The following is a 55,422-nucleotide window of genomic DNA, read 5'->3' as shown; positions in this document are numbered from 1 at the left end:
CCCCTGTACCAGCGGCCGCAGGCCGCGTCCACGCACTATGAAGCCAACCCCGCCAACGCCTGCGCGCAACACGCCTGCAGAATCTCGTCCGCCAGCGCCGAATCGTCCGGGCACGCCCTGGACAGCAGAATGGCCCCCACCAGGTGCGCCATCTCATTGATGCGCCTGGCCCGCGCGGCTTCACCTTGCGCTTGCTCCAGCGAACGCTCGATCGCTTGCCCAAACACCTCTTTCACCTCCGCCGGCTGGCGCGACGCATCGGCCGACAGCGCGGCCATGGTGCAGCCATCGCCGGGCCCGTCGCGGTGCTCGCGCGACAGGTACTGTTTGATCCACGCCGCGCGCTCGGCCGCGCCGGTGCGCGCCTCGGTCTGGGCAAAACCGCAGGCCGCCGCCTCGGTCATCAGGTCGGCCTTGGAGCGGAAATGCTTGTAGAAGCCGCCATGGGTAAAGCCGGCGGCGCCCATCAGGTCGGCCACGCTGACGCCGTCGTAGCCACGTTCGCGGAACAGGGTAGCGGCGGTTGCGACGATGTGCGCGCGGTTGGCCTGCGCCTGGGCCTTGGTGACCTTCATGTTCGTGCCTGCACAAATGGGGAGTGACTGACCGTCAGTATACATTGATGTTGGTTGACATCAAAATGCTTGACGGTCTAGATTTCGGTCATCATCATAAATTCAACCCTAACCCAGCACGTCCAACCCAGGAGCAGGACCTCATGAGCAAGCTTCCAGCTGTTTTGATCACCGGTGCGTCCAGCGGAATCGGCGCCACCTATGCACAACGTTTCGCCCGCCGCGGCCACGACCTGGTGCTGGTGGCCCGCAACAAGGAGCGCCTGGATGCCCTGGCGGCCCGCTTGCGTGACGAAAGCGGCGTCAACATCGATGTGGTGCAGGCCGACCTGACCCAGGCCCAAGACCTGGCGCGCGTGGAGCAACGCCTGGCCGAAGACGCCACCATTGGCTTGCTGATCAACAACGCCGGCGCCGGGCAGTCAGGCGGCTTCACCCAACAAACCGCCGCCGCCATCGACAGCCTGCTGGCCCTCAACGTCACCGCGGTGACCCGCCTGGCAGCCGCCATAGCCCCGCGCCTGGCGCGCACGGGCGAAGGCGCCATCGTCAACATTGGCTCGGTGGTGGGGCTGGCCCCGGAACTGAACATGACCGTCTACGGCGCCACCAAGGCCTTCGTGCTGTTCCTGTCCCAGGGCCTGCACCTGGAACTGGGGCCCAAGGGCGTGTACGTGCAGGCCGTGCTGCCCGCCGCCACCCGCACCGAGATCTGGCAGCACTCGGGCATCGACATCAGCACCTTGCCCGAGGTGATGGAAGTCGAAGACCTGGTGGACGCCGCGCTGGTGGGCTACGACCGCCGTGAACTGGTGACCATTCCGCCGCTGCACGTGGCCGAGCGCTGGGACGCGCTGGATGGCGCGCGGCGGTTGCTGCTGTCGGATCTGCGCCAGGCGCAGTCGGCCGAGCGTTATCGCGCCTGAGCCCGGCTGTGGGGCAACCCTGAACACTGCGTCCAGGGTTGCCCGCCACGGCGTGGGTCAGCCGTACAACCGCTGCTCGATCTCCTCCAGCGTGCTGCCCCGGGTCTCCGGCACCCACAGCGCGACAAACACCAGCGACAGCACCCCTGCAGCCACGAACACGAAGAAGGTCTGGCCAATGCCGATGGTCGCCACCAGTGTGGGGAAGAACAGGCCGATCATGACGTTGGTCAGCCAGAACGCGCCGATGGCCATGCCCATGCAGCCGCCCCGGATGCGCATCGGGAAGATCTCGGCCAGCAGCACCCAGAACGCCGGGCCGATCAGGCCTTGCATGGAGGCCAGGAACAGCCCCATGGCACCGAGGATGAGCATGGCGCGCGACACCGAAGGTTCGACCAGCACCGACACCAGGCCAATCAACAGCAACGACACGGTGGTGCCGGCAAAGCCCATCAGCATCATCGGTCGCCGGCCCAGGCGGTCCAGCAGGTAGATGCCGATGAAGGTAGCACCAATGGAGATCACCCCGTTGACCACGTTGGCGATCAGCGCGCTGCGCTGGGCCAGGCCGGCCTCGGTGAGGATCTGCGTGCCGAAGTACATGATCGAGTTCACCCCGGTGAACTGCGAGGTCACCGCAATGCCGATGCCGATGAAGAAGATGCGCCGCGCGCCCTTTTTCGACAGGTCGCGCCAGCCGCCTTGCTTGATGAATTTCTCGTTGCCGATCTGCCGGGCAATGGCGTCCATCTCGACTTTGGCGTGGACCTTTTGCAGGTAGCGACGTGCCTGGCGTTTCTCGCCGTTGAGGTAGGGGGCGGCGACGTCGGCTGCAGCGGTATTTCCGTAGGAATTAATTGTCATTGTGATATTCCTGACTGAAATTGCGGAACGGCGCCCAGCCGGGGTCGCGGGCAGGCGCCAGTGCTGTGGTTACATCGAGGGGGCTGCGGGGTGGGTCAGATGGCCTGGGGCTTGAAGTCGGCGGCGGCGACCGGCATCACGCCTTGCAGCAGGGCGATGGATTTTTCCAGGCCTTCAAGGCTGTTGAGCAGCACGTCTTCGTGCTCCACCGACAGCCAGCCGTCATAGCCGGCCATTTTCAGGCGGTAGCAGAACTGCCGCCACCACTGCTCGCCATGGCCGAAGCCGAGGGTGATGTACGACCAGCTGCGCGCCGCAATGTCCATCAGCGAGCCGTTTTCCAGCAGCGAGTCGACCGCTTGCACCGGGGTGTTGAGCAGGGTGTCCTTGGCGTGCACGTGGTAAATCGCCTCGCCCAGGGCTTCGGCGGCCGCCAACGGGTCGGCGCCCATCCAGAACAGGTGCGAGGGGTCGAGGTTAGCGCCGATCAGCGGCCCGATGGCCTCGCGCAGTTGCAGCAGCGAGCGCACGTTGTACACGCACTGGCTGCCGTGCAGTTCCAGGGCGATGCGCTCGACGCCGTTCTCCTTGGCCAGCGCAGCGATTTCCCCCCAGAACGGCAGCAGCCGCTCCTGCCACTGGTAGCGCAGGATGGTCTGGGTTTCCGGCGGCCACGATGCCACCACCCAGTTGGGCATGCGGTCGCCGGCCTGGCCTTCGGGCAGGCCGGACATGGTGCACACGGTCTTGACCCCCAGCTCGCCGGCCACGCGAATAGTGTCCTTCAGGCACTGGCCCTGTTCGGGTTGGGTGGGGTGCAGCGGGTTGCCGTTGGCGTTGAGAGCGATGATCTCCAGGTTGCGCGTCTCGAAGCTGCGTTTGAGCTCGCGGCGCGAGGCGGTGCTGTCGAGCATCTGCGCCAGGTTGAAGTGCGGCGCCGTGGACCAGCCGCCGGTGTTGATCTCCAGGCCCGAGACGCCCAGGCGTTGCGCGTGGTCGAGCACGTCCTGGAAGGGCAGGCCGCCCAGGCTGTCGGTGACGAATCCCAGTTTCATGGACGTGCTCCTTGGCGTGGCAGGTAAAGGGCAGGGGTGGCGAGGCTGTGCAGGGTGACCCGGCGGCCCTCGTTCAGGGCCTGGATGCCGGCCTGGGCCACGCTGGCGGCGCAGTAGCCGTCCCAGGCGTTGGCCGCCTGGGCGGGGAACACGCCGGTGGTGACGAACTCAAGGAACGCCTGGTCCTGCAAGCGGTAGGCATCGGCAAAGCGCGGGCGCCAGTCGGCGGCGTAACGGTGGCCGGCGTGCAGTTGGCGGTTGACGCGGGCCTGCACGGGCGCCGCCAGCTCGATGGAGCCTTGCTCGCCCACCAGTTCGCCGCGCACGTCGTAGCCGTAGGCGGCGTTGTTGTTGACCTCGATGTTCACCAGGTGGCCGTCGCGGGTTTCCAGCACCATGAACACCGGCGCACCGACGCCTGTGCTGGAGCTGCGGGCGGGCTGGAACACGGCGATGGCGCTGTACTCGGTGCCCAGCACGTGGCGCGCCACGTCGAACTCGTGGGGGGCGGAGTTGCTGATTGCCATCTGCCCGCTGAAGTTGGCCGGCGCTTCAACGTTGCGGTGGAAGTTGTGCATCATCACCGCGCGGCCGATCAGGCCGGTGTCCAGGGCGTGCTTCATTTCCCGGTAAGAGGGGTCGAAGCGGCGCATGAAGCCCAGTTGGATGAACTGGCGGCCCAGGGACGTCTCCCGGTCGATCACCGCCAGGCACTCGTCCGGGCTCTGCGACAGGGGTTTTTCGCACAGGGCCGGTTTGCCGGCGCTGATGGCGGCCATGGCCAGCGAGGCGTGGGTGTCGTCGGGGCTGGCGATGATCACCGCGTCGACGTCGGCGCGGGCGATGGCGTGCAGTGGGTCGTGGCTGGCGTCGACGGCGCCGAACTGGTCGGCCACGGCGCGGGCACGGCCGGGGGACGGGTCGCAGATCAATTGCAGGGTGGCCCCGGGCACCTCGCGGGCGATGATGCGGGCGTGATCCTGGCCCATGATGCCGGCGCCAATGACGGCGATGCGTATGCTCATATTCGCGTACCTGATCGGTTTGTTGTGGTTGTTGTGGGCTGATTATCAGCAGCGCAAAACCAGCCGGCAACGAGCACGAAGGTCACTTTCTGATGTGATTCCAATCAAATCGGGTAGGGGCGTTTTTTCGCCAGGTGCTGGAATAGTTGAGCGATAGGCTTATTCTTGATGGGAAACACATCAACGGGGAAATGGCATGGGCGGCGCAACACCGGGACAGGTATGGAAGGGCCCCAAGGTGCAGGACATCGCCCGGGTCGCGCGGGTGGGGCCGGCCACCGTGGACCGGGTGCTGAACAATCGCCCCGGCGTTCGCGAGGGCACGCGCCTGAAGGTGCTGGCGGCGCTGGAGAAACTGCGCCACGACCTGGCCGAGGGCCGCGCCACGTTGCAGATCAAGCTGTTCTGCGATTCGGGCGAGACCTTCAACGCCACCCTGGCCCAGGCCGAGGCGGTGGTGAACAGCTCGATGCCGGGGGTGGTGGTGCAGGGCGTGTACGTGCCCACCAGCCAGGTCGACCCGGCGGCCTTCGCCGACCGCGTGCAGGCCGAAGGGGCGTCGGCCGATGGCGTGATCGTGGTGTCGCGCGAGCACCCGGCCATCAACCGCGCCATTCGCACGCTATGTGGGCAGGGCGTGGCCGTGGTGTGCCTGACCACCGATTTGCCCAACTCCAACCGCAGCGCCTACGTGGGCAACGACCAGTACGCTGCCGGCAGCGTGGCGGGTGTACTGATAGGCAATGGGCTACCGCGTGCGCCGGCGAAGATCCTGCTGGTGAACAGCATGCCGTTTCGTTGCCAGCAGGAGCGCGAGATGGGCTTCCGGCGGGTGCTGCGGGCGGATTTCCCGTACCTGAAGATCGATGAACGAATGATGTCCGACGATCGCCCGCAGACCACCACCGACCAACTGATGCGCTATTTCTCCAAGCATGACTACCCGGCGGCCATTTATAACGTGGCCGGCGCCAACCGTGGCGTGGCCCAGGCCATCGCCACGGTGCCGGTTGCGCAGCGGCCGATCTTTGTCGGCCATGAGCTGACGGTGCACACCCGGGCGATGCTGGAGAGCGGGGTGATGGACTACGTCATTTCCCACGACTTCGCCGGTGAGCTGGCCGCGGCGGCGCGCTGGATACGCGGCGCGGTGGAAGGCAGCCGCGCGGCGCCGGGGTTTACGCAGATAGTGGTGCATACGCGGTATAACTGCGAGGGGGGCTGAGCCGAGGCGAAGTCCGGACGCGGCCGGCGGCCGCTGCTACAGGGGGGTGGGTTTGCGGCGGTCGGAGGGTTTTTCGCCGAACAGCTTGTGGTACTGGCTGCAGAAGTAGCTGGTGTGCTCGAACCCCCATTGCGCGGCAATGTCGCTGATGCGCGCCTGGGGCTGGCGGATGAGGGCGCGGCGCGCCTCGTTGAGCCGCACCGAGCGCAGGTACTGCACGGGGTTGACGTCGGCGACGCTCTGGAAGCTGTACTGCAACGTGCGCCGGGAAATCTTCAGGCGCCTGCACAGCTCCACCAGGCTGGCGGTGCCGTGGGGGTCTTCCATCACCAGCTCGTGGCAACGCTGCACGATGTACTGGCGGGTGGTGAAGCTGGGCTGCTGGCTGGGCTGCACGTCCAGCGCGCCGAGCAGGCTGGCGGTCAGTTCCAGCAGCCGCGGCTTGATGCACTGGTCGGCGTGGCTGCCCAGCAACGCCACCAGTTCGCGGCAGGCGCCACGGTGGGCCAGCGCCGGCAGGGCCACGCCCTGCACGGCCTGGCTGGCGCGGCAGCGGGCCAGGGTGGCGTCGCTCAGCACGTCGGCCAGTTCGGCGTAGGGAATGGACAGCCCCAGCACGTCCATGCCGGCGCCGGTGACGGTGCGAAATTCACGCTGGTTGGGCAGCAGGTTGAGGCCATCGAGCAGCCATTTCTGCTCGCTGCCGCCCTGTGGCCACACCAGCGGCAGAATCAGGTTGAGGTGGTCGCGCGGCAGCTGCATGTGCTGGATCGCGGCCTGGCTCAGCCGTTCGCGGAACAGGCGGATGGCGCCGACGTCGCGCACCCACAGCGCGGCGTCCAGCGGGCCGCTGCTCAACTGGTCATAGCGCTGGTCCCAGCCGGTGAGGTGGCTGGCGTGTTCGGACATGTCGGCGGACTGAAAAAACTGCTGCATCAGGCAACCTGCTGGATGAGGGTTGGGCTGAAATTGCAATTGCCGTGCCGGTTGCGGGTAGGCCGCATAACCTGTTGAAAGTGCTGGAATAGAGCGGTTGGCGCGGGAAATAAAAAGGCCCGTCCGGGCCTTATGTTTCCAAATGTTTCCATGTGCACCATCACAGCCCCCGCTGGGGCCGCGACGGTAACAAATGGGGCGTCGGCGCTCAGCCCTCGCGCTTTACCACCAGGGTCAGGATGTCGTAGCTGGCCACCACTTCATCGCGCTGGTTGGTGACTTCCACGTCCCAGGCCACCACCCCTTGCGGGATGCCCTGGGGGCTCTGCTTGCCCTGGTCGATCTTGCGCTTGCAGGTCAGCCGCGCGCGGATGGTGTCGCCGATGGCCACGGGGTTGATGAAGCGCAGGTTGTCCAGGCCATAGTTGGCCAGCACTGGCCCTTCGCCCGGGGAGACAAACAGCCCGGCGGCGGCCGACAGCACGAAGTACCCGTGGGCGATGCGCTGGCCGAACTGCGAGCGGCGCGCCGCCAGCTCGTCGAAGTGCATGTAGAAATGGTCGCCGGACAGGCAGCCGAAGTTCACCAGGTCGGCCTCGGTGACGGTGCGCCGGTGGGTGAGCAGCGACTCGCCGATCTGCAGGTCCTGGAAGTGACGACGGAACGGGTGCACTTCGGTTTCGATGACCTCGGCGCCGCGCACGTACTCGCCGGTGATGGCCGCCAGCATGGTCGGTGAACCCTGGATGGCGGCGCGTTGCAGGTAGTGCTTGACGGCGCGCAGGCCGCCCAGTTCCTCACCACCGCCGGCACGCCCCGGCCCGCCGTGCTTGAGCTGCGGCAGCGGTGAGCCGTGGCCGGTGGATTCGCCGGCAGCGTGGCGGTCCAGCACCAGCAGGCGGCCATGCCAGGCGGCTGCGGCCGGGATGGCTTTGGCAGCAATCTGCGGGCTCCTGGTGACCAGGCTGGCGACCAGGCTGCCCTTGCCGCGGGCGGCCAGCACCAGGGCTTCATCCAGATCGTCGTAGGCCATCAGCGTGCTCACCGGGCCGAACGCCTCGATGTCATGGGCACCGCCTTCGGCGTGGGCGTCGCGGGCCAGCAGCAGGGTGGGGGCGAAGAACGCGCCCTCGGCCACGCCCTCGCCACGCGGGCTGAAGCCGTCGGCGGCGCCGAACAGGGTGTCGCAGCTTTGCTGCAACAGCGCCAGGCGCTCGCCGACGTCACGCTGCTGGGCGTGGGAGGCCAGGGCGCCCATGCGCACGCCTTCCACGGAAGGATCGCCGACCACCACCTTGGCCAGGCGCTCGCGAATGCGCGTGGCCACCGCGTCCAGGTGTTGGCGCGGGACGATGGCGCGGCGGATGGCGGTGCACTTCTGCCCGGCCTTGGTGGTCATTTCGCGCACCACTTCCTTCACGTACAGCTCGAACTCTTCGTCGTCCGGGGTCACGTCCGGGGCCAGGATGGCGCAGTTCAGCGAGTCGGCCTCGGCGGTGAACGGCACCGAATGGCGGATCAGGTTGGGCGTGACGCGCAGCTTGGCGGCGGTGTCGGCGGAGCCGGTGAAGGTCACCAGGTCCTGGCCTTGCAGGCGGTCGAGCAGGTCGCCGGTGCTGCCGATCACCAGCTGCAGGCTGCCGGCGGGCAGCAGGCCGGACTCATCCATCAGCCGCACCACCGCTTCGGTCAGGTAACTGGTGGCCGTGGCCGGCTTGACCACGCAGGGCATGCCGGCAAGGAAGCACGGCGCGAACTTTTCCAGCATGCCCCAGATGGGGAAGTTGAAGGCGTTGATGTGCACTGCCAGGCCGCCGCGTGGCACCAGGATGTGGCTGCCGGCGAACTGGCCGAGCTTGCCCAGGGGGAATGCCGGGCCTTCGTGCACCACGTTGCCCGACGGCAGTTCGCGGCTGCCGATGCCGGCGTAGCTGAACAGCGTGGCGTTGCCGCCCTCGATGTCGATCCAGCTGTCGGCGCGGGTGGCGCCGCTGTGGTGGGACAGGGCGTAGAGCTGTTCCTTGCGCTCGGCCAGGTACAGCGCCAGGGCCTTGAGGCGCTGGGCGCGCTGCTGGAAGTCGAGGGCGCCGAGGCTCAGGTTGCCAACACGGCGGCCGTGGTCCACGGCTTCGGCGAAGTCGAGGGTTTCCTCGTGGGTGCGCGCCAGGGGCTGGCCGTTGAGGGCACTGCGCAGGGTTTGCGCACCGTGCTGGCCGACCCAGCGGCCGGCGATGAAGGATTGCAGGGTAGGGGTCATGGGGCATCTCCACAAACAAACAGGGCATGAGCCCGTAGCAGCTGCCGCCAGGCGGCGTCAGGGGGCACCGTGGTGGCAGGGGACGCGGCCGGCGGCCGCTGCTACGGGGGTGTCAGATTTGGTCGAAATCGAGGACGACTTTCTGGCTGAGGGGGAAGGTCTGGCAGGACAGGACATAACCCGCCGCCACTTCGTAGTCCTCCAGGGCATGGTTGGCGTCCATCTCCACCTCGCCCTCGATGACCCTGCACTTGCAGGTCGAGCACACCCCGGCCTTGCACGAATAGGGCAGTTCGGCGCCGATGGCGTTGCCGGCGTCCAGCACGCTGACGGTGTTGCGTGGCAGGTCGAAGGCCAGGGCGCGGCCGTCGCTGATCACGGTGACCTGGCTTACCGCCGAGTCCAGTTGCCGCGCCGCTTCGCGGGCCTCGCGCTTGTGGCCGTCGTCGGCCACGCCGAACAGTTCGAAGTGGATGCGCTGGGGAGCCATGCCATGGGCCTTGAGCTGGTCGCGCACGGTCTCGGTCATGGCCTGGGGGCCGCAGATGAACGCGGCGTCCAGGGTCTTCACGTCGACCCAGCGGCTGAACAGTTGCTGGCACTTGGCGGCGTCGATGCGGCCGTTGTACAGGTCCACGTCCTGCTGCTCGCGGCTGAACACGAACACCAGGTTCAGGCGTTGCAGGTAGCGGTTCTTGAGGTCTTCCAGCTGCTCGCGGAACAACGCCCCGGAGCTGGAACGGTTGCCGTACAGCAGGGTGACGCGGCTGTGGGGCTCGTGTTCCAGGGTGGTCTTGATGATCGACAGGATCGGCGTGATGCCGCTGCCGGCCGCCACCGCCAGGTAGCTGCCGTGGCGCGCCGGGTCCAGCGGCACGCTGAACTCGCCGGCGGGCGGCATCACCTCAAGCTGGTGGCCGGCCTGCAGCTGCTGGTTGGCGTAGGCGGAAAAACGCCCGCCGGCCACCTGCTTGATCGCCACCCGCAGCTCGTTGTCGTTGACCCCGGTGCAGATGGAGTAGGAGCGGCGCACTTCCTCGCCGTCCAGCTGGGTGCGCATCACCAGGTGCTGGCCCTGGGTGTAGCGGAATTCGTCCTGCAGGTGGGCCGGCACGTCGAACACGATGGACACCGCGTCGCGGGTCTCGGCGCGGACCTGCTTGATGGTCAGGCTGTGGAACTGGCTCATTGTTGTTCTCCGGTAGCCATCAGATGCACTTGAAATAGTCGAACGGCTCGCGGCACTCGACGCAGCGGTACAGCGCCTTGCAGGCCGTGGAGCCGAACTGGCTGAGCAGCTCGGTGTGGGCGCTGCCGCACTGCGGGCACAACACCTGCGGCGCCTGGCCCAGCAGCGTGCGCTTGCTGGTGCTGCCTTCGGGCGGGGCGATGCCGTAGGCGCGCAGCTGTTCGCGGCCCTGGGGGGTGATCCAGTCGGTGGTCCAGGCCGGGGTCAGCTGGCGTTGCAGGCTGGGGGCGGGGAAACCGGCCTGTTCCAGGGCGTCGCGAATGTCGCCCTCGATCACCTCGGTGGCCGGGCAGCCGGAGTAGGTGGGGGTGACCACCACCTGCAGATGCCCGGCCTCCCAGGCCAGGTCGCGGACGATGCCCAGGGCCACCACGCTGACCACCGGCACCTCCGGGTCCATGACCTGGTCCAGCACGGCCCAGGCCTGGGCCAGGTCGCCGGCCTGCTGCGGCCGCGCGCCCCGGTCGCTGACGATCAGCTCACCAGGTTGCATCGGGGTAGGCTCGCGGCAGGTATTGCATTTCGGCCAGCAGCAGGCCCAGGTGTTCACTGTGCAGGCCCTCGCGGCCGTCGAGGTAGAACGGGCTAGCGGGCTCGGGCAGCGGCAGGGTGGCGCGGGCGAACACGTCGGCGACCTTGGCGCGCCACGCCGCGGCGACCTCCAGGGGATCGCCGATCAGCCCGGCGGCCGCCAGGCGCTGCTCGGCGGCGCTGGGGTTGACCAGTTCCACGGTGAAGCGCCAGACCTTGGGCAGCGCCGCCAGCATGCGCGCGTGGCTTTCCTCGGTGCCGTCGCCCAGGCGCTCCACCCATTCGGCGGAGCGGCGCAGGTGGTAGGTCACCTCTTTCAGGCCCTTGGCGGCGATGCCGGCGATGCGCGCGTCGCTGGAACCGGCTAGCCCGTGCAGCATTTGAAAGTGCCAGGCGTCGTAGAAGAACTGCTTGAGCATGGTTACCGCGTAATCGCCGTTGGGCTGTTCCACCAGCAACAGGTTGCGCAGCTCGCGTTCGTTGCGCAGGAAAGCCAGGGCGTCGGCGTCGCGGCCATCGGCCAGGCGCTCGGCGGCGTATTCCAGCCAGTGGCGCGCCTGGCCGATCAGGTCGAGGCCGACGTTGGCCAGGGCCAGTTCTTCTTCCAGCGCCGGCGCGTGGCCGATCCACTGGCTCAGGCGCTGGCCCTGGATCAGGGCGCTGTCGCCCAGGTGCAGCAGGTAATGGGTCAGGTCGTGTTCGATGCTCATGGTCGGCCTCACATGTGCCCCACTTCGGGCGGCAGTTCGTAGAAGCTGGCGTGGCGGTAGACCTTGTCGTCGGCCGGGTCGAACAGCGGCTCCTTGTCGTCCGGCGAGGAGGCGGTGATCAGCGCCGAGGGCACCACCCACAGGCTCACGCCTTCGCTGCGACGGGTGTACAGCTCGCGGGCGTTTTCGATGGCCATCACTGCATCGGCAGCGTGCACGCTGCCCACGTGCTTGTGGTTGAGGCCGTGCTTGCTGCGCACGAAGACTTCGAACAGGGTCCAATCGGACATGGGGTTTCTCCAGCTCAGGCGGCGTTCTTGTTGTGATGTTTGCGGGCGTGGGCCACGGCGGCCTGGCGCACCCAGGCGCCGTCCTCGATGGCCTGCTTGCGGGTGGCCACGCGTTCGGCGTTGCAGGGGCCGTTGCCCTTGAGCACTTCGTAGAATTCATCCCACTGGATGGCGCCGAAGTCGTAATGGCCGGTCTCGGCATTCCATTTCAGCTCGGGGTCGGGGCAGGTGCAGCCCAGCAGTTCGAGTTGCGGGATGGTCTGGTCGACGAAGCGCTGGCGCAGTTCGTCGTTGCCCTGGCGCTTGATCTTCCAGGCCATGGACTGGGCGCTGTTGGGCGAGTGTTCGTCGCTGGGGCCGAACATCATCAGTGCCGGCCACCACAGGCGGTTGATGGCGTCCTGCACCATGTCCTTCTGGGCCTGGGTGCCGTGGCGCATCATGGTCAGGAGCATTTCGTAGCCCTGGCGCTGGTGGAAGCTCTCTTCCTTGCAGATGCGCACCATGGCCCGGGCGTAGGGGCCGTAGGAAGTGCGCTGCAGCACCACCTGGTTGACGATGGCGGCGCCATCCACCAGCCAGCCCACCGCGCCCATGTCGGCCCAGCTCAGGGTGGGGTAGTTGAAGATGCTCGAATACTTGGCCTTGCCGGCGTGCATCTTGGCAATTTCTGTATCGCGATCGGCGCCCAGGGTTTCCATGGCGCTGTACAGGTACAGGCCGTGCCCGGCTTCGTCCTGGATCTTGGCCATCAACTGCAGCTTGCGCTTGAGCGTCGGCGCGCGGGTGACCCAGTTGCCTTCGGGCAGCATGCCGACGATTTCCGAGTGGGCGTGCTGGGAGATCTGGCGAATCAGGGTTTGCCGGTAGGCGTCGGGCATCCAGTTCTTGGCTTCGATCTTGATTTCAGCGTCGATACGTGCCTGGAAGGCGCGTTCCTGGGCGTCCATCTCGTCGAGGGTCTTGAGGCGCTTGACGCCGGTTTCCACTAGCTGTGCGTACATGAAGGGTCTCCGCCATGAGGGGGCATGGCTATTTTATAAGTGATACAGAATCAAATATCAAACACAAAATATGCGTATCAAATAAAAATCCGTATCGCTTTCTGCGGGTGCATCGATGTGGCCGCTGCCGCCAGGCTGCGCTGGCCCTGTGCCTCACTGAAGATCTGCAGTGTGGGTAAGGGCCAGCGCAGCCTGCGGCAGCGGCTACAGGGGGTATCAGAGGCGACGCCGGCCCGTAGCAGCTGCCGCAGGCTGCGTCCCAGGCGGCGCGGTGTGTCTGGCGGTGCGCGCCGTCCGTGACGCGGCCTGGCGGCCGCTGCTACAGGTTGGAGTGTCAGAGGGGGCGTTTGTGGGGTATCAGTTGCGCTTGTCGAAGACGTGGGCGGCCTTGCCTTCCGAGCGCTTGAGGGAGTGCAGCGGCTGTAGCAGCACGCGGGTGCTGATGCCGATGTAGGTCTTGATCTGCTTGCTGAGCTCGTTGCACACGGCCTGCTGCTGGGCTGTGTCGAGGTGCTGCTGCTCGGGGCGCAGTTCGACGTGGACGTCCACCGAATCGAGGTTGCCGTTGCGATACAGGTGCATCTCGTAGCATTCGCTGAGCTGTTTGATTTTCAACACCTGCTCCTCCACCTGGGTGGGGAACACGTTGACCCCGCGGATGATCAGCATATCGTCGCTGCGCCCGGTGATCTTGTCCATGCGCCGCATCGGCCGGCCACTGCCGGGCAACAGCCGGGTGAGGTCGCGGGTGCGGTAGCGGATCATCGGCAGGGCCTCCTTGCTCAGGGAGGTGAACACCAGCTCGCCGAACTGGCCGTCGGGCAGCACCTGGCCGGTGACCGGGTCGATGATTTCCGGGTAGAAGTGGTCTTCCCAGATGGTCGGGTGGCCGCGGCTGTCGGCGCATTCCATGGCCACGCCCGGGCCCATGATCTCCGACAGGCCGTAGATGTCCTGGGCGACGATGCCCAGGCGGCGCTCGATGGCGCCGCGCAGCTCGTCGGTCCAGGGTTCGGCGCCGAAGATGCCCAGGCGCAGGGCGAGTTTCTGCGGGTCGATGCCCTGGCGCTCGATCTCGTCGGCGATGTTGAGCATGTACGAGGGCGTGACCATGATGATGTCCGGGTTGAAGTCACGGATCAGCTGCACCTGTTTCTCGGTCTGCCCACCCGACATGGGGATCACCGTGCAGCCCAGGCGCTCGGCGCCGTAGTGGGCGCCCAGGCCGCCGGTGAACAGGCCGTAGCCGTAGGAAATGTGCACCTTGTCGCCGCGCTTGCCGCCGGCGGCGCGGATCGAGCGGGCGACGATGTTGGCCCAGGTGTCGATGTCGTTCTGGGTGTAGCCGACCACGGTGGGCTTGCCGGTGGTGCCGCTGGAGGCGTGCAGGCGCACCACCTCGTGCTGGGGCACGGCGAACATGCCGTAGGGGTAGTTGTCGCGCAGGTCGTTCTTGCCAGTGAAGGGGAAGCGGCCCAGGTCGTCCAGCGACTTCAGGTCATCGGGGTGCAGGCCCAGGGCGTCGAAGCGCTGGCGGTACAGCGGCACGTTCTGGTAGGCGTGGGTGAGGCTCCAGCGCAGGCGCTGCAGCTGGTGTTCGCGCAGTTGGTCGACGCTGGCGGTTTCGAACGGGTCCAGCAAGGCTTCAGGGTCAAGGTGCATGTTCATGGTTTCACTCGAATTGTTCTTGTGTGAGTGTCCGGCCCGCAGCAGGGCGGGCTGTGCATAGGCTTACAGGCGTTCGATGATCAAGGCAATGCCCTGGCCGACGCCGATGCACATGGTGCACAGGGCGTAGCGGCCATTGGTCTGTTCCAGCTGGTGCAGGGCGGTGGTCACCAGGCGCGCACCGCTCATGCCCAGCGGGTGGCCCAGGGCGATGGCGCCGCCGTTGGGGTTCACCCGCGGGTCGTCGTCGGCCAGGCCCAGCTCGCGCAGCACGGCCAGGCCCTGGGCGGCGAAGGCTTCGTTGAGTTCGATCACGTCCATGTCGGCCAGGGCCAGGTGGGCGCGCTCCAGCACCTTGCGCGTGGCAGGCACCGGGCCGATGCCCATGATGCGCGGCTCGACGCCGGCGGTGGCCATGGCCAGCACCCGGCCACGGGCCTTGAGGCGGTAGCGCTCGGCTGCTTCGGGGCTTGCCAGCAGCAGCGCGCAGGCGCCGTCGTTGACCCCCGAGGCGTTGCCGGCGGTGACGCTGCCGTTGGCGCGGAACGGCGTGCCCAGCTTGTGCAGTTGCTCAAGGGTAGTATCGCCGCGCGGGTGCTCGTCGTGCTCTACGACTTTGGCCGGGCCCTTGCGCTGGGCGATGCTGACCGCGACGATTTCCCGTGCCAGGCGCCCGTTGGCCTGTGCGGCGGCGGCGCGTTGCTGGCTGCGCAGGGCGAAGGCGTCCTGGTCGGCGCGGCTGATGTTGAACTGCGCGGCGACGTTTTCAGCGGTCTCGGGCATCGAGTCGATGCCGTACTGCGCCTGCATCAGCGGGTTGACGAAGCGCCAGCCGATGGTGGTGTCGAACAGCTCGGCCTGGCGCGAAAAGGCCGTCTCGGCCTTGCCCATCACCAGTGGCGCACGGGACATGGATTCCACGCCGCCCACCAGCATCAGCCCGGTCTCGCCGCTGCGAATGGCCCGCGCTGCCGTGCCCACCGCGTCCAGCCCCGAGCCACACAGGCGGTTGAGGGTGGTACCGGGCACGCTCACCGGCACGCCGGCCAACAGCGCCGACATGCGCGCCACGTTGCGGTTGTCCTCGCCGGCCTGGTTGGCGCAGCCATAGATGACGTCGTCCACCTGGCTCCAGTCCACCTGCGGGTGGCGCTCGAGCAGGGCGCGCAGGGGCACGGCGCCCAGGTCGTCGGCGCGCACGCCGCTGAGGGCGCCGCCGTAGCGGCCGATGGGGGTGCGCACGGCGTCGATGATAAGGGCATCAGTCATGAGGGTTCTCCGGCGTCAGCACGGTGCCGCGCACTTGGTAGGACTTGCCCCGGAACAGGGCGATGAGTTGGCCGTTCTGGTTTTCGATGCGCACGTCGTAGGTGCCGGTGCGGCCGCGACGGCTGAGTTCGTGGCAGGTGGCCGTGAGCACGTCGCCCACCGGCACCGCGCCGATGTACTCGATGCTGCAACCCTGGGCCACGGTGGCCAGGTCGTAGCTGTTGCAGGCCACGGCGAACGCCGAGTCGGCCAGGGCGAAGATGAAGCCGCCGTGGCAGGTGCGGTGGCCCTGGAGCATGTCGGGGCGCACGGTCATGGTCAGCTGCGCGTAGCCGGCGTCGGCGTCCAGCAGGTGCAGGCCCAGGGCGCGGCTGGCGTTGTCGCGTTCCAGCAGCGCCATGGCGCATTGCTGGGCCAGGTCGCGGGCGGTGGCTTCAGTCATGCAGGCTTCTCCCTTGCGCCAGGCAGCGGCGCAGCAGTAGCGAGGGGCGGTAGCGCTCTTCGCCGTAGGCGGCCTGCAGGTGCTGCAGCACGGCCACGACCGTGTCCAGCCCCAGGGCGTCGGCCCAGGCCAGCGGCCCGCGCGGGTAATTGACGCCGGCGCGCATGGCCAGGTCGATGTCGGCTGCCGAGGCCACGCCTTGCAGCGCGGCGTCGGCGCCTTCGTTGGCGAGCATGGCCACGGTGCGCAGCACGCACAGGCCGGGGCTGTCGGCGAGGGCGCTGACGGCCAGGCCGGCGCGGTTCAGCAGGGCCACGGCCTGGTCGATGGCCGCAGGCGAGGTGGCGGCTGCCCAGCTGATGCCGATGCGCGTGGCCGTGGCAAAGTCCAGGGCCAGGTCCAGCAGCACCAAGTGTTGCAGGCCGTGGTCCAGGGCGCGCTGGCTGGCCATGCGGCCGTCGGACAGGGCCAGCACGGCGTCGCCGCAGCGCAGCAGGCCGTTGCCGGGGCGGCGGGTCACCTGCACGCCCTGGGCTTCCAGGCGCTCGAGCAGGCCGTCGAGCAGCGGCGGCAGGCCTTCGGCCACGCAGTGCTGCACCGTGGCGCTGCTGGCCAAGGTGTGCGGCAGCGGCCGTTGCGCGCCGTCGCGGTAGTCGTAGAAGCCCTGGCCGCTCTTGCGGCCCAGGCGGCCGGCGTCCACCAGCTCCTTCTGCAGCAGCGAGGGCTGGAAGCGCATGTCCTGGTAATAGGCGTCGAACACCGAGCAGGTCACCGCGTAGTTGACGTCGTGGCCGATCAGGTCGGTGAGCTCGAAGGCGCCCATGGCAAAGCCACCGGCCTCGCGCAGCAGGGCGTCGAGGGTGGCGCTGTCGGCGGCGCCTTCCTGCAGCAGGCGCAGGCTCTCGGCGTAGAACGGCCGGGCCACGCGGTTGACGATAAAGCCCGGCGTTGAGCGGGTGTGCACCGGCCGTTTGCCCCACGCGCTGGCGGTGTCATGCAGGGTGCGCGCGGTGTACTCGGCGGTGGCCAGGCCGCTGACCACTTCCACCAGCGCCATCACCGGCGCCGGGTTGAAGAAGTGCAGGCCGGCGAAGCGTTCGGGGTGCGCAAGCTCGGCCGCCAGGGTGGTGATGGACAGCGACGAGGTGTTGCTGGCCAGCAGGCAGTCGGGCGCGCACAGGCGCTCCAGTTCGGCGAACAGTTGGCGCTTGACCGCGAGTTGCTCGACGATGGCCTCGATCACCAGGCGGGCGTCGGCCAGCGCGGGCAGGGCGTCGCAGGCGTGCAGGTTGGCCAGGCAGGCGAGGCGGGCGCTGTCGGCCAGCTTGCCGGCCTTCACCCGCTGGCCCAGACGCTGGTCGATGGCGGCGATGGCCTGGGCGGCGGCGCCGGGGCGGGTGTCGTAGAGCTTCACCGGGTGCCCGGCCTGGGCGGCCACCTGGGCGATGCCGGCGCCCATGGCGCCGGCGCCGATCACCGCCACTTCGGCGGACAAGGGCAATGCGGCCATGGCTCAGTTCCCCTTGAACGCGGCGGGGCGCTTGGCCATGAACGCGGCCACGCCTTCGCGGTAGTCGTGGCTGCGCCCGGCCAGGCGTTGCAGGTCGCGTTCAAGTTCCAACTGCTGGTCCAGGCTGTTGTCGAAGCTGGCGTTGAGGCTGCGCTTGATCAGCGCCAGGCCGTAGGTGGGCTGGGTGGCCAGGTGGCGGGCCAGTTTCAGCGCTTCGTCGCGCAGCTCGGCGTCGTCCACGCAGCGGTAGATCAGGCCCCATTGCTCGGCCTGTTCGGCGCTCAGGCGTTCGCCCAGCAGGGCCAGGGCCTTGGCGCGGGCCATGCCCACCAGCCGTGGCAGCGCCCAGGTGCCGCCCGAGTCGGGGATCAGGCCGATCTTGCAGAACGCCTGGATAAAGCTGGCCGAGCGCGCCGCCAGCACCAGGTCACAGGCCAGCGGGATGTTCGCGCCGGCGCCGGCGGCCACGCCGTTGACCGCGCAAACCACCGGCAGCGGCAGCTCGCGCAGGGCGCGGATCAGCGGGTTGTAGAACTGCTCGATGGACTGGCCCAAATCCGGCGCATCGGCGCCGGGGGCGACGTTGCGGTCAGCCAGGTCCTGCCCTGCGCAGAAGCCGCGGCCTTCGCCGGTCAGCAGCAGCACGCGCACGCTGGCGTCCTGGCGCACGCGCTTGAGGGCTTCGCGCACCTCGCCGTGCATCTGGGCGTTGAAGCTGTTGAGTTGCTCGGGACGGTTGAGGCTGAGCAAGGCGACGCCGTCGTCGATGGCGAACACGATGGTTTCGAAGGTCATGGCTGGGGTGCCCCTGGAGGGTGAACGGATGGGTTACTGCCCGCGGAACTGCGGGCGGCGCTTGTCCTGGAAGGCGCGGATGCCTTCGTCGCGGTCCTGGGTGCCGGCCAGCAGCGTGAAGGCGTGGCGTTCGAAGCGCAGTCCGCTGGCAAGGTCGGTGTCCTGGGCCTTGAGCAGCGCTTCCTTGGCCAGGCGCACGGCCAGCGGCGCCTTCTCGGCGATGCTCCGGGCGATGGCCAGGGCGCGCTCCATGGTGAATTCGGGTTCGGTGATTTCGCTGACCAGCCCGGCCTCCAGGGCCTGGCGGGCGCCGATGGGCTCGCCGGTGAGCACCATCTGCATGGCCAGCGACTTGCCCACCGCCCGCAACAAACGCTGGGTGCCGCCGGCGCCGGGCATGATGCCGAGGTTGATTTCCGGCTGGCCGAACAGCGCATCGCGCCCGGCAATCAGGATGTCGGCGTGCATCGCCAGCTCGCAGCCGCCGCCCAGGGCATAGCCGTTGACGGCGGCGACCAGTGGCTTGGTGAAGGCGGTGATGCGCTGCCAGGACGCCACGCGCGGGTCATTGAGGATGCCCACCAGGTCGCGTTCGGCCATTTCCTTGATGTCGGCACCGGCGGCAAAGGCCTTGCGGCTGCCGGTCAGCACCACGGCGCGGGTGTTCGGGCACTGCTCGGCGTCGCTCAGCGCTGCGGCCAGCTCGGCGAGCAGTTGGGTGTTGAGCGCGTTCAGCGCCTCGGGGCGGTGGAGGGTGACCAGGCGGACGGCGTCCAGCTGTTCGACCACAAGCAGTGCAGGCATGGGCAGGCCTCACGGGTGTGCCCGGCTATCGTGGCCGGGCTGATTATTGGAGCGGCTGGGGTGGCCGATGGGCTCAGTATAATCACAATGCGATACACAAAAACAACATCAAAAATAAAATACCGTGTCTCAATTATCACCCATCCCCGTAGCAGCGGCCCCAGGCCGCGTCCCAGGCCCTACGGTTTTGCAGGAAGACCGCGTTGTGGCCGGACGCGGCCTGGTGGCCGCTGCTACGGGGGGATGTGGCAGGCTGGGAAATTGAATTGGCAGGCAGGGGAAACTGGCGCCTTGCCGGTTTGCTTAAGCTGGTCGCACGCCTCTTTCAGCAAGGACACCCCCATGGCCAGTCAAACCGTTCACCCCCTCGACAGCGTCACCGCCTTCCTCGGCCGCCAGCATGGCCTCTACATCGACGGCGCCTGGGTAACCGCGCGCGGCGAAGGCAGCCTGCCGGTGTACAACCCGGCCACCGGCGCACAGATCGCCGCCACCGCCGACGCCGACGCAAGCGACGTAGACCGTGCGGTCCAATCCGCCCATAAGGCCTTCACCTCCGGCGTCTGGTCACGCCGCCTGCCGGCCGAGCGCGAGCGCATCCTGCTGCGCTACGCCGACCTGCTGGAGCAGCACGCCGAGGAGCTGGCGCAGCTGGAAACCCTGGAGCAGGGCAAGTCCATCGCCATCGCCCGTGCCTTCGAGGTGGGTAGCACGCTGAACTGGATGCGTTACACCGCAGGCCTTGCCACGAAGCTGTCGGGGCGCACCCTGGACCTGTCCATCCCGGTGCCGGAGGGCGCGCGCTACACCGCGTTTACCCGCAAGGAACCGGTGGGCGTGGTGGCCGGGATCGTGCCGTGGAACTTCCCGCTGATGATCGGCATGTGGAAGGTGATGCCGGCGCTGGCGGCGGGCTGCTCCATCGTCATCAAGCCGTCGGAAATCACCCCGCTGACCCTGATGCGCATGGCCGAGCTGGCCACCGAGGCTGGGGTACCGCCGGGCGTGTTCAACCTGGTGACCGGCAGCGGCGGCGTGTGCGGCCGGGTGCTGACCACCCACCCGTTGATCAGCAAAATCAGCTTCACCGGCTCCACGGCGACCGGGAAGGGTATCGCCAGGAGCGCTGTCGATCGCCTGACGCGTATCACGTTGGAGCTGGGCGGCAAAAACCCCGCCATCGTGCTCAAGGACGCCGACATCCAGCAGGTGGTGGAAGGCCTGATGATGGGCAGCTTCCTCAACCAGGGCCAGGTGTGCGCGGCCAGTTCGCGCATCTACGTGGAGGCGCCGATCTTCGACCAGGTGGCGGCGGCGTTCGAAGGGGCGGTGAAGGGGCTGAGCGTTGGCCCGGGCATGGACCCGACGTTCCAGATCAACCCGCTGGCCTCGCAGCCCCACCAGGCCAAGGTGCTGGCGTACCTTGAAGATGCCCGCCGCCAGGACGCCGAGCTGATCAGCGGCGCTAAGGCACCGGACGGCGATGGCTTCTACGTATCGCCGACGCTGGTGATCAACCCCGACGACCAGCTCAAGCTGACCCGCGAGGAAGTGTTCGGCCCTGTGCTGTGCCTGAGCCGCGTGGACGACGTGGAGCAGGCGCTGGCCCTGGCCAACGACTCCGACTACGGCCTGACCGCGAGCCTGTGGACCCGCGACCTGAACGCGGCGATGAACCTGACCCCGCGTATCGAAGCGGGCACGGTGTGGGTCAACAGCCATACGCTGATCGATGCCAACATGCCGTTTGGTGGCTTCAAGCAATCGGGCACCGGGCGTGATTTTGGCGCCGATTGGCTGGAGGCGTTCACTGAAACCAAGTCGGTGTGCATACGCCACTGATCTGTTGCCTGTGGGGGCTTGCCAGCTCCCACAGGGCTTAGCCAAGGAAATAACAACATGACTCTCAAAGTCAGCCATCGCCTGTTAGCCCTGATGTTGCTCGCCAGCACTGCCCACGCCGACACCGGCCAGGCCATCATCGACGCCGACCAGCACCCCGAGAACTGGTTGAGCTACGGCCGCACCTATTCCGAACAACGCTTCAGCCCGCTGGACCAGGTCAACACCACCAACGCCAAAGACTTGAAGATTGCCTGGTACTACGACCTGGACACCAACCGTGGCCAGGAAGGCACGCCGCTGGTGGTGGATGGCGTGATGTACGCCACCACCAACTGGAGCAAGGTCAAGGCCTTCGACGCTGCCACCGGCAAGCTGCTGTGGGCCTATGACCCCAAGGTGCCGGGTGATGTGGCCGCCCGCGGCTGCTGCGACACGGTCAACCGTGGCGCCGCCTACTGGAATGGCAAGATCATCTTCGGCGCCTTCGACGCCCGCCTGATCGCCCTGGACGCCAAGACCGGCAAGCTGGCCTGGAGCGTCGACACCATCCCCCGCGATGCGCACCTGGGCAACGTCAAAAGCTACACCATCGACGCCGCGCCCCGGGTGGCCAAGGGCGTGGTGGTGATCGGCAACGGCGGCGCGGAAATGGGCGCCCGTGGTTTTGTCTCCGGTTTCGATGCCGAGACGGGGGCGTTCAAGTGGCGCTTCTACACGGTGCCGGCGCCGGACAACAAGCCCGACGGAGCCATCTCCGACAAGCCCCTGAGCGAGCTGGCCTACAAGACCTGGGGCCCCAACGGTACCTGGAAGCAGTCCGGCGGCGGGGGCACGGTGTGGGACTCCATGACCTATGACCCGGTCACCGACCTGCTGTACATCGGCGTCGGCAACGGCTCGCCGTGGAACTACAAGCTGCGTTCCGAAGGGGTGGGCGACAACCTGTTCCTGGGCAGCATCGTCGCCGTGCGCCCGCAGACCGGCGAGTACGTGTGGCACTTCCAGGAAACCCCGCAGGACCAGTGGGATTTCACCTCCACCCAGCACATCATCACCGCCGACATCCCAGTGGCGGGCAAGCAGCGTCACGTGATCCTGCATGCGCCCAAGAACGGTTTCTTCTACGTGCTGGACGCGGCCACCGGTGAATTTCTGTCCGGCAAACCCTACGTGCCGATCAACTGGGCCACTGGCCTGGACCCCAAGACCGGCCGCCCCCACACCGTGCCTGATGCGCTGTATTCCCTGACCGGCAAACCATGGCTGGGCCTGCCGGGCGATCTGGGTGGCCACAACTGGCAGCCCATGGCCTACAGCCCGCAGACCGGCCTGGTCTATATCCCGGCCCAGCAGATTCCATTCGGCTACGTGGCCAGCTACAACCCGCAACTGCACCCGGTGGGCCTCAACCTGGGCCTGGACATGGCCAAAATTGGCCTGCCGGACGACCCCAAGGTCAAGACCGAAGTGGCCAAGGCCCTGCAGGGCTGGCTGTCGGCCTGGGACCCGGTCACCCAGAAGGAAGTGTTCCGCGTCGACCACAAGGGCCCGTGGAACGGCGGCGTGCTGGCCACCGGCGGCGGCCTGGTGTTCCAGGGGCTGGCCACGGGCGATTTTCATGCCTATGACGCGCGTACTGGCAAGGACCTGTTCCGCGCCTCGCTGCAGAGCGCGGTCATGGCCCCGCCCATCAGCTACGCCGTCAACGGCAAGCAGTACATCGCCGTGGAAGTGGGCTGGGGCGGCATCTATCCGCTGCTGATGGGCGGCATTGCCCGCACCTCGGGCTGGACGGTGAACAAGTCGCGGGTGGTGGTGTTTGCCCTGGACGGCGACAAGACCCTGCCGCCACTCAATGACAAAGGCTTTCTGCCGGTCAAGCCGCCCGCGCAGTTCGACAGCGCCAAGGCCGACAGCGGCTACGGCGACTACATGACCTTCTGCGCCGCCTGCCATGGCGACAACGGCGAGTCGGGCGGCGTGCTGCCGGACCTGCGCTGGTCGGGCGCCATCCGTGCCCGCGATGCCTTCTATCGCGTGGTCGGGCAGGGCGCGTTGACTGCCTATGGCATGGACCGCTTCGACGCCTCCATGAACGGCGAGCAGATCGAAGCCGTACGCCAGTTCCTGCTCAAACGCGCCAACGCCACCTATGAGCGCGAAGTGCAGGCCCGGCAGAACCCCAGCGGCACGCCGGACAACATCGGGCCGGTGTTCAAATGAGCGGGGTAGCCATGAAGACCTTCACCTTGTTGCTGGGCGCAAGCCTTGCGGCCACGGCGCTGGCCGATGAGGCGCCCGCCGTCAGTCGCGGGCAATACCTGGCGCGCCTCGGTGATTGCGCCGCGTGCCACACGGCGGTGCAGGGGCCGTTGTTTGCCGGTGGCCTGGCGATTGAATCGCCCCTGGGGCGGTTGTACTCCACCAACATCACCCCCGACCGGCAGACCGGCATCGGCGAGTATTCGCTGGACGATTTCCGCCGTGCCGTCACCGAGGGCGTGCGCAAGGACGGCACCAGCCTGTACCCGGCCATGCCGTACCCGTCCTATGCGCGCATGAGCGAGGCGGACATCGCCGCGCTGTATGACTATTTCATGCACGAGGTGCCCGCCGTGGCGGCCGCCGACCGCGCGGTGGATATCCCCTGGCCGCTGTCCTTGCGCTGGCCGTTGCGGGTGTGGCGGGCGATATATGCGCCTGCGCCGGCGCCCTTTGATGGCAGTCGTTATGCCGATGCCCAAGTCGCCCGCGGTGCTTATATCGTGCAAGGGCCTGGGCACTGTGGCTCGTGCCATACCGACCGTGGCCTGGCGTTGCAGGAAAAGGCGTTGGATGACCGTGACGGTGCGGCCTACCTGGCGGGCGGGTCGATCATCGACGGCTGGTCCACGCCCAACCTGCGGGGTAACGCCCGTGGCGGGCTGGGTGCCTGGACTGAGGAAGATTTGGTGCGCTTCCTGAAGACCGGACGCACTGACCACACCGCCGCCTTCGGCGGCATGGTCGACGTGATTGCCTGGAGCACCCAGTACCTGACCGACGACGACCTGCAGGCCGTGGCCAAGTACCTCAAGACCTTGCCCGCCGACGGCCCGCAACCTGCGCGTCAGACGCCGGTCGGGATGCTGGCGGGCAGCCCGGGCGAGCAGGGCTACCTGGACCACTGTGCGCTGTGCCATGGTGCCGACGGGCAGGGCGTGGCACGGATGTTCCCGGCGTTGGCGGGCAACAACCTGGTGATCAATGACCAGCCGCAGTCGCTGCTCAAGATCATCCTGGAAGGCGCCAGCCTGCCGCCCAGCCACTGGGCGCCGTCCACCGTGCACATGCCGGGGTATGCCAGCGTGTTGTCGGACCAGCAGGTGGCGGCCATCGGCAACTACGTGCGCCAGGCATGGGGCAATGAGGCCAAGGCGCAGATCACTGCACAGGCGGTGGCGCAGACGCGTAAGCCGCCGGTGGAGGCGTTGGGCAAGGATCGGGCGGATATTGGTTGGCAGACCGTGCGGCCGCAGCCGTATGGCAGCCAGTGGTCGTTTTCCATTCAGCCACATGGCCCTGGGGACGTCGCCCCGCAATAACCGTAGCCGCTGCCGCCAGGCTGCGCTGGCCTGCGTGAACCCTGGAGATTTTTAGTGGGGCATAGTCCCAGCGCAGCCTTCGGCAGCGGCTACAGGCGTAGCCGCTGCCGCCAGGCTGCGCTGGCCTGCGTGAACCCTGGAGATTTTTAGTGGGGCATAGTCCCAGCACAGCCTTCGGCAGCGGCTACAGGCGTAGCCGCTGCCGCTAGGCTGCGCTGGTCTGCGTGAACCCTGAAGGTTTTTGGTGGGGCATAGTCCCAGCGCAGCCTTCGGCAGCGGCTACGATCAATGATACCGCTTGCGGTACTCACTCGGCGCCACGCCAAACCGCGCCTTGAACGCTGTGGTGAAGTAGCTGCTGTTCACAAACCCCCACTGGTACGCCACCACCGCCATCTTGTCCCGCCCGCTGCCGTCGCGCAGGCTCTGCGCACACAAGTCCAGCCGACGGTTGCGGATGTACTGCGCCACGCTGTGGCCATGGCGACCAAACACCCGGTACAGCCCGCGCATGGAGATGCCGCAATGCTGCGCCACTTGCTCGGGCGTCAGCTCGGTTTCGCCCAGGTGCCGGTCAATCCATTCCACGCAGCGCTGGTAGGCCTTTTCATGCCCGTCCTGCGGCTCGTCGTGGCGCAGCAGCGCCGGGCGCAGCAGGCCGACGATCGCGTCCAGCACCGCTTCGCTTTCGCCATAGGACAAATCATCGCGCACCCGCGTGCTCATCAGCAGTTGCGTGGCCAGGCCCGCCACCGCCACCTGCGCCGAGACCTTCTGCCCGGCACCGATGCCGCCGTGCTTGAACATCCCTTCGATCCGCTCGTAAGGCACGATCAACGACAGTTGCCGCGCATGCCCTTCATAGGTGAAATCGCTGGGGCAGTGGTTGTCGATGAACATGATGTCCCCGGCGCGCAGGGTTTCGCGCACATCGCCCTGGCGCATGTGGGTGGCGCCTTCCAGTTGGAACACCGCAAAGAAGTGATGCGCCGAACTCTGGTCCACTTCGCCACGCTGGCGCACCAGCCGCGCCTGGGCCGCCTGCACCACGCTCATCTTCAAGGCGCCCTGGCGATGTTCGACGATATCGCCCTGGAACGCCGTGCCCGTGGCCTGGCCGCCGAACCGGTCGCAGATGCGGTTGATGGAATTGAGCCAGCCCTCGAACGAGGTGGCAGGGGATGGGTTCATGATCATGCCTCACACCGTTGTTGTCGTTATGTGTGTGCAGCGCAACAGCGCTTGGTGAAAGTAAGCATCGGTACCGTGCATGAATCCAGTTCTGTATCGTTTTTCAGATGAAAAAACGGCAGAGAGTCGAAAACTCCTGGCACGCACAGGGTAAGTCCGCCGCCTGGTTTTGTTTAGATTGGGTATCACATCGATCCAGCCCATAACAACGACAATCAGGGTAATGTGATGACCACACAACGCTCCATCCCCCTCGCCATGCTGATGCTGCTGGCCGGCACCGCCCACGCCGATATCAAGCCCGACTCCGGCGACTACGCCGCCTTGCCGCCGGGCACTGACCTGGCGTTGTTGTACCAGCAGAACCCGCGCATCGACAAGTCTTACCTGGGTGGGCACAAGGTGGCCGATAATCTCGACCTGGACCTGACGGTGGAGGTACTGCGCCTGGTGCACTTCAGCGAGTTCTTCAACACCGGCCTGATCTGGGACCCGCAGATCATCGTGCCTTACGGCCACCAGGACATCGGTGCCAGCGGCCAGAAAAACACCGGCATAGGCGATGTCACCTTCGGCGCCACCGTGTGGACCCTGGCCGACATGGCGCGCAACCGTCACCTGGGCTGGTCGCTGTTCATCACCGCGCCCACCGGGGCCGACAAGAACCAGGGCTTTGCCCTGAGCAACAACCGCTGGGCGGCGGACCTGCAGGTGGGCTACGTGCACGGTTTCGACAGCCACTGGACCTGGGATGTGATCGGCGAAACCGAGTTCTACGGCGAGCAGCGCAACACCGGCGCCCATCGCGACCCGCTGGTGCAATTGCACAACCACCTGCGCTACAACTTCACCCCGCAAACCTCGGTGGCGCTGTCGTACCGGCACAATTGGGGCTCGCGTGAAACCCTGGACGGCGAGGTGCTGGACAGCAGCCACAACAACGGCACCGTGGGCTTGAGCGCCACCACCATGCTGGGCAAGCAGTGGCAATTGATGGGGCAATACTGGCGTGACGTGACGGTGCGCTCGGGGCCGATGACCGAGCATTCCATCCAGTTCCGCCTGGCGTATATCTATTGAGGTCGCGTCTGGCTGATTTTCATGATACATAAAGCCAATAATAGGTATGTTTTGTGTAATTGTAATAATCGCGAGGATTCCATGGCCTGCTACAGCCTTGATGGCTTGACTCCCGTCGTCGACCCCAGCGCCTACGTGCACCCCACGGCGGTGCTGATTGGCGACGTGATCATCGGCCCCCATTGCTACGTGGGCCCGCTGGCCAGCCTGCGCGGCGATTTCGGCCGCATCGTGCTGGAGGAGGGCGCCAACCTGCAGGACACCTGCGTGATGCATGGTTTCCCCGACAGCGACACGGTGGTGGCGCGCAACGGCCATATCGGCCACGGCGCGGTGCTGCACGGCTGCCGCATCGGCGCCGACGCGCTGGTGGGCATGAACGCGGTGGTGATGGACAACGCGCGCATCGGTGCACGCAGCTTCGTCGCCGCCACGGCCTTCGTCAAGGCCGGGTTCGAGTGCCCGGAACAATCGCTGGTGGTGGGCAGCCCGGCCAGCGTCAAGCGCGTGCTGGGCGACCAGGAAGTGGCGTGGAAGCAGGCCGGTACCCGCGAGTACCAGGCGCTGGCCCGTCGTTGCCTGGAAGGCCTGCGCGAGTGCCCGCCGCTGGCCCAGGTGGAAGACGATCGCCCGCGCCTGCAGGTCAGCCAGCACCAGCCCAAAAGCGCTTCGAAGTGATACTGACAGTGGCCCCCAGGGGCCGGCTGTCGGTATATTTGCCCCTTTGCCTTGCACGGACTGCCCATGTCGTCGCTTACGCCACTCAATCAACTGATCGCGCGGTTCCAGCAACAGGTGCCGATTCGCGCCAGCTCGCTGATCGTCACCCTGTATGGCGATGCCATCGAACCCCACGGCGGCCGGGTCTGGCTGGGTAGCCTGATCCGCCTGCTGGAGCCCATGGGCATCAACGAACGGCTGATCCGCACCTCTATTTTCCGCCTGACCAAGGAAAACTGGCTGAGCGCCGAGAAGGTCGGCCGGCGCAGTGACTACAGCCTGACCGGCACTGGCCGCCGGCGCTTCGACAAGGCCTTCAAGCGCGTGTACAGCGCCACGCCGCCGGCCTGGGACGGTGCCTGGTGCCTGGTGATGCTGACCCAGCTGCCGGCGCCGCTGCGCAAGGAAGTGCGCGAGGAGCTGGAATGGCAGGGTTTCGGCGCCGTGGCCCCGGCCGTCCTGGCCAGCCCGCGCATCGAGCGCGCCGACCTCAACACCACCCTGGCGGACCTGGGCGCGCTGGAAGACACCATTGTGTTCGAGACCATGGCGCAGGACGTGATGGCCTCCAAGGCGTTGCGCCTGCAGGTCAAGGAGAGCTGGAACATCGAGGAGCTGGCAGCGCATTACAGTGAGTTCATCCAGTTGTTCCGCCCCCTGTGGCAAGCGCTGCGCGAGCAGGAAAACCTGGACCCGGAGGAATGCTTCCTGGCCCGTACCCTGCTGATTCACGAGTACCGCAAGCTGCTGCTGCGCGACCCGCAATTGCCGGATGAGTTGCTGCCGGGGGATTGGGAGGGGCGTGCGGCACGGCAGCTGGCGCGCAATATCTACCGGTTGATCTATGCCCAGGCCGAGGCGTGGTTGAACACCGTGATGGAAACGGCCGACGGGCCGTTGCCCGAGGCGGGGGAGAGTTTCTACCGCCGCTTCGGCGGCTTGCGCTGACTTCAACGTTTCGTTGACGCACAGGCCCTGCGCCGCTGGGGGGCCGCGGATACCTGGTTGTTTCCCGCTGCCGATGGCGGGGCGGCCCCTTCGGTACTGCGCAGATGTTCAGCGAGGTAACCGGTTTATTTGGGGGCGTTGAGGTTCAACGTCGGCGTCTCGTCGAAGAAGTTCCACGGCTTGAGCAGCATGTGCACCCACTCGGTCGGCATGATCGGCCATTCCTCGGCACGGGCCACGTGGGTGGTGCCGGTGGTCAGCCACACCACGTCATCGGTGTTGTCGATGGACTGGTTGTCCTGGGTGTACTGGCCCAGCCCGGTGTCCTTGTCGGAGCGGTTCGGGTACTTGCCTTCCGGGTAGCGCTCGTCGGGGTTGTAGCGGGTTACCCAGATCTGCTTGTCCATGAAGCTCAGGCGGTGGTACAGCCATTCATCCTTGCCGAAGTTGGCGCCCTTGGCCACCGGGTGGGTGCCGCCCGCGTACGGAATCAACTGGTAGGACACCGGGTTGCCCATGCGGTTTTCCTTGTTGGGGTTGCTCAGCAGGCGTACGGTGGCCGGGTCGAACTTCTGCGCGGCGGCCTGTTCGTTGGTCACTTTCTGCTGCTGGATCTGCATGGTGCTGGTGCGCGGCCCGCCACGGTCGTTGCCGGCTACCACGGGGTTCACCTCCACCAGGGTGTTGTTCTCGCCGTCGATATCCATGTCCAGGCGGAAGTTGTAGATGTGCTGGTGGGTGGTGCCGACGATGTTGGTGTCGATCAGCGTGCCGTAGCGGGTGTCCTCCTTGGCAGTGGCGTCGTGCATGGTCTTGCTCTTCACGCCCTTGACCGCCTCGATGCCGGTGGCGCCGGCGTCGATGCCGATGGTGCCGTTCTGCTGGAACACCCAGTCGAAGATGTAGTCGTAGTTGCCCACGGTGCTGATCCAGCGGATCACCAGCTCACGCCGCTCGGTGGACAGGTTGGGCTGGCCCATTTCCTGGTGCTTGTACTCCGGCCCCGCGTAGCGCTCGAAAATCGCCATGGCGTGGGGGATGGTGGTCGGCTTGCCGGTGTAGTCGGCGATGGTGGCGTCCAGCAGCACGGCGTTCTCCGGCGCGTCCTTGCCGCGCTGGATGGGCGAGGTGAGGGTGCCCATGCCGTAGTCGCCCGAGTCCAGGTAGGCCTTGAAGTACCAGCCCACGTCCGGGTCGCCGTAGGGCACGATCATGCCGCCCAGGCTGCCTTCGTACATGATCTTGCGTTTGGTGCCCTTGTCGTCGTAGGTGACGGTGGACAGGATCGGGCCCACGCGCGAGTCCAGGCGCAAGTGCAGGTCCCAGTTCTGCCAGTGGATGCTGTTGCCGGTGATGGTGTAGTTCTTGCCTTCGGGCTCGGTGATGTCCAGCGGCTTGACCGTGGCGGCCTTGCGCCCGCGGCCGTCATAGGGCGTGGGTTTCATCGGCACCGGGATGACCCCGGCGTCTTCGAGCTTCACCACTTTTTTCTGCTCCAGATCCACCACCGCCACCAGGTTCTCGATGGGGTGCGCCCAGTAGTTGCCGTCGCCCACGTCCAGGTAGCTCACCACCTTGAGCAGGCGCTTGTCCTGGGCCAGGCCGTCCTTGCCGTCGAAATACCCGACCGTCAGCGGCGTGGTCACCACCTTCTTGACGTCATTGATGCCGCGGCTTTTCAAGGCCTGGGCGTACTCGTCACTACCTTCGATGATCGATTGCACGGCGGTGAAGTCGTCCAGCAGCACCATGCCGTGGGCGCCGACCACCGGCTTCCAGGACAGCACCTGGCGGGTCTTGAGGTCGACGGTGCTTTCGATCACGTGCTTGCCGTCCAGCACCACCACGTTGGCCTCGCGCGGGTCGGTGACCGGGTTGCCGGTGTAGACGAACTTCCACACCTGGTCCTTGGCCGGCTCGTGCAGGGAGATCTCGGTGAAGCGGTAATTGCCCTGGTAGTGGGGCGAGGCCTTGATGGCGTCCACCGCGGTCTTGATTTCATCGGCGCTCAGGGGGTTGAGCGGGTGCGGGCGGGTCTCCACCACGAAGGTCTTGTCCAGGCCCGACTGGAACACCTCGTTGATGAAGTCGTGGGACATGTACGCGGTCTTGCCCTTGAACACCACCGGCACCTGCAGCTCGATGCGCTTGCCGTTGAGCATGGCCACCCGGGTGTTGGGCTTGACCTTGACGTAGGCGCCGTCCTTGGCGATGACGAAGACATCGGCATAGTCGTCCCATTTGACGCTGGCGCCGAAGTCTTCCAGGGTCGATTGCAGCGGCACCATCTCGGCTGCGCCGCCGTGGGCGCTGGCCTCGGGCAGCCACCACGGCAGGCTGGCCAGGCTCAGGGAAATGGCCAGGGCCAGGCGGGCGACGGGTTTGGGTTGGTAGCGGGACAGCGCGTTGAACATGATGGAATTCCTCGACGGAGCACTGGCGGCTCCTTCCTGCAGTCGGTTGGCGTGGCGGGGCAGGCCCGCACGTCTCGACTCTAGGGCAGGGCACCGGGCGGGAAGTAGCACAAATCGGCAATGCGTAACGGGCTTGCGTGTATCGGTTTCGGCGATGAGTGCTGCTCATGGGTGCTTTGAGCTAGGCTCAGTAATACACGGCGGGTTGCCCCGGTAGACTGGCCGGTGCATTTGCCCTTCACCACGGCCAGGAGCCCACCATGCACATCAGCCGCGCCAACTTGGCCGACTTCGTCTATTTCCTGGCCATCGCCCGCCACCAGAGCTTCAGCCGCGCGGGGCTGGAGGTGGGGATCAGCGCCTCGGCGCTCAGCCATGCGATGAAGGGCCTGGAGGCGCGGCTGGGTGTGCGCCTGCTCAACCGCACCACCCGCAGCGTGACCCTGACCGCGGCCGGCGAGGAACTGCACGGCATGATCGACGGGCCCATCGAGACCATCGGCCAGGCCATGGAGACGCTCAACCGCTTTCGCGACGAGCCGGCGGGGCGCATTCGCCTGAACATCCTCAGCGATGGCGCCGACCTGCTGCTGGGGCCGGTGCTGCCGGTGTTCAACGACCGTTACCCGCAGGTGGAGGTCGACCTGACCGTGACCAACCGCATGGTCGATGTGATCGGCGGCGGGCACGACGCGGGCATCCGCTACGGCGGCACCGTGCCCGAGGACATGATTGCCCAGCCGCTGTCGCCGGACATTCGCTGGGTGGTGGTGGGTTCGCCCACCTACCTGCGGCGCTTCGGCGTGCCCCAGCACCCTGCGGACCTGGCGGCGCACCGCTGCCTGCGCATCCGCCTGGGCAACGACCGCATGTACGAGTGGGAATTCGAGCGCGGCAGCGAGCAACTGGCGGTGGCGGTGCCGGGCGCCGTGACCATCGACGAGACCCGCGTAGGCGTGGCCCTGGCACGCAACGGCGGGGGGCTGATGTACGTGCCGGAACCGGTGGTAGCGCCGTGGGTGCAGGCCGGCGAACTGGTGCGGGTGCTGGATGACTGGGCCAGCGTGGCGCCTGGGTTCCACCTGTACTATTCCAGCCGTCGGCAGCTGCCGGTGGGGCTGCGGTTGTTGATCGAGCTGATTCGCGAGCTTCAGCCGTTGGGGGCATTGTGAGCGGTCTTTACCTGGCGGTTCGTGGCCCAGCCAGGCGGTTGCCTGAAGCAGGCCTTTGATTACGGGCATTTGCGGGTAATATTGCGCGTGTTTATTTATTTTTCGAGACGCATTGCTGGAGCTCGTTCGTGAAAAACGGCAAGAACACGCTATATGAGGACCTGAAGCGGCAGATTCTCACCATGGAACTGAGCCCTGACGAGGTGCTCGACGAGGTGGGCCTGAGCGAGCGCTACGGCCTGTCCCGCACCCCGGTGCGCGAAGTCTTCCGCCGCCTGGCGGGCGAAGGCTACCTCGATATCCAGGAAAACCGCGGCGCGCGGGTCATTGCCATGAACTACGCCACCCTGCGCAATTTCTTCCTGGTGGCGCCGATGATCTACGCCGCTGTCGGGCGCCTGGCCGTGCACAACTTCCGCCCGGCCCAGCTGGAAGACCTCAAGCAGACCCAGCAGCGCTTCCGCCAGGCGACCCAGGCGCGCGACGCGCTGGCCATGGTGCTGGAGAACAACCGCTTCCACGAGATCATGGGCGAGATGGCCGGCAACCAGTACCTGGAACCCAGCCTGGGGCGCCTGCTGATCGACCACGGGCGCATCGGCCACACTTTCTACCGGCCGCGCGATCCCGACATGGAGCAGCGCCTGGACTTGTCGGCCGACCACCATGACGCGTTCATCGAAGCCATCGAGCGTCGTGACGAGGAGGCGGTGGTGAACCTGGTGTTCGAGCACTGGGAGCTGTCGCGCGCCAACATGGAAATGTTCATCGCCCCCCGGGGCCTGGGCTCCGACGGCCAGGAAGACCTGCTGCGCAGCCTGAACTCGATGAAAAAGATGTAGCAGCGGCCGCAGGCCGCGTCCAGGGCGCTCTGCGGTGAACCTGGACGCTGCCTTCGGCAGCTGCTACAGGGGCGCGTGTACCCCGCCGGTATCATCCTTGATACGTTTATAACAACTTCCCGTACACGAAAGTCTTCAAGCAATTTCTCATTGAGTCGATAGCGTCAATGGCGTTCTTGTTGGCACTGCCAAGTGCTGCCGGCGACGTTGTAACGTTATTGATTCACTGTTGAGCCGTGGAGATAAAGGGCATGCCTGTCATCAAGGCGTTGAGGACATGTGCCGTTGGGCTAATTGCCACTAACGGGAATATGTCAAATACGATACATGACGTGCGAGCCCGGGCTTACAACGCTCGAACGCGAGTCTTATTGCTGGGTCGCTATCCTTCGGGGCTAATTGGCGCCGATGAAATCGACGCTATATTGAGCCTGTATTACCGTCACCAAATCCCTGGCCGGGCGAGTGGCCAGTCTGTAGAGGATTTACCTGAATGAATGGCTTTATCATCGGCACGGGACGTTGCGGCACGACCATGCTCGCGTCGATCCTGAACAGTCACTCGCAGATCTGCGTCCCGCCCGAGACCCAGCTGCTGTGCCAATACGCCGGCAACGGCGCTGGCCTGCATGAACTCTTCGAAGCCGGTGCGCAGTTTGATGGGACCGCCGAGCAATTTATCGGTTATGTCCAGAAACGCTGCCCGCACAAGTTGCATGAATACTTTGACTACGCCAGTTACTTCCGGGCCCAGCGTTATCCGGTCGCCCGTTTGAAGGAGTTCATGGGCGATTTTTATGCCGCCATTGCCACGGCGAAAAACAAGTCGATATGTATCGAGCAAACCCCCTGGTATGGCCAACGTATTGATGTTTTGGAAGACCTGTTTCCAACGGCTAAATACATACACATGGTGCGCGACGGGCGCGATGTCGCTATCTCTTTCAGCCGAACTCCGTGGTGGCATAATAACATTGAGCACAACTTGATTCGCTGGGCAGCAGAGGTCGATCGGATTCAACGCTTGAGCAACCGAATGTTGTCGCCGGAACGGATTCTGACCGTTCGTTATGAAGACTTCGTCGACGCCCCTCACGCCAAGCTGGAAGAAATATGCGGTTTCCTCGGCGTGGCGTATGAACCGTCCATGCTCGATGCCCAGGACAACATTGATTACCACCAACTGGGCAAGATGACCTCTGCGCCGATTTCGTCGCTGGCCATGAACCAATGGCGCACGGAGAAACAGAGCCCGGTATTCAAGGACAGTGTCCAGGCCTGGAGAAACTTCGCCGGGTACGACTTTGCTGCCACGCCTGCGCATGTCAAGGAATGCCTTGCTCGCCAGGGTTACGACGCCTGACAACCGCCATGAACAGAAGCCATGCGATGAAACATATTGCCGAGAGCGCTGGCGTGCAGCGCAACATCCAGTGTGTCCCCAGCCATCTCAGCCAGCGTGACCGGGCGCAGCTGCTCGGCCAGGCCGCGATTACCGTCTGGTTCACGGGTCTTTCAGCGTCCGGCAAGTCGACCCTTGCCTACGCACTGGAGCAGGAACTGGTGCGCCGCGGCCATGCCTGCTACGTGCTGGACGGCGACAATGTCCGGCACGGCTTGAACCGTGACCTGGGGTTTTCCGAGCAGGACCGCAGTGAGAACATTCGCCGGGTTGCCGAAGTCGCGAGCCTGATGAACAACGCCGGCCTGATCGTATTGAGCGCGCTGATCTCGCCCAAGTGTGCCGACCGTGAGATGGCCCGCGAGATCATCGGCGACCAGCGCTTTGTCGAAGTCTATCTGTCGACGCCACTGCACGCCTGCGAGGCGCGCGACCCCAAGGGCTTGTACGCGAAGGCGCGCGCCGCGCAGATCCAGGGGTTCACGGGCGTCAGTGCCCCCTACGAGCCACCGCAGGGCGCGGCCCTTGCGCTGGACACCGCACAGCACGGCCTGGCCGACTGCCTGGCGCAAGTGATGACCCTGGTGCAAGCAAAGCTGCCTTCCCCTGTAGCAGCTGCCGCAGGCGGCGTCCCCACTCCATAATGCACAAATCGTAAACCAAGGATACACTGATGACGCATTGATGGGCTTTTTCACCGCGCTATCCTGTTGTCGACGCTGCACTGCAGCAACCCTGATGCCCCAGGGCCTGGACAACAAGGTACGTACCGGCAATGACCCTCCCACGCACGCTGTATCAGAAGCATATCGACTCCCACACCGTCTGCGCGCTGGACGACCAAGGCCATGTCCTGCTGTATATCGACCGCCAGGTGGCCAACGAATACACCAGCCCCCAGGCGTTCAGCGGCCTGCGCGAGGCTGGCCGCAAGGTCTGGCGCCCCTCGGCGACCTTGTGCGTGGTGGACCATGTGAACCCCACCGCGCCTGCGCGCAGCGCCGCGATGGCGGATGCGGGTGGCGCGCTGCAGGTTGATTATTTCCAGCAGAACTGCCGTGACTTCGGCATCGAACTGTTCGATGTGCTGGACAAGCGCCAAGGCATCGAGCATGTGGTTGCGCCGGAGCAGGGTTTTATCCTGCCGGGCATGGTGGTGGCCGCAGGCGACAGCCACACCACGACCTATGGCGCGCTGGGGGCCTTCGGCTTCGGCATCGGCACCTCGGAAATCGAACACCTGCTGGCCACCCAGACCCTGGTCTACAAGCGCCTGAAAACGATGCGCGTGACCGTCGAGGGCGAGCCCGGGCCTGGCCTGGTATCCAAGGACATCATCATGGCGCTGATTCGCCAGATCGGCGCCGCGGGCGCCACCGGCTACGCCATCGAATTCGCCGGGCCGGCCATCAGCGCCCTCAGTGTCGAGGCGCGGATGACCATCTGCAACATGGCGGTGGAGGCGGGTGCCCGCGGCGCCTTCATGGCCCCCGACGAGAAGGTGTACGCCTACCTGCGGGACAAGCCGCGCGCTCCCAAAGGCGCGCAATGGGATGCCGCGGTGGCGCAGTGGCAACGGCTGTTCACCGACCCCGGCGCCACCTTCGACCAGGAGGTGGCGATGCACATCGCCGACCTGCAACCCATGGTGACCTGGGGCACCAGCCCCGACCAGGCGGCCGCCATCACCGGCCGGGTGCCTGACCCGCAGGCGGAGCCGGACCTGATCTTGCGCCAGGACCTGCAACGCGCCTTGCGCTACATGGACCTGCAGCCAGGCACCGCGCTGGAAGGCATCCCCATCAGCCATGCCTTTATCGGTTCCTGCACCAACGCGCGCCTGGAGGACCTGCGCGACGCTGCCCGCGTGGTGCGCGGCCGGCAGGTGGCCAGGGGCGTGCGGGCGATGATCGTGCCGGGCTCGACCCTGGTGCGTGACCAGGCGGAAGCCGAGGGGCTGGCCCAGGTGTTCAGGGACGCCGGCTTCGAATGGCGGCAATCGGGGTGCTCGATGTGCCTGGCGATGAACGATGACGTGCTCGGCCCCGGTGACCGCTGCGCGTCCAGCACCAACCGCAACTTCGAGGGCCGCCAGGGGGCGGGCGCCCGAACCCATTTGATGAGCCCGGCCATGGTCGCCGCGGCGGCGGTCGCCGGGCATCTGGTCGACGTGCGTTCCCTGGCGCTGGAGGTGTGAGCATGCAAGCGTTCAATCACGTGGAAGGGATAGCGGCGCCGATGCTGGCCGCCAACGTCGACACCGACGTCATCATGCCCAAGCAGTTCCTCAAGGGCATCGACCGCAGCGGCCTGGACCGCGGGGCTTTTTTTGACCTTCGCTTCCTGGCCGATGGCAGTGCCAACCCGGAGTTTGTGCTCAACCAGCCGCCCTGGAACCGCGCCGCGTTCCTGGTGGTGGGGCCCAACTTCGGTTGCGGTTCCAGCCGCGAGCATGCCGTGTGGGGCCTGAAGCAGCTGGGGATTCGTGCCTTGATCGGCACCACCTTTGCCGGGATCTTCCATGACAACTGCCAACGCAACGGCGTGCTGACTATTCAATTGACGCCTGCGCAGCTCAAGGAATTGGGCACGGTGGTCAATGACGCAAACACCGCCGGGATCACCGTTAACCTTGAAGCCCAGCACATCGTGCTGGGGGATGGCCGGGTGCTGGCGTTCCAGATCGATGCGTTGCGCAAGCAGGCGTTGCTGCTGGGCCTGGACGCCATTGGCAGCACCTTGCAGCGCAGCGAGGCTATCCGGGCGTTCGAGGCGCGGCACCTGCAAGCCAATCCCTGGCTGGCCTGATGCCCTTGGGTTCAGTCCGCCTGCAGGCGGCTGAACCAGCGCTCCAGGAACTCCACGCAGGCGCGCAGCTTGCCCGATTCGGCCAGGCGGGTCGGGTACACCGCCCAGACGTTGGCGCTCTGGCTGCAATCGGGCAACACCTGCACCAGTCGGCCCTCATCGAGCAGCGGCTTCACATCCCACATCGAACGCAGCAGCAGGCCCTGGTGGGCCAACGCCCATTGCAGCACGATCTCGCCGTTGTTGGATGAGAGCTGGCCGCTGACCCGCACCGTTTCATCGCCCTTGGCGGTACGCAGCTGCCACACGCCGAACAGGTTGTTGCGCTCCTTGAGCACCAGGCAGTCGTGGTGGGCCAGGTCTTCAAGGGTCTGCGGCGTGCCGCGCTTTGCCAGGTACTGGGGCGTCGCGCAGATGATCCGCCGGTTGGCCACCAGCTGGCGGCTGATGTGCTGGCCGGGCAGGTCATCACCCACGCGGATCTCCAGGTCGAAACCTTCCGCGACGATGTCCACCACCCGGTCGAACACGTCCAGGCGAATTTCCAGGTCGGGGTAGGCCACGGCCAGGTCGGCGATGGCCGGCGCCACGTAATTGCGCCCGAAGCCGAAGCTGCTGCACAGGTGCACCAGCCCCCGGGGCGCCTTGCGCACCTGGCTCAGTTCGCCCATGAAGTCGTCCATGTCATCGAGGATGCGCGCCGCCCACTGCTGCGCGCGCACGCCGGTGTCGGTCAGGGCGATGCGGCGCGTGGTGCGGTGCAGCAACCTGGTCCCCAGCACGTTTTCCAGCACCTTGATGCGCTTGCTGACGTAGGCCGGCGACTGCTGCAGTTCCTCTGCCGCCCCGACAAAGCTGGCCTTGCGGATGACGGTGAGGAACACGCGCAGGTCCTCGGGCAACGGCGATTGTTCATATTTCGTGTTCATGGGCTGGGCAAATGCCTTGTTCTTCTCTGCAAGCGTGCAAGATACCACCTCCATCCCGTAGCAGCTGCCGCAGGCTGCGTCCCAAGCCCCGCGGTGCCCCCGGACGCGGCCTGCGGCCGCTGCTACGGGAGCCGGTCGCTAGTAGCTAAGAGAGGTTCGCCATCAGGCCCATGCTGCTCCAACACCTTGAGCATAATCAGGAAAATGGAACAGGAGACGGTCGTGCAGCTGGAAAAACGCAGTATCGAGTTTGTCCCTCACGCTGAGCGCTATGGCACCCCAGCACGGTTATTTACCATCTGGTTCAGCTCCAACTTCCAGATTACCGCCCTGATGGTCGGCACCCTGGGGATTGCCTCGGGGTTGAGCCTGGCCTGGACGGTGCTGGGCCTGCTGGTCGGCAACCTCGTCGGCACCGTGTTCATGGCCGCGCACTCCGCCCAGGGCCCGCACCTGGGTGTCCCGCAGATGATTCAGAGCCGGGCGCAATTCGGTGTCTACGGCGCGGCCATTCCGTTGCTGGTGATGGTGGTGGCCGCGGTGCTGTTCCTGGCCGCCAGTGGCGTGTTGATGCGCGATGCCTTGAAGGCGCTGCTGCACATCAGCGACAACCAGGCCATCGTGGTGGTGGGCGTGCTGACCTTCGTCATTGGTTTCGTCGGCTATGAGCTGATCCATCGCCTGGGGGCGTGGATGAGCCTGCTGTCGACGCTGGTGTTCGGCTGTGCACTGGTGTTGATCCTGCTGCACCCCGGCGGCGTGGCACCGGCCACGGCGACCGGCAAGGTGTTTTCGTGGACCGCCTTCAACCTGGTGATCGCGCAAGCGGCCTCCTGGACCCTTGGCTACGGCCCCTACGTGGCTGACTATTCACGCTACCTGCCGGCCAGCGTCAACACCCGCACCACGTTCTGGACCACCTATTGCGGCTGCGCACTGGGCTCGTTCGCCATGATGGCGCTGGGCGCGCTGCTGGCCGTGGCGATCCCGGCCGCACTGGGGGGCGACCCGGCCACCGCCATTGCCATGCTCTTCGGCCCCTGGGCGCCGGTGGCGCTGGGGGTGATTGCCCTCGGCGTCATTCAATACAACGTTTTGTGCCTATACAGCGCCTACATGTCATCGGTGACCATCGTCGGGGCCTTTGGCGGGCTGCGCCACGTCACGGCTGCCTCGAAAGCCTGGGTGATGGCCGGGTTGACCGTGGCGGCGACCCTGATTGCCATCGCTACCCAGTACCGGTTTGACACCTTCTTCGAGGACATTCTGATTGGCCAGCTGTATTTGCTGATTCCCTGGAGCGCGATCAACCTGGCCGACTACTACTGGGTCTGCCGCGGGCACTACGAGGTAGGCGAACTGTATGACCCCAAGGGCCAGTACGGCGCCTTCAATCGACGGACCCTGGCAGTGTATGCGGTGTCCATCATCGGCACGGTGCCCTTCATGAAGTTCTCGTTCTACACCGGCTTCATCGCGAGCTGGCTGGGGGCGGACATCAGTTGGGGCGTGGGCTTGCTGCTGGCCGCGGCGTTGTATTGCATGGTCAGCAAACGCCCCGCGCACAGGGGGAGCGCCGCGCTTCACCCACGCCCTGCATGAGCTTATGCGCATTCGGTATTTGGCCCTGCCTCCATTGGATCCTAAAGTTGCCCAGCCGACCACGGCACCGCACCCACACGGGCAATCAGGTCCTCCTTGGAGTCATGCATGCGCCACGCGGCAAACGATCATCGCAAATGGTGGGCACTGGCGGGCGTGAGCATCGCCAGTTTCCTGGGGTGCGTGGATTTCACCATCGTCAACACCGCGCTGCCGGCGCTGCAGGGCCAGCTGGACGTGCCGGTCAGCACCCTGCAATGGGTGATCAACGGCTTCCTGCTGGCCATGTCCAGTTTCATGGTCGTGGTGGGGCGGTTGGCCGACCTGCACGGCCGCAAGCGTGTGCTGTGCATTGGCCTGGCGGTGTTCGGGCTGGCCTCCGTGGTGGTCGGGCAGGCCCAGGGGCCAGGCTTGCTGATCGCCGCCCGGGTGGCCCAGGGCCTGGCCTGCGCGGTGCTGTACACCGCGTCGGGGGCCATCGTGGCGCAGGCGTTCGCCGCCCATGAACAGGGCAAGGCGTTCGGCGTGCTGTTCGGTTTCAACGGCGTGGGGCTGGCGGTGGGCCCCGTGTTGGGCGGTGTGTTGACCCAGGCGTTCGGCTGGCCGTGGATCTTCCTCCTCAATGTGCCGTTCGTGCTGCTGAGCCTGTTGCTGATCGCGGTCAATGTCGACGAATCGCGCGCCTACGACCAGGGCCAGGGCCTGGACTGGGCAGGCGCCGTGCTATTGCTGGTGGGCCTGCCGAGCCTGGTGTTGCTGATCGTGCAGGGCGACAGCTGGGGCTGGGCGTCGACGCCAAGCCTGGGGGTGCTGGCCGTGGCCGTCGTCGCGCTGGCGCTGTTCGTGTGGGTGGAGCTGCGGGTCGCCGCGCCCATCATCAACCTGCAGCTGTTCGCCAACCGGCACTTCGTGGCCGCAGTGCTGGCCAGCTTCAGCCTGGCGGTCTTCTACTGCGTGGCGTTTTTCGTCATGCCGCTGTACCTGACCCAGGTGCGCGGCGCCGACGTGCAGGCCAGCGGCCTGCTGTTGCTGCCCACCACGCTGGGCGTAGCATTGCTGTCGCCCTGGGTCGGCCGCTGGGTGGATCGCAAGGGGGCAGGGCCGCTGATCCAGGTCGGGTTGCTGCTGTTCGCGGGCTCGGCGCTGCTGCAAATCGGTTTCTCGGCCAGCACGGCATTGCCCTACGTAGTGGCCGCCTTTGCCGTCATGGGGCTGGGCTGGGCGTGCCTGCTGGGGCCGTCCACGGTGCTGGGGGTGAGCGCGGTGCCCGAGCGGTTCGGCTCGGTGGCGGTGGGTTCGCTGATGACCCTGCACAACGTCGGTGGCGGGTTGGGCCTGGCGCTAGGGGTGAGCCTGCTGCGGCACTACACCGGCCCGGCCCAGGCGGTCGGCCCCGACGTGCTGCTGTCAGGGTTCCGGGCGGTGATGCTCGCCCTGGCGCTGCTCATGTTGATGGCGTGGGCCGGGCAGCGCTGGTTGCTGCGCGTCGGCGCTGCGGCGGGTGTGCCTCAGTGCCCCCACGGCTGACCGTGCCCGCCGTTGCGCACGGCGCTGAGCAGCACCACCTTCCGGGTCGCTGCCCCGTCAACAAATGCCTTCGCCCTGGCGATGCCCCATTGCATGGCCTGGGTGGTATTCAGGTCGGGCAGGGCGTCGAAGTATTCTTCGACCATCGTCATGCCGAAAGAATTATAAATACCCAGGAAAAGTTGCGTGATGCCTTGTCTGGATGAACGCACGACAACATCGATATGGGCGTCCGCGCCATACTCTTCCACATGGGAAAAGTTGGGCAGCTGGCTGTCTGCCCACTGGTAATAGCTTGGCCCTCGCATGCGCATGGTGGCGCACCTCCCGGTGGTGGTTGACGGGTAATCGAGCTTCAAATCACAGCAGTCAGGGCATCAGCCTGTACACGCCCGGGGCAAGCTGGACGCCAACCAGCGGGCGCGCTCTACCCCAGCCAGCAGCGCTTCGCTGAGGCTGTCGGCGGTTGAATGGCGGGTGTATTCCTCGAAAACGGCTTCGCCAGACCGGTCATACACGCCGATAAACACCTGGATGGCGCCCGTGGTGGAGAGGCGCACGCCCACGTCTATTTCCTTGCCGTTCGCAAGTTCCTCTGCATGGCTACGGCTGTGTTGTTGTGCATCCACCCATTCCCAATACTTCTCGCCACGCTGTCTCATGTCGCACCTCTACAGTTGGCTAACAGGGTTTATTTAGTTTAGATGTGCGCTGCGTGTTGTGAAGGGAGGGGGATTAAGTTGCGTTTGTTCCCGATAAGTGGAATTAAAAGTTATACAGATATATGTGCGGAAAGTGTGCCTTTGTATAACTATGTGAGGGTTTGTGGACGTGAACCGTTACAGCTGTTCAGGGCGTGAAACAGGCTTGTACAACACGGCGGCGGCGTCTGCCGGTGCACCGTGGTGGTGGCGGACGCGGCCTAGCGGCCGCTGCTACGGGTGTTCCTGCGCCGGCGTTGGCCGCGATGCAAACAACGCGGTCGGCCGGTTGCGCGGATCCCCGTAGCAGCTGCCAAAGGCTGCGTCTTGACCGACGCGGAGTGGCTGGGGCTGCGCGGCGTTGGTGACGAGGGGGATTGGCGGTGTTGGCTGGACAGTAGGGGCCGTTCAACTACGATCACTAGACACTATCGTCGATCATGTCTGCACCCTTGGCCTGCGGACTGGAGAAAACACGACCATGAACACCCCCGGTACAGCTTCAGGTCTGAAAACGTTTACGGTGATCGTCGCCGCCCTGATCGGGCTGGCCCTGCTGCTCGGCGGGGTCTGGCTGACGGTGCTGGGCGGCTCCTTCTATTATGTCATCGCAGGCGTGGCGCTGCTGGTGTTCGCGCTGCTGCTGCAGCGTGGCTCCGGCGCGGCGCTGTGGCTGTATGGCGCACTGATGCTGGTGACCACCCTGTGGGGCCTGTGGGAGGCCGGTTCGGACTTCTGGGCGCTGGTGCCGCGCCTGGACATCCTGGGCGTGCTGGGCATCTGGCTGCTGGTGCCAGCCGTGACCCGCGGGTTCATTGCCGACCTGCGCGCCGGCAGGACCTTCCTGGTGGTGACCCTGGCCTTTGCGATTGCCGTGCTGATCTACTCGATCTTCAACGACCCGCAGGAAATCAACGGCACCCTTGCCGCGTCCCAGCCGGCCGAGGCCCAGGCCATCGAAGGGGTGGCGCCAGGCGATTGGCCGGCCTACGGCAGGACCCAGGCGGGCACCCGCTATTCGCCGCTGAACCAGATCAATGAAAAGAACGTGGCCAACCTGGAAGTCGCCTGGACCTTCCGCAGCGGCGAAAGCAAGACCGCGAATGACTCGGGCGAGACCACCAACGAACTCACGCCGATCAAGATTGGCGACAACATGTTCATCTGCACCACCCACCAGATCCTGGTGGCGCTGGACCCCACCACGGGCAAGGAAAAATGGCGGTTCGACCCCAAGCTCAAGGGTGACCCCTCGTTCCAGCACCTGACCTGCCGCGGCGTGGCGTACTACGATAGTGCCAACACCGCCGAATTCGCCACCAGCCTTGCCAGCGCCGCACCGGTACAAAGCGAGTGCCCACGCAAGGTATTCCTGCCCGTGAACGATGGCCGCCTGTTCGCCATCAACGCCGACAACGGCAAGCCGTGCAGCGATTTCGCCAACAAGGGCGAGCTGGACCTCAAGCAGATGCAACCCTACGCCTACCCGGGCGGCCTTGAGCCGACCTCGCCGCCCGTGGTCACCGGCACCACGGTGGTGATTGGTGGCTCAGTGACCGACAACCTGTCCGTCCATGAACCTTCGGGTGCCCTGCGCGGCTACGACGTCAATACCGGCGCGTTGCACTGGATCTTCGACACCGGCGCAGAAAACCCCAACGCCGTGCCGGGCGACGGGCACACCCTGGTCAACAACTCCCCGAACGCCTGGGCGCCGCTGGCGTATGACGCCAAGACCGACGTGGTGTACATCCCCACGGGCAACCCGACGCCGGATATCTGGGGCGGCAACCGCACCGCGATCATGGAACGCTACTCAAGCTCGATCCTGGCGTTGAACGCCACCACCGGCAAGCTGGTGTGGAGCTTCCAGACCACTCACCACGATCTCTGGGACATGGACGTGCCTTCGCAGCCCACCCTGGCCGATGTCAAGGTCGCCTCGGGCGAAGCAGTGCCGGCCGTCTACGTGCCGACCAAGGCCGGCAACCTGTTCGTGTTCGACCGCCGCGACGGCAAGCCCATCGTGCCCATCAGCGAAGTGCCGGTGCCTTCGACCCAGGCCGCGCCGGGTGACCGCGCCAGCCCGACCCAGCCACGCTCGGCGTTGAACCTGACCTCCGTGCAGACCCTGACCGACAAGAACATGTGGGGCGCCACGATGTTCGACCAGCTGATGTGCCGGGTGATCTTCAAGCGCCTGTCCTACGCGGGCCAGTACACGCCGCCGTCGGAGCAGGGCACCCTGGTGTTCCCGGGCAACCTGGGCGTGTTCGAATGGGGCGGCATCTCGGTCAACCCCGACCGCCAGGTGGCGCTGATGAACCCGATGGCCCTGCCGTTCGTGTCCAAGCTGATCCCTCGCGGCCCCAACAACCCGCTGTGGCCTAAAGAGGGCGACACCGGTGGCAGCTCGGGCACCGAGATGGGCATCCAGCCCCAATACGGCACGCCCTTCGGCGTCGAGATCAACGCGTTCCTGTCTCCCCTGGGCCTGCCCTGCAAGGCGCCTGCCTGGGGCTATGTCGCCGGCGTGGACCTGAAGACCCACCAGGTGGCCTGGCGCAAACGGATCGGCACGGTGCGTGACAGCCTGCCGGGCATTCAACTGCCGCCACTGAAGATCGGCGTGCCCATGCTGGGCGGCCCGATCTCGACTGCGGGCAACCTGATGTTCATGGCCGGGACCCAGGACGACTACATCCGCGCCTACAACGTCACCAACGGCGACCTGGTGTGGCAAGCGCGCCTGCCGGCCGGTGGCCAGGCCACGCCGATGACCTATGAGGCCAATGGCAAGCAGTACGTGGTGATCATGGCCGGTGGGCACGGGTCGTTCGGGACCAAGATGGGTGACTACCTGATTGCCTATGCGTTGCCGTCCGGCAAATAGACGCAGCGGCGGCCTGTAGCTGCCGCCGGTCCTCGATCACGCTGGAGATCTTCAGCGTAACGGGGGCCGGCGCCGCTTGGCGGCGTCGATGCCTTTGGCATCTTCACACCAGGTTTTTCTCGAAGTAGACGCGTTTGAAACCCTGCTCGGTGCGTCGTCCCACTTGAACATACCCAAGCTTGGCGTACATCGAGAGGTTGTCGGTCATCTTCTCGTTGGTATAAAGATGCACCGCATTGATCCCGAGCTGTCGGGTGGCATGTTCACAGAAGCTGATCAGTGATTTGCCTACCCCACGTCCTGCTGCGCTGGGCAGCACGGCTACATTTTCCAGCAGCACATGACCGTCCTCGGCATAGAACACCACAAACCCTTCGAGGGTGGCGTGTTCATCCGTCGCCACGTAGACGCTCCCCGCCGCGATTTGCGCGGCAAAGTCGGCAGTCATCGGCGCGGGCTTGCGCCCCAGTTCAGGTACATAGCGGGCGTAGGCCTGCTCGGCGCAGTGCCTGATGGCAGGCTCATCTTTGGCTTGGGCTAAACGGATCAAGAATTGGCCTTCCAGGAGGGGGTTTGGCGGGCGATACTCTGGCAGATCGCAAACGCAGGTGTCGAGGGACTGCTTCTAATCGATTGCGGACGGCGAGCCCCAGCACTGTAGCCGCTGCGGCAGGCGGCGCTGGCTTACACCCACACTGGAAATCTCCGGCGTACCCAGCGGCCAGCGCAGCCTGGCGGCAGCGGCTACAGCGCGGGGCCGAGCCTTGGCAGGCACACCACATACTCTGCTGCCTAGCGTTGCCGCCGATACTCGCTAGGTGAATACCCGGTGTCCTTGCGGAAAATACGGGAAAAGTGGCTTGGGTTCGAATACCCCACTTCGTTGGCGATGGTCAGCACGGTCATGTTTGTCTCCCTGAGCAAACGGCTGGCTGCCTCTGTTCGAAGTTTGATTTGATGTTGCGAGGGTGGGACGCCCATCGCCCGTTTGAACAGTCGATTGAAATGGTATTCGCTCAGACCGGCCTGTTCAGCCAGCGCTGCCAAACTGAACTCCTCGGTAAAATGCTGAGCCATCCAGGCGGTTATCCGGCGTAGTTTGAAGGCGGGTAGCGAGGGGGCGGTCTTGCTTGCCGTCAGGTCCAGGTCTACGTAATGCCGAGCCAGGTGAACGCTGATGGCTTGAGCGATGCCTTGGACATACAGCCTGCTGGCCTCAGGGCGATCGGCTTCATCACGAAGGCATTGAAGCAACGGAACCAGTGCGGCGTCTTCACCTCCCGAGACGTCGCTAAGCCTGGCATGCCCTGCGTTTACGCCGTAGGTTTCCAGAAGGGCCTCTTCAAACATTGCCATGTCCAGCAACAGCATCACTACCCCTAACGGTTCGGGGCTCAAGCGCTTCCAGCTGAACTCGTAGGGCGCCCCCGCAGCGGTGATAAACAGCGATCCCGGCTGAATGTGGCTCGTCCGCCACGGCCCGTCCAGATCCCGCTCCTGTGTCTGCGCCACGCCGGACGTGATCCAGGCAATAAAGGGTTCGGCCACGGCTGGCATACTGAATGTCTCGGTTAATGCCGTCAGCGAAAACACCGACAGCTTTACGTTATGCCAGGCGGCGCCGCTGGTCGTGGTTATCTTGGTCCCCGCCGGGTAGCTGTCCAGGCTTTGGGCCGAGGTCATGGAGGGGACAGAGGTAGTGTTCAAAACGCTCTCCCTTATCAACACGGTCAGAGGCACCGCATGAGGGTAAATGTCGAGGTGGGGCCGCAGCCGATCACCAGAGCAATATCACAACATGTCTGGCAAACGGGAGGTAGAGGGGGGCGCTTAATCCGCACAGACTGACGTCATCAAATCCTATTGTAACGTCAAAGGTGAATAGATGATTAAGCGAACGTTGGGCGAGAGCGGTCTGCAAGTGTCGGCCCTGGGTATGGGGGTCATGAACTTGAGCTTTGGCACGGGCAAGGCCGTCTCGCAGAGTGACGGGATAAAGGTTATCCGTGCCGCCGTGGAACGCGGCATCGATTTCTTCGACACGGCGCAGGCCTATGGCCCCTACACCAACGAAATGCTGCTGGGCGAGGCGCTTGTGCCTTTTCGCCAACAGGTGACCATCGCCACCAAGTTCGGTTTCAAGCTGGAAAACGGCGGCATCGTCGGTACGGACAGCCGCCCGAGTACCATTAGGGCTGTTGCCGAGGCTTCCCTCATCAGCTTGAAGACCGACTACATCGATTTGTTCTATCAACACCGCGTTGATCCGAACGTGCCCATTGAAGAGGTGGTGGGCACCCTGAAAGATCTGATCCAGGAGGGCAAAGTTCTGCACTATGGGCTGTCCGAAGTGGGCGCAGCCACCCTTCGCAGGGCACACGCCGTGCATCCTGTTGCAGCGGTGCAGAATCAGTACTCCATCTGGACCCGGGAGCCGGAAGCCGAAGTCATCCCTGCATGTGAAGAGCTGGGTATCGGCTTTGTGCCTTGGGGGCCATTGGGCACCGGTTTCCTGACCGGGGCCATTGATGCCAGCACGACATTTGATGCAGCGACTGACCTGCGTGCCAATTTCCCTCGGTTCACTCGGCAAGCGATGAAGGCGAATATGCCGGTGGTGGACATGCTCCATACGATGGCAGCGAAGAAAGGCGCGACGCCCGTTCAAATCGCGCTTGCCTGGCTGCTTGCGCAAAAACCCTGGATCGTGCCAATCCCTGGAATGGACAAGATCGAATACCTGGACGACAACATCAGGTCGATTCAGGTTGATCTGACGGCCACTGACTTGCGTGAAATCGACGAACAACTGGCGGTGATAAACATTCAAGGTGGCCGTTTGGACGAAGGGCTCTTGTCGATGTCCGAGGACTGAGTCGGGTTGCCTCGCTATGCACATGGTTTCTTAGGTGTAGGGGGCATCGCGATTACGTGTGCCTGTAACCACTAAACGCCGTGACATTCCATGCCTCCGTTATTCGCTGAGGGGTATGTTCCAGCCGCCACCTAGCGCCTTGTACAGGGCGACCGCCGAGGACGAGGAGGCATAGGTGGCCTCCAGGTGTTGCGCTTGAATGGCCTCCAGCCTTGACTGGGTTTCCAGCAGGTCGATGTAGCTGCTGTTGCCTCTTTGATAACTGGCCATCACCAGGTCCCGTGCCTGGGTGCGGGTGCGCTCGCCGTCGTTGAGCAGTTGGGCCCGGGCGTCCCCCGTGATCAACGCCGAGATCGAGTTCTCGACCTCGGCGGTGGCTTGCAGGACGCTTTCGCGGTACCCCGCAAGCTTCACGGCGTAGTCGCCCTTGGCCGCCTTGACCTGGGCATCCACCCGGCCAAAATCGAACAGGCGCCAGCGAATGCCCAGCGCGCCCAGCGCTTCGTTGGAGGCGCCGTCGAACAGGTTTCCCCCATGGGTCGTCGTGCTGCCCACCAGGGCAGAAAGGGAAACCTTCGGGTAGTACTCGGCAATGGCCTGGCCAATGCGTTCGTTGGAGGCGGCCAGCCGACGCTCCGCCACCATCAGGTCAGGCCTTCTGCGCAGCAGCGCGGCACTGCCGCCGGCCGCTTCGATCGACGGCGCGCTGGGGATTGGCGCGACCTTGTCCAGGTCGGGGTCAGCGGTGCCGGGGGTTCGTCCCAGCAGCACGTCGAGCCCGTTACGGGCGGCGGTCAACCGGGCTTCGAGCAACGGCACGTTTGCACGGACCACTGACAGCTCGGAGCTTACCTGTTTGGCATCCTGATCGGGTGCCAGGCCACGTGAGCGCAGCACGTCGACCAGCCGCTGGATGCCGCCCTGGGTCTTGACCTGATCGTTTGCCACGGCCAACCGCGCTTGCAGCAGGCGAACCCGCAAATACTGATCGACGACAGTGGCCGTAACCTGCAGCCTGGCGGCCGCTACATCCGCCTGGGCGGCTTGGTACTCGGCGATGGCGGCGTGGGAACTGCGTCTCAAGCCCCCGGCAAGGTCGATCTCCCAGGCGCTTGAGACCCCTGCGCCATATAAGGAGCCTGTACGGTCGAAGCCGGGAAGGGAGGCGTTTTCAGCGGCCACAACAGGGTCTTCCAGCGATTGCCGGGCGCGGGCTGCACTTGCTGAAGCTTGCCCATTGGGCAGCAATTGCGCATGGGCGCCTTCTGCGTAAGCGGCGGCTTGCGAGGTGCGTGCCAGGGCCTGGGCCAGCGTCAGGTTTTGCCGCAGTGCAGTCTCCACGACTTTGTTCAGCGCGGGATCGTTGAAGCCTTGCCACCAGGCGTCCAGTGGGGCAGCGGACGGCGGCGCGGCTCTCTGCGCCAGCAGGTGCGTGCCGTTGAATTGTGCGGCCACGTCTGGTTGTGGCCGTTGGTAATCGGGGCCCACCATGCAGCCATCGATGCTACCCAGCATCACCAACACGAGTACACTTTGTGCGCTCTTCACCCGATGTCGATTCATTTTCGTTCCCCGAGCACCAATAAGTGTTTACAGTATTGTGAAGTCGTTACCTATCTGTCAACGGACGTTTAGATCGTTATGAAACAGCTCCCCACGCAAGACAGCATCGAATTGCCCGTTTCCGGCCAGCGTGGCCCAGCCGACCACGACCGGCGGCTGCAGATTCTGGAGGTGGCCAACGAGCATTTCCGGCTCTACGGCTACCGCAAGACCACGGTCGCTGATTTGTCCAAGGCGATCGGTATCACCACGGCCTACATTTACCGTTTCTTCGAATCCAAGCAGGCGATTGGCGAGTCGATCTGCGCCATGGTGCTGGGCAACCTGGACACCGAACTGCGCCGCCTGAGTGACCTGGAAACCACGGCAACCCGCAGGCTACGGGCGTTTACCAGGCATGCACTGCACCTCAGCCATGCGTTGTTCATGAACGAGAACAAGCTGTTCGAGCTGGTCCGGGTCTCTGAGGAAGAGAGCTGGTGCACCGCTGCCGGCCACCAGGAGGCCCTCAACGACATCATTCGCTCCATCATCGAGATGGGCCGCAGCGAAGGTGAATTCGAGCGCAAGACGCCCCTGGACGAGGTCGTCCTCGGTATTCAGGAAGCGCTCATTCCCTATACCCGCCCTTCGGCGATGGATCGTCGCTCGATGCCGGACCTGGAAGCGGGCATGCAGGCCACCACCGGCATGATCTTGAGAAGCCTTGCGCCGTAATTGTTGTTTTCATATTGACAGATTCATAACCTGTAAACAGAATGCCTCCAACTGACGGAGGCTTCCATGTCTACACACGCTCGCTTGCGCCTTACCCTGACCCCGATTGCTCTCAGTGCGCTGCTTGCGGCGTGTGGGGAGCACACGGCACCCGATCCTCGGATCGACCACCCACCGTTGGTGAGTACCGCGACGGTGAAAGCTGACCGGCAACTGCGAGAGCGCAGGTTCACCGGCGTCATCGCCGCAAGAGTCGAAAGCCCGATGGGTTTTCGTGTCGCCGGAAAAATTGCCCAACGGCTGGTCGATGTCGGCCAGCACGTCCAACGCGGCGACCCGCTGATGAAACTCGACATCACCGATTTCGGGCTGGATGTCAGGGATCAGGAAGCGGCAGTGGCTGCTGCGCAAGCTGCAGTGGTGAAGGCCGATGCTGACTTCGGCCGGTTGCAGGGGTTGGTCGCCCTGGGGGCGGTGTCCGCCAAGGCCTTCGATGAAGTGCAGCAGGCCAGGCACGCGGCCCACGCTAGCCTCGACGCTGCCAAGGCGAAGTTGGACCTGACGCACAATGCCTACGGCTACGCCATCCTTCGCGCCGACGTCGATGGTGTCGTGGTCGAGCGTTTCGCCGATAGCGGCCAGGTCGTGTCCGCTGGCCAGCCTGTGGTGGTGATTGCCCAGGATGGCCCGCGCGAGGCGCGGATCGATCTGCCTGAAACGGTGCGGCCGGCATTGGGCGCCCAGGTGACCGCGCGGCTTTATGGCAACCCGAAGCTTGCGTTCGATGCCCGGCTGCGGGAGCTTTCCGGCGCCGCCGACCCCGTGACCAGGACCTACGCCGCGCGTTTTGTGCTGGATGGCAATTCCCGCGACATCCCCCTGGGTTCAACCGTCGTGATCTCGCTTGCAAAACCGGGCAGCGCCGATGAGCGGGAATTGCCCCTCGGCGCCCTCTACGACCAGGGGCAGGGGCCAGGTGTCTGGGTGGTGGGGGACGACAAGAAGGTCCATTACCAGCCTGTGAAACTGATTCGGGTCAACGAGGAAACGGTCGTAGTCGGCCCGGGCGTGGCGGACGGCCAACGTGTCGTGGCACTGGGCGTGCATCAACTGCACGAAGGCGAGGAAGTGCGCAGCATGGAGGGGCAGGGCCATGAAGCGCTTTAACCTGTCCGAGTTTGCCGTCCGCGAACGCGCCATCACGCTGTTCCTGCTGGTAGCGATTTTCACCGCCGGCGCGCTGGCCTTCCTCAAGCTGGGCAGGGCTGAAGACCCGGCGTTCACGGTCAAGCAGATGACCATGGTCACGGCCTGGCCGGGCGCCACGGCCCAACAGATGCAGGACCTGGTGGCTGAACCGCTGGAAAAGCGCCTGCAGGAACTGCGCTGGTACGACCGCACGGAGACCTTCACGCGCCCAGGCCTGGCGTTCACCACCCTGTACCTGCTGGACAGCACGCCGCCCCATGACGTGCCGGAAGAGTTCTACCAGGCGCGCAAGAAGGTCTTCGATGCCCAGGCCAGCCGGCCTGCTGGCGTATCGCCGACGCTGGTCAACGACGAGTACTCGGACGTCACTTTCGCGTTATATGCACTCAAGGCCCCAGGCGAGCCCCGGCGCAAACTGGCGCGCGACGCTGAAGCCTTGCGCCAGCGCTTGCTGCACGTGGCCGGGGTGAAGAAGGTCAACATAATCGGCGAGCAGCCCGAGCGCATTTTTGTAGATATTTCCTATGCCCGCCTGGCCACGCTCGGACTGTCGCCCAACGATATTTTCGCCGCCCTCCATGGCCAGAACGCCATGACCCCGGCAGGCTCCATCGAGGCCAGGGGCCCGCAGATACAGGTCCGCCTGGACGGCGCGCTCAACGACCTGGAACAGATCAGGAACACGCCGATCCTGGTGAACGGCAACACCCTCAAGCTTGAGGACGTGGCCGATATCAAGCGTGGCTATGAAGATCCGTCGACGTTCCTCATCCGCAACAATGGCGAGGATGCCCTGGTGCTGGGGGTGGTAATGCGTGACGGCTGGAACGGCTTGAGCCTGGGCAAGGCACTGGAGCAGGAGGCCAGCGCCATCAACCAGGGCTTGCCCGCCGGGATGAGCCTGACCAAGGTCACCGACCAGTCGGTGAACATCGATGAAGCCGTGGGCGAGTTCATGCTCAAGTTCTTCGTCGCGCTCACGGTGGTGATGATCGTCAGCCTGGCCAGCCTGGGGTGGCGCGTGGGGTTGGTGGTGGCGGCGGCAGTGCCGCTGACCCTGGCCGCGGTGTTCGTGATCATGCTCGCCACCGGGCGCGATTTCGACCGGATTACCCTGGGGTCGCTGATCCTGGCGCTTGGGCTGCTGGTTGACGACGCGATTATCGCGATTGAAACCATGGTGGTCAGGATGGAGGAGGGCTATGACCGCCTTCAGGCGTCCGCCTACGCCTGGAGCCACACGGCTGCCCCCATGCTGTCGGGCACCCTGGTGACCATCATCGGCTTTCTGCCGGTGGGGTTTGCCCGCAGCACGGCCGGTGAGTATGCCGGGAACATCTTCTGGATCGTGGGTTTCGCGTTGATCACCTCCTGGCTGGTGGCGGTGTTCTTCACCCCTTACATCGGCGTCAAGTTGTTGCCCGATATCAAGAAGGTCCAGGGCGGCCATGCCGCGATCTACGACACCCGGAACTACAATCGCTTTCGCCGGCTGCTGGGCCTGGTCATCCGCCGCAAATGGATCGTAGCGGGCGTTGTGGTGCTGGTGTTTGCCCTGGCGATCATCGGCATGGGCTCGGTGCGCAAGCAGTTTTTCCCGTCCTCCGACCGCCCGGAGGTGCTGATCGAGGTGCAGATGCCACAGGGCACATCGATCAACCAGACCGACGCCGCAGCGGCCGCTATCGAGACCTGGTTGAAGACCCAGGCTGAAGCCAGGAATGTCACCGCCTACATTGGCCAGGGTGCGCCTCGTTTCTACCTGGCCATGGCGCCGGAACTGCCCGATCCCTCGTTCGCGAAAATAGTGGTGTTGACCGACAACGAAGCTGCCCGTGATGCACTCAAGCTGAAGCTGCGCGCGGCCGTCGCCAATGGGCTGGCGCCGCAAGCGCGGGTGCGCGTGACGCAGTTGGTGTTCGGGCCCTATTCGCCGTACCCGGTGGCCTTCAGGGTCATGGGCCCCGATGCCGGCAAGGTACGCGACATCGCCGACAACGTCCGGGCCGTCATGCAAGCCGACCCTAATATGCGCACGGTCAACACCGACTGGACCGAGCGGGTACCGACGGTGCACCTGGTGCTCGACCAGGATCGCCTCCAGGCGTTTGGCCTGAGTTCGCAAGCGGCGGGCGAGCAACTGCAGTTCCTGTTGCAAGGCGTGGCAGTCACCCAGGTGCGTGAAGACATCCGTGCGGTCGATGTCATGGCGCGCTCCGCCGGCGACACGCGCCTGGACCCGGGGAAAATCGAGGACTTCACCCTGATTGCCAAGGACGGCAAGCGCGTCCCCCTGTCCCAGGTGGCGGATATTGAGGTGAGGCAGGAAGACCCCATTCTGCGCCGCCGCGATCGCACCCCCACCATCACCGTCAGGGGAGATATTGCCGATGGCACCCAACCCCCCGACGTATCCCTGGTGGTGTGGCACGAGCTCCAGCCATTGGTTGCGATACTGCCCTCCGGGTACCGGATCGAAATGGCGGGGGCGATCGAGGAAGCGGGCAAAGCCAATGACGCCCTGGCACCGCTGTTTCCGATCATGCTGCTGCTGACGATGCTGGTGATCATCTTCCAGGTGCGCTCGCTGGCGGCCATGGCCATGGTGCTGGCCACCGCGCCGTTGGGGCTGATCGGGGTAGTGCCGACCTTGATGCTCTTCCACCAGCCGTTCGGTTTCAATGCATTGATCGGGCTGATCGGCCTGGCAGGCATCCTGATGCGCAACACGCTGATTCTGATTGGCCAGATTCACACCAACCAGGCGCAGGGGCTGGGGGCGTATGACGCGGTGGTGGAGGCGACCATTCAACGCTCGCGGCCGGTGCTGTTGACGGCGATGGCGGCAGTGCTGGCGTTTATCCCGCTGACCCAGTCCGTGTTCTGGGGCACCTTGGCCTACACGCTGATCGGTGGCACGTTCGGCGGGACCGTCATGACCCTGGTGTTCTTGCCTGCGCTTTATGCCATCTGGTTCAAGATCAAGGCGAAACAGCCTCAGGCCCGTTTAGTGGGCGAGCGTGTTTTGGAAGCTCAGTGACGAGCTGAATTCATTTGGCCCGGCCATCGAGAGGGTTGGCCGGGCCAAGCGGCTACTCATTCAGGGGTCCCGCGCTGGAAGTAAGCAAGAATCTCACACCCATCGCCCACCGGCACATGCCCAACCGTTCTGCGCTTGCCAATGTCCACCACACTCACAGTGGCGTCGTTTTCATTGGCAACCAGCAAGTAATCCTGCGCCGGGCTGAAGCACCCGTCCAATGGCTTGTCACCCAACTCGGCATTGAACAACCACTGCAGATGCTCATCGAAAAAACTCACCACCGGCTCAAAGTCACCTATCACCGCCAGTATCCGGCCATCGGGACTGAAGCGCACCACCTGCCCGGGGCGCTGGTGGCCGGGCAGTTCGAGGGTGCGCAGCAGGCGGTGCTGCTCGGTGTCGACGACGTACAACACCGGCCGATCCTGTGCGGTGGCCACTACCCAGGGATGGCGTGGTGATGCGTCGATGCCGTTCAAGGGGCCTGGCATAGCCAGGGCTGCAGGCGCCTGGCCGGGTTCGCGCAGGTCGACGGCATAGAGTTGGCCATCCTCTTCGCTTTCAGCCCATAGCTGGTCGGCGTGCTGCAGCGGCGTGAGGCGGTGCACATTCTTCGAGGGGACGTGGATATGGCCCACGATCTGGTCCTGGGCAGGGTCGATGATGAGGATCGTCGCGCTGTTTTCACAGCACAAGTACACCCGGCCATCACGGCCCAGGCGTCCGGTGTGGGGTGACACATAGGGCAGGGTGTCGATGAACCCGCTCAGGCGGCGGCTATCAAGGTCGATCACGGCGACCTGGTGGTTGGGGTGGGGGTTGTCGCCGTGGATGCCGTCACCGTAGATGGGCATGTAGGCCTTGCGCAGGTGCTCAAGCACGAGCAATTCATGGGGCCGTGAAGGCAAGTCGGTGATGGCGGCGCTGACTGAGAGGTCCACGGGGTTCAGGAACAGGACCTGCTGGCCCTGTTTGTCGACGGCGATTATTTCCTGCCCGGCAGTGTGTTTGAGGTTCATCAGATTCATCCTGTGCTGACGGCAAGCAAGCGTTGAATGTAGTGATGGAGAGCCTCGCGACGGCTTTAGTTCAAGTGGATTGCCCCGGGCTGCCGAGTGTACTTTGCTGCCGCTACACGTCCCGGCAACGGTTCTGGTTGGCTACAACGCACCCACTTCGCGGATCTGCGCGTACTTGGCCTGCAACTCTTGCCGCTGTT

General features: G+C 65.3%; 48 protein-coding genes (1 of these 48 cut by a window edge). 21 read left to right on the top strand and 27 right to left on the bottom strand.

The window, feature by feature from the left end; genetic code table 11:
• Positions 1-35: 35 nt before the first annotated feature.
• Positions 36-575 carry a TetR family transcriptional regulator gene (locus AC0Z2B_RS04715; RefSeq protein ID WP_476295360.1) on the bottom strand — a complete coding sequence of 180 codons (540 nt, stop codon included), beginning with the start codon at positions 573-575 and terminating at the stop codon, positions 36-38.
• Between the two features lie 143 nt (positions 576-718).
• On the opposite strand from AC0Z2B_RS04715, the gene AC0Z2B_RS04710 reads away from it, so the two are divergent.
• Complete coding sequence (locus tag AC0Z2B_RS04710; protein WP_476295359.1) at positions 719-1,501, top strand: SDR family NAD(P)-dependent oxidoreductase; 783 nt, start codon at positions 719-721, stop codon at positions 1,499-1,501.
• A 57-nt stretch (positions 1,502-1,558) separates the two neighbouring features.
• Here AC0Z2B_RS04710 and AC0Z2B_RS04705 read toward each other — a convergent pair whose 3' ends face one another.
• From AC0Z2B_RS04705 to AC0Z2B_RS04695, 3 genes are all read right to left on the bottom strand, one after another.
• Positions 1,559-2,368: an MFS transporter gene (locus tag AC0Z2B_RS04705; protein ID WP_476295358.1), complete on the bottom strand. Its 810-nt coding sequence runs from the start codon at positions 2,366-2,368 to the stop codon at positions 1,559-1,561.
• Positions 2,369-2,463: 95 nt separating this feature from the next.
• On the bottom strand, positions 2,464-3,423 hold the full coding sequence (locus AC0Z2B_RS04700; RefSeq protein ID WP_476295357.1) for a sugar phosphate isomerase/epimerase family protein: 960 nt from the start codon (positions 3,421-3,423) through the stop codon (positions 2,464-2,466).
• The gene (locus AC0Z2B_RS04695; protein WP_476295356.1) at positions 3,420-4,448 is read right to left on the bottom strand and encodes a Gfo/Idh/MocA family oxidoreductase; all 1,029 of its coding nucleotides are present in this window, start codon (positions 4,446-4,448) and stop codon (positions 3,420-3,422) included. The genes AC0Z2B_RS04700 and AC0Z2B_RS04695 overlap by 4 nt, the downstream gene beginning before the upstream one ends.
• 196 nt (positions 4,449-4,644) lie before the next feature.
• Between AC0Z2B_RS04695 and AC0Z2B_RS04690 the strand changes: the two genes are divergently transcribed.
• The gene (locus AC0Z2B_RS04690; protein ID WP_473006588.1) at positions 4,645-5,673 is read left to right on the top strand and encodes a substrate-binding domain-containing protein; all 1,029 of its coding nucleotides are present in this window, start codon (positions 4,645-4,647) and stop codon (positions 5,671-5,673) included.
• A gap of 36 nt (positions 5,674-5,709) precedes the next feature.
• Here the strand turns inward: AC0Z2B_RS04690 and AC0Z2B_RS04685 are convergent, their stop codons facing one another.
• From AC0Z2B_RS04685 to paaF, 13 genes are all read right to left on the bottom strand, one after another.
• Entirely contained in the window at positions 5,710-6,609 is a 900-nt protein-coding gene (locus tag AC0Z2B_RS04685; RefSeq protein ID WP_476295355.1) for a helix-turn-helix domain-containing protein, read from the bottom strand.
• Positions 6,610-6,817: 208 nt separating this feature from the next.
• Entirely contained in the window at positions 6,818-8,866 is a 2,049-nt protein-coding gene (paaZ, locus tag AC0Z2B_RS04680) for a phenylacetic acid degradation bifunctional protein PaaZ (protein ID WP_476295354.1), read from the bottom strand.
• Between the two features lie 112 nt (positions 8,867-8,978).
• The gene (gene paaE, locus AC0Z2B_RS04675) at positions 8,979-10,055 is read right to left on the bottom strand and encodes a 1,2-phenylacetyl-CoA epoxidase subunit PaaE (RefSeq protein WP_476295353.1); all 1,077 of its coding nucleotides are present in this window, start codon (positions 10,053-10,055) and stop codon (positions 8,979-8,981) included.
• A 19-nt stretch (positions 10,056-10,074) separates the two neighbouring features.
• A complete protein-coding gene (paaD, locus tag AC0Z2B_RS04670; RefSeq protein WP_416424121.1) occupies positions 10,075-10,608 on the bottom strand; it encodes a 1,2-phenylacetyl-CoA epoxidase subunit PaaD in 534 nt (177 codons plus the stop codon).
• On the bottom strand, positions 10,595-11,356 hold the full coding sequence (gene paaC / locus AC0Z2B_RS04665; RefSeq protein ID WP_476295352.1) for a 1,2-phenylacetyl-CoA epoxidase subunit PaaC: 762 nt from the start codon (positions 11,354-11,356) through the stop codon (positions 10,595-10,597). Before paaC ends, paaD begins: the two co-directional genes overlap by 14 nt.
• 8 nt (positions 11,357-11,364) lie before the next feature.
• The gene (paaB, locus tag AC0Z2B_RS04660; RefSeq protein WP_416424123.1) at positions 11,365-11,646 is read right to left on the bottom strand and encodes a 1,2-phenylacetyl-CoA epoxidase subunit PaaB; all 282 of its coding nucleotides are present in this window, start codon (positions 11,644-11,646) and stop codon (positions 11,365-11,367) included.
• 14 nt (positions 11,647-11,660) lie between these two features.
• A complete protein-coding gene (paaA, locus tag AC0Z2B_RS04655) occupies positions 11,661-12,650 on the bottom strand; it encodes a 1,2-phenylacetyl-CoA epoxidase subunit PaaA (protein WP_476295351.1) in 990 nt (329 codons plus the stop codon).
• 357 nt (positions 12,651-13,007) lie between these two features.
• On the bottom strand, positions 13,008-14,318 hold the full coding sequence (paaK, locus tag AC0Z2B_RS04650; RefSeq protein WP_476295349.1) for a phenylacetate--CoA ligase PaaK: 1,311 nt from the start codon (positions 14,316-14,318) through the stop codon (positions 13,008-13,010).
• A 63-nt stretch (positions 14,319-14,381) separates the two neighbouring features.
• The gene (pcaF, locus tag AC0Z2B_RS04645; RefSeq protein WP_476295348.1) at positions 14,382-15,587 is read right to left on the bottom strand and encodes a 3-oxoadipyl-CoA thiolase; all 1,206 of its coding nucleotides are present in this window, start codon (positions 15,585-15,587) and stop codon (positions 14,382-14,384) included.
• On the bottom strand, positions 15,580-16,029 hold the full coding sequence (gene paaI, locus AC0Z2B_RS04640; RefSeq protein WP_473006601.1) for a hydroxyphenylacetyl-CoA thioesterase PaaI: 450 nt from the start codon (positions 16,027-16,029) through the stop codon (positions 15,580-15,582). Before paaI ends, pcaF begins: the two co-directional genes overlap by 8 nt.
• Positions 16,022-17,539: a 3-hydroxyacyl-CoA dehydrogenase PaaH gene (gene paaH, locus AC0Z2B_RS04635; protein ID WP_476295346.1), complete on the bottom strand. Its 1,518-nt coding sequence runs from the start codon at positions 17,537-17,539 to the stop codon at positions 16,022-16,024. The genes paaI and paaH overlap by 8 nt, the downstream gene beginning before the upstream one ends.
• 3 nt (positions 17,540-17,542) lie before the next feature.
• Entirely contained in the window at positions 17,543-18,334 is a 792-nt protein-coding gene (gene paaG, locus AC0Z2B_RS04630; protein ID WP_476295345.1) for a 2-(1,2-epoxy-1,2-dihydrophenyl)acetyl-CoA isomerase PaaG, read from the bottom strand.
• 33 nt (positions 18,335-18,367) lie between these two features.
• Positions 18,368-19,138, bottom strand: a complete 771-nt coding sequence (paaF, locus tag AC0Z2B_RS04625) for a 2,3-dehydroadipyl-CoA hydratase PaaF (protein WP_476295343.1) — start codon at positions 19,136-19,138, stop codon at positions 18,368-18,370.
• Positions 19,139-19,480: 342 nt separating this feature from the next.
• Here paaF and AC0Z2B_RS04620 point away from each other — a divergent pair, with 342 nt between their 5' ends.
• From AC0Z2B_RS04620 to AC0Z2B_RS04610, 3 genes are read left to right on the top strand one after another with little or no spacing between them, the layout of a single operon-like run.
• The gene (locus AC0Z2B_RS04620; protein WP_476295342.1) at positions 19,481-20,980 is read left to right on the top strand and encodes an aldehyde dehydrogenase family protein; all 1,500 of its coding nucleotides are present in this window, start codon (positions 19,481-19,483) and stop codon (positions 20,978-20,980) included.
• A gap of 57 nt (positions 20,981-21,037) precedes the next feature.
• Positions 21,038-23,206 (top strand): PQQ-dependent dehydrogenase, methanol/ethanol family, encoded by a 2,169-nt coding sequence (locus AC0Z2B_RS04615; RefSeq protein ID WP_476295341.1) that lies wholly within the window; start codon positions 21,038-21,040, stop codon positions 23,204-23,206.
• Between the two features lie 11 nt (positions 23,207-23,217).
• The gene (locus tag AC0Z2B_RS04610; RefSeq protein ID WP_476295340.1) at positions 23,218-24,567 is read left to right on the top strand and encodes a c-type cytochrome; all 1,350 of its coding nucleotides are present in this window, start codon (positions 23,218-23,220) and stop codon (positions 24,565-24,567) included.
• Between the two features lie 285 nt (positions 24,568-24,852).
• On the opposite strand, the gene feaR is transcribed toward AC0Z2B_RS04610, so the two are convergent.
• A complete protein-coding gene (gene feaR / locus AC0Z2B_RS04605; RefSeq protein ID WP_476295339.1) occupies positions 24,853-25,758 on the bottom strand; it encodes a transcriptional regulator FeaR in 906 nt (301 codons plus the stop codon).
• A gap of 228 nt (positions 25,759-25,986) precedes the next feature.
• Here feaR and AC0Z2B_RS04600 point away from each other — a divergent pair, with 228 nt between their 5' ends.
• The 3 genes from AC0Z2B_RS04600 (at position 25,987) to paaX (ending at position 28,506) form a co-directional block, all read left to right on the top strand.
• The gene (locus AC0Z2B_RS04600; RefSeq protein WP_476295337.1) at positions 25,987-26,838 is read left to right on the top strand and encodes a transporter; all 852 of its coding nucleotides are present in this window, start codon (positions 25,987-25,989) and stop codon (positions 26,836-26,838) included.
• Positions 26,839-26,919: 81 nt separating this feature from the next.
• Positions 26,920-27,516 carry a phenylacetic acid degradation protein PaaY gene (gene paaY, locus AC0Z2B_RS04595; RefSeq protein ID WP_476295336.1) on the top strand — a complete coding sequence of 199 codons (597 nt, stop codon included), beginning with the start codon at positions 26,920-26,922 and terminating at the stop codon, positions 27,514-27,516.
• Positions 27,517-27,582: 66 nt separating this feature from the next.
• Positions 27,583-28,506, top strand: coding sequence for a phenylacetic acid degradation operon negative regulatory protein PaaX (gene paaX / locus AC0Z2B_RS04590; RefSeq protein ID WP_476295335.1), 924 nt, complete (start codon positions 27,583-27,585; stop codon positions 28,504-28,506).
• A 125-nt stretch (positions 28,507-28,631) separates the two neighbouring features.
• Here the strand turns inward: paaX and tynA are convergent, their stop codons facing one another.
• Entirely contained in the window at positions 28,632-30,920 is a 2,289-nt protein-coding gene (gene tynA, locus AC0Z2B_RS04585) for a primary-amine oxidase (protein WP_476295334.1), read from the bottom strand.
• Between the two features lie 260 nt (positions 30,921-31,180).
• Between tynA and AC0Z2B_RS04580 the strand changes: the two genes are divergently transcribed.
• From AC0Z2B_RS04580 to leuD, 6 genes are all read left to right on the top strand, one after another.
• Complete coding sequence (locus tag AC0Z2B_RS04580) at positions 31,181-32,092, top strand: LysR family transcriptional regulator (protein ID WP_476295333.1); 912 nt, start codon at positions 31,181-31,183, stop codon at positions 32,090-32,092.
• Between the two features lie 128 nt (positions 32,093-32,220).
• Complete coding sequence (locus AC0Z2B_RS04575; RefSeq protein ID WP_416424138.1) at positions 32,221-32,934, top strand: GntR family transcriptional regulator; 714 nt, start codon at positions 32,221-32,223, stop codon at positions 32,932-32,934.
• A gap of 493 nt (positions 32,935-33,427) precedes the next feature.
• Entirely contained in the window at positions 33,428-34,297 is an 870-nt protein-coding gene (locus AC0Z2B_RS04570) for a sulfotransferase (RefSeq protein WP_473006609.1), read from the top strand.
• A 26-nt stretch (positions 34,298-34,323) separates the two neighbouring features.
• Positions 34,324-34,980, top strand: a complete 657-nt coding sequence (gene cysC, locus AC0Z2B_RS04565) for an adenylyl-sulfate kinase (RefSeq protein ID WP_476295332.1) — start codon at positions 34,324-34,326, stop codon at positions 34,978-34,980.
• Between the two features lie 131 nt (positions 34,981-35,111).
• Positions 35,112-36,533 (top strand): 3-isopropylmalate dehydratase large subunit, encoded by a 1,422-nt coding sequence (gene leuC, locus AC0Z2B_RS04560; protein WP_476295331.1) that lies wholly within the window; start codon positions 35,112-35,114, stop codon positions 36,531-36,533.
• A complete protein-coding gene (gene leuD, locus AC0Z2B_RS04555; RefSeq protein ID WP_476295330.1) occupies positions 36,530-37,144 on the top strand; it encodes a 3-isopropylmalate dehydratase small subunit in 615 nt (204 codons plus the stop codon). The genes leuC and leuD overlap by 4 nt, the downstream gene beginning before the upstream one ends.
• 11 nt (positions 37,145-37,155) lie before the next feature.
• Here leuD and AC0Z2B_RS04550 read toward each other — a convergent pair whose 3' ends face one another.
• Positions 37,156-38,073, bottom strand: a complete 918-nt coding sequence (locus tag AC0Z2B_RS04550) for a LysR substrate-binding domain-containing protein (protein WP_476295329.1) — start codon at positions 38,071-38,073, stop codon at positions 37,156-37,158.
• 222 nt (positions 38,074-38,295) lie between these two features.
• Between AC0Z2B_RS04550 and AC0Z2B_RS04545 the strand changes: the two genes are divergently transcribed.
• Together AC0Z2B_RS04545 and AC0Z2B_RS04540 are read left to right on the top strand one after the other, a co-directional pair.
• The gene (locus tag AC0Z2B_RS04545; protein WP_476295328.1) at positions 38,296-39,675 is read left to right on the top strand and encodes a purine-cytosine permease family protein; all 1,380 of its coding nucleotides are present in this window, start codon (positions 38,296-38,298) and stop codon (positions 39,673-39,675) included.
• 108 nt (positions 39,676-39,783) lie between these two features.
• Positions 39,784-41,202 (top strand): MFS transporter, encoded by a 1,419-nt coding sequence (locus AC0Z2B_RS04540; protein WP_476295327.1) that lies wholly within the window; start codon positions 39,784-39,786, stop codon positions 41,200-41,202.
• On the opposite strand, the gene AC0Z2B_RS04535 is transcribed toward AC0Z2B_RS04540, so the two are convergent.
• A complete protein-coding gene (locus AC0Z2B_RS04535) occupies positions 41,184-41,516 on the bottom strand; it encodes a hypothetical protein (protein ID WP_476295325.1) in 333 nt (110 codons plus the stop codon). The two genes, AC0Z2B_RS04540 and AC0Z2B_RS04535, sit on opposite strands and share 19 nt — an antisense overlap.
• 63 nt (positions 41,517-41,579) lie before the next feature.
• Positions 41,580-41,864, bottom strand: a complete 285-nt coding sequence (locus tag AC0Z2B_RS04530) for a hypothetical protein (protein WP_476295324.1) — start codon at positions 41,862-41,864, stop codon at positions 41,580-41,582.
• Between the two features lie 520 nt (positions 41,865-42,384).
• On the opposite strand from AC0Z2B_RS04530, the gene AC0Z2B_RS04525 reads away from it, so the two are divergent.
• Positions 42,385-44,796 (top strand): glucose/quinate/shikimate family membrane-bound PQQ-dependent dehydrogenase, encoded by a 2,412-nt coding sequence (locus AC0Z2B_RS04525; RefSeq protein ID WP_476295322.1) that lies wholly within the window; start codon positions 42,385-42,387, stop codon positions 44,794-44,796.
• 103 nt (positions 44,797-44,899) lie between these two features.
• Here the strand turns inward: AC0Z2B_RS04525 and AC0Z2B_RS04520 are convergent, their stop codons facing one another.
• Together AC0Z2B_RS04520 and AC0Z2B_RS04515 are read right to left on the bottom strand one after the other, a co-directional pair.
• The gene (locus AC0Z2B_RS04520) at positions 44,900-45,346 is read right to left on the bottom strand and encodes a GNAT family N-acetyltransferase (RefSeq protein ID WP_476295320.1); all 447 of its coding nucleotides are present in this window, start codon (positions 45,344-45,346) and stop codon (positions 44,900-44,902) included.
• 242 nt (positions 45,347-45,588) lie between these two features.
• A complete protein-coding gene (locus tag AC0Z2B_RS04515) occupies positions 45,589-46,503 on the bottom strand; it encodes a helix-turn-helix domain-containing protein (protein ID WP_476295319.1) in 915 nt (304 codons plus the stop codon).
• Between the two features lie 178 nt (positions 46,504-46,681).
• Between AC0Z2B_RS04515 and AC0Z2B_RS04510 the strand changes: the two genes are divergently transcribed.
• Entirely contained in the window at positions 46,682-47,671 is a 990-nt protein-coding gene (locus AC0Z2B_RS04510) for an aldo/keto reductase (protein ID WP_476295318.1), read from the top strand.
• 99 nt (positions 47,672-47,770) lie between these two features.
• Here the strand turns inward: AC0Z2B_RS04510 and AC0Z2B_RS04505 are convergent, their stop codons facing one another.
• Positions 47,771-49,234, bottom strand: coding sequence for an efflux transporter outer membrane subunit (locus AC0Z2B_RS04505; protein ID WP_476295316.1), 1,464 nt, complete (start codon positions 49,232-49,234; stop codon positions 47,771-47,773).
• A 78-nt stretch (positions 49,235-49,312) separates the two neighbouring features.
• On the opposite strand from AC0Z2B_RS04505, the gene AC0Z2B_RS04500 reads away from it, so the two are divergent.
• The 3 genes from AC0Z2B_RS04500 (at position 49,313) to AC0Z2B_RS04490 (ending at position 54,200) form a co-directional block, all read left to right on the top strand.
• Positions 49,313-49,951, top strand: coding sequence for a TetR/AcrR family transcriptional regulator (locus AC0Z2B_RS04500; RefSeq protein WP_476295315.1), 639 nt, complete (start codon positions 49,313-49,315; stop codon positions 49,949-49,951).
• A 66-nt stretch (positions 49,952-50,017) separates the two neighbouring features.
• A complete protein-coding gene (locus AC0Z2B_RS04495) occupies positions 50,018-51,118 on the top strand; it encodes an efflux RND transporter periplasmic adaptor subunit (RefSeq protein WP_476295314.1) in 1,101 nt (366 codons plus the stop codon).
• Positions 51,105-54,200, top strand: coding sequence for an efflux RND transporter permease subunit (locus AC0Z2B_RS04490; RefSeq protein ID WP_476295313.1), 3,096 nt, complete (start codon positions 51,105-51,107; stop codon positions 54,198-54,200). The genes AC0Z2B_RS04495 and AC0Z2B_RS04490 overlap by 14 nt, the downstream gene beginning before the upstream one ends.
• A gap of 56 nt (positions 54,201-54,256) precedes the next feature.
• Here AC0Z2B_RS04490 and AC0Z2B_RS04485 read toward each other — a convergent pair whose 3' ends face one another.
• A complete protein-coding gene (locus AC0Z2B_RS04485) occupies positions 54,257-55,222 on the bottom strand; it encodes a WD40 repeat domain-containing protein (RefSeq protein ID WP_476295311.1) in 966 nt (321 codons plus the stop codon).
• Between the two features lie 141 nt (positions 55,223-55,363).
• Positions 55,364-55,422, bottom strand: the end of a protein-coding gene (locus AC0Z2B_RS04480) for an acyl-CoA thioesterase (protein ID WP_416424151.1). It continues 430 nt past the right edge of the window; only the last 59 of its 489 coding nucleotides appear in the window; the start codon falls outside the window, past its right edge; its stop codon occupies positions 55,364-55,366.

The sequence above is a fragment of the Pseudomonas sp. GYB4201 genome (assembly GCF_056312595.1).
This window is presented reverse-complemented; position numbering and strand designations above follow the sequence as displayed.

Coding starts and splice junctions, on each gene's coding strand:
- AC0Z2B_RS04615 (WP_476295341.1), top strand. CDS start 21,038: ATGACTCTCAAAGTCAGCCATCGCCTGTTAGCCCTGATGTTGCTCGCC.
- leuC (WP_476295331.1), top strand. CDS start 35,112: ATGACCCTCCCACGCACGCTGTATCAGAAGCATATCGACTCCCACACC.
- AC0Z2B_RS04690 (WP_473006588.1), top strand. CDS start 4,645: ATGGGCGGCGCAACACCGGGACAGGTATGGAAGGGCCCCAAGGTGCAG.
- AC0Z2B_RS04620 (WP_476295342.1), top strand. CDS start 19,481: ATGGCCAGTCAAACCGTTCACCCCCTCGACAGCGTCACCGCCTTCCTC.
- paaI (WP_473006601.1), bottom strand. CDS start 16,029: ATGACTGAAGCCACCGCCCGCGACCTGGCCCAGCAATGCGCCATGGCG.
- AC0Z2B_RS04600 (WP_476295337.1), top strand. CDS start 25,987: ATGACCACACAACGCTCCATCCCCCTCGCCATGCTGATGCTGCTGGCC.
- pcaF (WP_476295348.1), bottom strand. CDS start 15,587: ATGACTGATGCCCTTATCATCGACGCCGTGCGCACCCCCATCGGCCGC.
- paaX (WP_476295335.1), top strand. CDS start 27,583: ATGTCGTCGCTTACGCCACTCAATCAACTGATCGCGCGGTTCCAGCAA.
- AC0Z2B_RS04710 (WP_476295359.1), top strand. CDS start 719: ATGAGCAAGCTTCCAGCTGTTTTGATCACCGGTGCGTCCAGCGGAATC.
- paaH (WP_476295346.1), bottom strand. CDS start 17,539: ATGGCCGCATTGCCCTTGTCCGCCGAAGTGGCGGTGATCGGCGCCGGC.
- paaD (WP_416424121.1), bottom strand. CDS start 10,608: ATGCAACCTGGTGAGCTGATCGTCAGCGACCGGGGCGCGCGGCCGCAG.
- AC0Z2B_RS04500 (WP_476295315.1), top strand. CDS start 49,313: ATGAAACAGCTCCCCACGCAAGACAGCATCGAATTGCCCGTTTCCGGC.
- feaR (WP_476295339.1), bottom strand. CDS start 25,758: ATGAACCCATCCCCTGCCACCTCGTTCGAGGGCTGGCTCAATTCCATC.
- paaA (WP_476295351.1), bottom strand. CDS start 12,650: ATGTACGCACAGCTAGTGGAAACCGGCGTCAAGCGCCTCAAGACCCTC.
- paaF (WP_476295343.1), bottom strand. CDS start 19,138: ATGCCTGCACTGCTTGTGGTCGAACAGCTGGACGCCGTCCGCCTGGTC.
- AC0Z2B_RS04695 (WP_476295356.1), bottom strand. CDS start 4,448: ATGAGCATACGCATCGCCGTCATTGGCGCCGGCATCATGGGCCAGGAT.
- AC0Z2B_RS04705 (WP_476295358.1), bottom strand. CDS start 2,368: ATGACAATTAATTCCTACGGAAATACCGCTGCAGCCGACGTCGCCGCC.
- AC0Z2B_RS04495 (WP_476295314.1), top strand. CDS start 50,018: ATGTCTACACACGCTCGCTTGCGCCTTACCCTGACCCCGATTGCTCTC.
- AC0Z2B_RS04485 (WP_476295311.1), bottom strand. CDS start 55,222: ATGAACCTCAAACACACTGCCGGGCAGGAAATAATCGCCGTCGACAAA.
- AC0Z2B_RS04535 (WP_476295325.1), bottom strand. CDS start 41,516: ATGCGCATGCGAGGGCCAAGCTATTACCAGTGGGCAGACAGCCAGCTG.
- paaK (WP_476295349.1), bottom strand. CDS start 14,318: ATGAACATGCACCTTGACCCTGAAGCCTTGCTGGACCCGTTCGAAACC.
- paaE (WP_476295353.1), bottom strand. CDS start 10,055: ATGAGCCAGTTCCACAGCCTGACCATCAAGCAGGTCCGCGCCGAGACC.
- AC0Z2B_RS04715 (WP_476295360.1), bottom strand. CDS start 575: ATGAAGGTCACCAAGGCCCAGGCGCAGGCCAACCGCGCGCACATCGTC.
- paaB (WP_416424123.1), bottom strand. CDS start 11,646: ATGTCCGATTGGACCCTGTTCGAAGTCTTCGTGCGCAGCAAGCACGGC.
- AC0Z2B_RS04700 (WP_476295357.1), bottom strand. CDS start 3,423: ATGAAACTGGGATTCGTCACCGACAGCCTGGGCGGCCTGCCCTTCCAG.
- AC0Z2B_RS04540 (WP_476295327.1), top strand. CDS start 39,784: ATGCGCCACGCGGCAAACGATCATCGCAAATGGTGGGCACTGGCGGGC.
- paaZ (WP_476295354.1), bottom strand. CDS start 8,866: ATGACCCCTACCCTGCAATCCTTCATCGCCGGCCGCTGGGTCGGCCAG.
- paaY (WP_476295336.1), top strand. CDS start 26,920: ATGGCCTGCTACAGCCTTGATGGCTTGACTCCCGTCGTCGACCCCAGC.
- cysC (WP_476295332.1), top strand. CDS start 34,324: ATGAAACATATTGCCGAGAGCGCTGGCGTGCAGCGCAACATCCAGTGT.
- AC0Z2B_RS04610 (WP_476295340.1), top strand. CDS start 23,218: ATGAAGACCTTCACCTTGTTGCTGGGCGCAAGCCTTGCGGCCACGGCG.
- AC0Z2B_RS04530 (WP_476295324.1), bottom strand. CDS start 41,864: ATGAGACAGCGTGGCGAGAAGTATTGGGAATGGGTGGATGCACAACAA.
- AC0Z2B_RS04550 (WP_476295329.1), bottom strand. CDS start 38,073: ATGAACACGAAATATGAACAATCGCCGTTGCCCGAGGACCTGCGCGTG.
- AC0Z2B_RS04580 (WP_476295333.1), top strand. CDS start 31,181: ATGCACATCAGCCGCGCCAACTTGGCCGACTTCGTCTATTTCCTGGCC.
- AC0Z2B_RS04510 (WP_476295318.1), top strand. CDS start 46,682: ATGATTAAGCGAACGTTGGGCGAGAGCGGTCTGCAAGTGTCGGCCCTG.
- paaG (WP_476295345.1), bottom strand. CDS start 18,334: ATGACCTTCGAAACCATCGTGTTCGCCATCGACGACGGCGTCGCCTTG.
- AC0Z2B_RS04570 (WP_473006609.1), top strand. CDS start 33,428: ATGAATGGCTTTATCATCGGCACGGGACGTTGCGGCACGACCATGCTC.
- paaC (WP_476295352.1), bottom strand. CDS start 11,356: ATGAGCATCGAACACGACCTGACCCATTACCTGCTGCACCTGGGCGAC.
- AC0Z2B_RS04685 (WP_476295355.1), bottom strand. CDS start 6,609: ATGCAGCAGTTTTTTCAGTCCGCCGACATGTCCGAACACGCCAGCCAC.
- AC0Z2B_RS04490 (WP_476295313.1), top strand. CDS start 51,105: ATGAAGCGCTTTAACCTGTCCGAGTTTGCCGTCCGCGAACGCGCCATC.
- AC0Z2B_RS04505 (WP_476295316.1), bottom strand. CDS start 49,234: ATGAATCGACATCGGGTGAAGAGCGCACAAAGTGTACTCGTGTTGGTG.
- AC0Z2B_RS04525 (WP_476295322.1), top strand. CDS start 42,385: ATGAACACCCCCGGTACAGCTTCAGGTCTGAAAACGTTTACGGTGATC.
- tynA (WP_476295334.1), bottom strand. CDS start 30,920: ATGTTCAACGCGCTGTCCCGCTACCAACCCAAACCCGTCGCCCGCCTG.